General features: G+C 64.6%; 54 protein-coding genes (1 of these 54 running past the window's edge). 26 read left to right on the top strand and 28 right to left on the bottom strand.

The annotated features are described in order from the left end of the window. The 3 genes in view from QM467_RS16275 to QM467_RS16265 are tightly spaced (at most 18 nt apart) and all read right to left on the bottom strand, a layout consistent with a single transcriptional unit that may run on beyond the window. Positions 1–124, bottom strand: partial view of a malonate--CoA ligase gene (locus QM467_RS16275; protein ID WP_283367396.1) — the start only. It extends 1,397 nt beyond the left edge of the window; 124 of the gene's 1,521 nt are visible here — the first part of the coding sequence; its start codon is at positions 122–124; its stop codon lies off the left edge, out of view. Positions 125–142: 18 nt separating this feature from the next. Further along, positions 143–676, bottom strand: a complete 534-nt coding sequence (locus QM467_RS16270; protein WP_283367395.1) for a CinA family protein — start codon at positions 674–676, stop codon at positions 143–145. 15 nt (positions 677–691) lie between these two features. Next, entirely contained in the window at positions 692–1,909 is a 1,218-nt protein-coding gene (locus tag QM467_RS16265; protein ID WP_283367394.1) for a bifunctional 2-C-methyl-D-erythritol 4-phosphate cytidylyltransferase/2-C-methyl-D-erythritol 2,4-cyclodiphosphate synthase, read from the bottom strand. Positions 1,910–2,016: 107 nt separating this feature from the next. On the opposite strand from QM467_RS16265, the gene dusB reads away from it, so the two are divergent. The 3 genes from dusB (at position 2,017) to ntrC (ending at position 5,809) form a co-directional block, all read left to right on the top strand. Further along, positions 2,017–3,084: a tRNA dihydrouridine synthase DusB gene (gene dusB / locus QM467_RS16260; RefSeq protein WP_283367393.1), complete on the top strand. Its 1,068-nt coding sequence runs from the start codon at positions 2,017–2,019 to the stop codon at positions 3,082–3,084. Positions 3,085–3,125: 41 nt separating this feature from the next. After that, complete coding sequence (locus QM467_RS16255; protein ID WP_283367392.1) at positions 3,126–4,238, top strand: two-component system sensor histidine kinase NtrB; 1,113 nt, start codon at positions 3,126–3,128, stop codon at positions 4,236–4,238. Between the two features lie 80 nt (positions 4,239–4,318). Next, positions 4,319–5,809, top strand: coding sequence for a nitrogen regulation protein NR(I) (gene ntrC / locus QM467_RS16250; protein WP_283367391.1), 1,491 nt, complete (start codon positions 4,319–4,321; stop codon positions 5,807–5,809). A gap of 97 nt (positions 5,810–5,906) precedes the next feature. Here the strand turns inward: ntrC and QM467_RS16245 are convergent, their stop codons facing one another. Beyond that, a complete protein-coding gene (locus tag QM467_RS16245; RefSeq protein WP_283367390.1) occupies positions 5,907–8,072 on the bottom strand; it encodes a TonB-dependent receptor in 2,166 nt (721 codons plus the stop codon). A 327-nt stretch (positions 8,073–8,399) separates the two neighbouring features. On the opposite strand from QM467_RS16245, the gene coaD reads away from it, so the two are divergent. The 4 genes from coaD (at position 8,400) to QM467_RS16225 (ending at position 10,699) form a co-directional block, all read left to right on the top strand. Then, on the top strand, positions 8,400–8,903 hold the full coding sequence (gene coaD / locus QM467_RS16240) for a pantetheine-phosphate adenylyltransferase (protein ID WP_283367389.1): 504 nt from the start codon (positions 8,400–8,402) through the stop codon (positions 8,901–8,903). Between the two features lie 10 nt (positions 8,904–8,913). Next, entirely contained in the window at positions 8,914–9,480 is a 567-nt protein-coding gene (locus tag QM467_RS16235; protein WP_446737790.1) for a peptidylprolyl isomerase, read from the top strand. Positions 9,481–9,510: 30 nt separating this feature from the next. Further along, on the top strand, positions 9,511–9,966 hold the full coding sequence (locus QM467_RS16230) for a peptidylprolyl isomerase (protein WP_283367388.1): 456 nt from the start codon (positions 9,511–9,513) through the stop codon (positions 9,964–9,966). Between the two features lie 241 nt (positions 9,967–10,207). Next, a complete protein-coding gene (locus QM467_RS16225) occupies positions 10,208–10,699 on the top strand; it encodes a hypothetical protein (protein ID WP_283367387.1) in 492 nt (163 codons plus the stop codon). A gap of 57 nt (positions 10,700–10,756) precedes the next feature. Here QM467_RS16225 and QM467_RS16220 read toward each other — a convergent pair whose 3' ends face one another. Together QM467_RS16220 and QM467_RS16215 are read right to left on the bottom strand one after the other, a co-directional pair. After that, the gene (locus tag QM467_RS16220; RefSeq protein ID WP_283367386.1) at positions 10,757–12,511 is read right to left on the bottom strand and encodes a B12-binding domain-containing radical SAM protein; all 1,755 of its coding nucleotides are present in this window, start codon (positions 12,509–12,511) and stop codon (positions 10,757–10,759) included. A 167-nt stretch (positions 12,512–12,678) separates the two neighbouring features. Next, positions 12,679–13,245: a DUF4337 family protein gene (locus tag QM467_RS16215; protein WP_283367385.1), complete on the bottom strand. Its 567-nt coding sequence runs from the start codon at positions 13,243–13,245 to the stop codon at positions 12,679–12,681. 195 nt (positions 13,246–13,440) lie between these two features. Here QM467_RS16215 and QM467_RS16210 point away from each other — a divergent pair, with 195 nt between their 5' ends. From QM467_RS16210 to QM467_RS16195, 4 genes are all read left to right on the top strand, one after another. Then, entirely contained in the window at positions 13,441–14,124 is a 684-nt protein-coding gene (locus tag QM467_RS16210; RefSeq protein ID WP_283367384.1) for a protein-L-isoaspartate O-methyltransferase family protein, read from the top strand. 251 nt (positions 14,125–14,375) lie between these two features. Further along, entirely contained in the window at positions 14,376–15,758 is a 1,383-nt protein-coding gene (locus QM467_RS16205; protein ID WP_283367383.1) for a TolC family outer membrane protein, read from the top strand. A 149-nt stretch (positions 15,759–15,907) separates the two neighbouring features. Then, positions 15,908–17,008 carry a PopZ family protein gene (locus QM467_RS16200; protein WP_283367382.1) on the top strand — a complete coding sequence of 367 codons (1,101 nt, stop codon included), beginning with the start codon at positions 15,908–15,910 and terminating at the stop codon, positions 17,006–17,008. Between the two features lie 117 nt (positions 17,009–17,125). After that, positions 17,126–19,900, top strand: a complete 2,775-nt coding sequence (locus QM467_RS16195) for a valine--tRNA ligase (RefSeq protein WP_283367381.1) — start codon at positions 17,126–17,128, stop codon at positions 19,898–19,900. On the opposite strand, the gene QM467_RS16190 is transcribed toward QM467_RS16195, so the two are convergent. Next, on the bottom strand, positions 19,897–21,219 hold the full coding sequence (locus QM467_RS16190; protein WP_283367380.1) for an Nramp family divalent metal transporter: 1,323 nt from the start codon (positions 21,217–21,219) through the stop codon (positions 19,897–19,899). The genes QM467_RS16195 and QM467_RS16190 overlap by 4 nt on opposite strands. 424 nt (positions 21,220–21,643) lie before the next feature. Between QM467_RS16190 and QM467_RS16185 the strand changes: the two genes are divergently transcribed. Then, a complete protein-coding gene (locus QM467_RS16185; RefSeq protein ID WP_283367379.1) occupies positions 21,644–22,465 on the top strand; it encodes a tetratricopeptide repeat protein in 822 nt (273 codons plus the stop codon). Positions 22,466–22,548: 83 nt separating this feature from the next. Here QM467_RS16185 and QM467_RS16180 read toward each other — a convergent pair whose 3' ends face one another. Further along, positions 22,549–23,406: a MipA/OmpV family protein gene (locus QM467_RS16180; RefSeq protein ID WP_283367378.1), complete on the bottom strand. Its 858-nt coding sequence runs from the start codon at positions 23,404–23,406 to the stop codon at positions 22,549–22,551. Between the two features lie 130 nt (positions 23,407–23,536). Between QM467_RS16180 and yidD the strand changes: the two genes are divergently transcribed. Further along, positions 23,537–23,911, top strand: coding sequence for a membrane protein insertion efficiency factor YidD (gene yidD / locus QM467_RS16175; RefSeq protein ID WP_283367377.1), 375 nt, complete (start codon positions 23,537–23,539; stop codon positions 23,909–23,911). On the opposite strand, the gene QM467_RS16170 is transcribed toward yidD, so the two are convergent. Further along, the gene (locus tag QM467_RS16170; RefSeq protein ID WP_283367376.1) at positions 23,895–24,767 is read right to left on the bottom strand and encodes a hypothetical protein; all 873 of its coding nucleotides are present in this window, start codon (positions 24,765–24,767) and stop codon (positions 23,895–23,897) included. The two genes, yidD and QM467_RS16170, sit on opposite strands and share 17 nt — an antisense overlap. A 179-nt stretch (positions 24,768–24,946) precedes the next feature. On the opposite strand from QM467_RS16170, the gene thrS reads away from it, so the two are divergent. From thrS to QM467_RS16150, 4 genes are all read left to right on the top strand, one after another. Next, the gene (gene thrS, locus QM467_RS16165; protein WP_283367375.1) at positions 24,947–26,881 is read left to right on the top strand and encodes a threonine--tRNA ligase; all 1,935 of its coding nucleotides are present in this window, start codon (positions 24,947–24,949) and stop codon (positions 26,879–26,881) included. Between the two features lie 116 nt (positions 26,882–26,997). Then, positions 26,998–27,561, top strand: coding sequence for a nucleoside 2-deoxyribosyltransferase (locus QM467_RS16160; protein WP_283367374.1), 564 nt, complete (start codon positions 26,998–27,000; stop codon positions 27,559–27,561). Positions 27,562–27,695: 134 nt separating this feature from the next. Further along, entirely contained in the window at positions 27,696–28,739 is a 1,044-nt protein-coding gene (locus tag QM467_RS16155) for an aldo/keto reductase (RefSeq protein WP_283367373.1), read from the top strand. Positions 28,740–28,764: 25 nt separating this feature from the next. Continuing rightward, complete coding sequence (locus QM467_RS16150) at positions 28,765–29,232, top strand: YaiI/YqxD family protein (protein WP_283367372.1); 468 nt, start codon at positions 28,765–28,767, stop codon at positions 29,230–29,232. Positions 29,233–29,259: 27 nt separating this feature from the next. Here the strand turns inward: QM467_RS16150 and QM467_RS16145 are convergent, their stop codons facing one another. Together QM467_RS16145 and QM467_RS16140 are read right to left on the bottom strand one after the other, a co-directional pair. Then, entirely contained in the window at positions 29,260–29,595 is a 336-nt protein-coding gene (locus tag QM467_RS16145; protein WP_283367371.1) for a c-type cytochrome, read from the bottom strand. A 103-nt stretch (positions 29,596–29,698) separates the two neighbouring features. Beyond that, positions 29,699–30,676, bottom strand: a complete 978-nt coding sequence (locus QM467_RS16140; protein ID WP_283367370.1) for a hypothetical protein — start codon at positions 30,674–30,676, stop codon at positions 29,699–29,701. Between the two features lie 119 nt (positions 30,677–30,795). On the opposite strand from QM467_RS16140, the gene QM467_RS16135 reads away from it, so the two are divergent. Next, positions 30,796–31,374, top strand: coding sequence for a nitroreductase family protein (locus QM467_RS16135; RefSeq protein WP_283367369.1), 579 nt, complete (start codon positions 30,796–30,798; stop codon positions 31,372–31,374). Here the strand turns inward: QM467_RS16135 and QM467_RS16130 are convergent. Continuing rightward, positions 31,361–32,071: an aldolase gene (locus tag QM467_RS16130; protein ID WP_283367368.1), complete on the bottom strand. Its 711-nt coding sequence runs from the start codon at positions 32,069–32,071 to the stop codon at positions 31,361–31,363. The genes QM467_RS16135 and QM467_RS16130 overlap by 14 nt on opposite strands. 132 nt (positions 32,072–32,203) lie before the next feature. Here QM467_RS16130 and QM467_RS16125 point away from each other — a divergent pair, with 132 nt between their 5' ends. Continuing rightward, positions 32,204–33,544 carry a DUF2336 domain-containing protein gene (locus tag QM467_RS16125; RefSeq protein WP_283367367.1) on the top strand — a complete coding sequence of 447 codons (1,341 nt, stop codon included), beginning with the start codon at positions 32,204–32,206 and terminating at the stop codon, positions 33,542–33,544. Between the two features lie 9 nt (positions 33,545–33,553). On the opposite strand, the gene QM467_RS16120 is transcribed toward QM467_RS16125, so the two are convergent. Together QM467_RS16120 and QM467_RS16115 are read right to left on the bottom strand one after the other, a co-directional pair. Next, positions 33,554–34,156 carry an NUDIX domain-containing protein gene (locus QM467_RS16120; protein ID WP_283367366.1) on the bottom strand — a complete coding sequence of 201 codons (603 nt, stop codon included), beginning with the start codon at positions 34,154–34,156 and terminating at the stop codon, positions 33,554–33,556. Between the two features lie 2 nt (positions 34,157–34,158). Next, positions 34,159–34,950, bottom strand: a complete 792-nt coding sequence (locus QM467_RS16115; RefSeq protein ID WP_283367365.1) for an NAD kinase — start codon at positions 34,948–34,950, stop codon at positions 34,159–34,161. A gap of 275 nt (positions 34,951–35,225) precedes the next feature. On the opposite strand from QM467_RS16115, the gene QM467_RS16110 reads away from it, so the two are divergent. Genes QM467_RS16110 through QM467_RS16100 form a run of 3 tightly spaced genes read left to right on the top strand, consistent with a single transcriptional unit; the run spans position 35,226 to position 37,112 of the window. Then, positions 35,226–36,008 carry a Crp/Fnr family transcriptional regulator gene (locus QM467_RS16110; RefSeq protein ID WP_283367364.1) on the top strand — a complete coding sequence of 261 codons (783 nt, stop codon included), beginning with the start codon at positions 35,226–35,228 and terminating at the stop codon, positions 36,006–36,008. 10 nt (positions 36,009–36,018) lie between these two features. Beyond that, the gene (locus tag QM467_RS16105) at positions 36,019–36,762 is read left to right on the top strand and encodes an AzlC family ABC transporter permease (RefSeq protein WP_283367363.1); all 744 of its coding nucleotides are present in this window, start codon (positions 36,019–36,021) and stop codon (positions 36,760–36,762) included. Then, on the top strand, positions 36,759–37,112 hold the full coding sequence (locus QM467_RS16100; RefSeq protein WP_283367362.1) for an AzlD domain-containing protein: 354 nt from the start codon (positions 36,759–36,761) through the stop codon (positions 37,110–37,112). The genes QM467_RS16105 and QM467_RS16100 overlap by 4 nt, the downstream gene beginning before the upstream one ends. Before the next feature lie 3 nt (positions 37,113–37,115). Here QM467_RS16100 and QM467_RS16095 read toward each other — a convergent pair whose 3' ends face one another. From QM467_RS16095 to QM467_RS16080, 4 genes are all read right to left on the bottom strand, one after another. Next, positions 37,116–37,550, bottom strand: coding sequence for an HIT family protein (locus tag QM467_RS16095; protein WP_283367361.1), 435 nt, complete (start codon positions 37,548–37,550; stop codon positions 37,116–37,118). Positions 37,551–37,747: 197 nt separating this feature from the next. Beyond that, positions 37,748–38,971 (bottom strand): GNAT family N-acetyltransferase, encoded by a 1,224-nt coding sequence (locus tag QM467_RS16090; RefSeq protein ID WP_283367360.1) that lies wholly within the window; start codon positions 38,969–38,971, stop codon positions 37,748–37,750. A 35-nt stretch (positions 38,972–39,006) separates the two neighbouring features. Continuing rightward, positions 39,007–40,374 carry a PleD family two-component system response regulator gene (locus tag QM467_RS16085; protein ID WP_283367359.1) on the bottom strand — a complete coding sequence of 456 codons (1,368 nt, stop codon included), beginning with the start codon at positions 40,372–40,374 and terminating at the stop codon, positions 39,007–39,009. A gap of 38 nt (positions 40,375–40,412) precedes the next feature. Then, a complete protein-coding gene (locus QM467_RS16080) occupies positions 40,413–40,784 on the bottom strand; it encodes a response regulator (protein WP_283367358.1) in 372 nt (123 codons plus the stop codon). A gap of 125 nt (positions 40,785–40,909) precedes the next feature. Here QM467_RS16080 and QM467_RS16075 point away from each other — a divergent pair, with 125 nt between their 5' ends. Beyond that, positions 40,910–41,218: a DUF3572 domain-containing protein gene (locus QM467_RS16075; RefSeq protein WP_283367357.1), complete on the top strand. Its 309-nt coding sequence runs from the start codon at positions 40,910–40,912 to the stop codon at positions 41,216–41,218. A gap of 146 nt (positions 41,219–41,364) precedes the next feature. After that, positions 41,365–41,685, top strand: coding sequence for a 2Fe-2S iron-sulfur cluster-binding protein (locus QM467_RS16070; protein ID WP_283367356.1), 321 nt, complete (start codon positions 41,365–41,367; stop codon positions 41,683–41,685). On the opposite strand, the gene QM467_RS16065 is transcribed toward QM467_RS16070, so the two are convergent. The 3 genes from QM467_RS16065 to QM467_RS16055 all read right to left on the bottom strand — a co-directional run bounded on the left by QM467_RS16065 (position 41,676) and on the right by QM467_RS16055 (position 44,992). Next, positions 41,676–42,737 carry a YcjF family protein gene (locus QM467_RS16065; RefSeq protein WP_283367355.1) on the bottom strand — a complete coding sequence of 354 codons (1,062 nt, stop codon included), beginning with the start codon at positions 42,735–42,737 and terminating at the stop codon, positions 41,676–41,678. The genes QM467_RS16070 and QM467_RS16065 overlap by 10 nt on opposite strands. Then, positions 42,734–44,236: a YcjX family protein gene (locus tag QM467_RS16060; protein ID WP_283367354.1), complete on the bottom strand. Its 1,503-nt coding sequence runs from the start codon at positions 44,234–44,236 to the stop codon at positions 42,734–42,736. Before QM467_RS16060 ends, QM467_RS16065 begins: the two co-directional genes overlap by 4 nt. Positions 44,237–44,494: 258 nt before the next feature. Next, entirely contained in the window at positions 44,495–44,992 is a 498-nt protein-coding gene (locus QM467_RS16055; protein WP_283367353.1) for a SixA phosphatase family protein, read from the bottom strand. Positions 44,993–45,202: 210 nt separating this feature from the next. On the opposite strand from QM467_RS16055, the gene QM467_RS16050 reads away from it, so the two are divergent. Further along, positions 45,203–46,669 (top strand): tetratricopeptide repeat protein, encoded by a 1,467-nt coding sequence (locus QM467_RS16050; RefSeq protein WP_283367352.1) that lies wholly within the window; start codon positions 45,203–45,205, stop codon positions 46,667–46,669. A gap of 55 nt (positions 46,670–46,724) precedes the next feature. Here QM467_RS16050 and QM467_RS16045 read toward each other — a convergent pair whose 3' ends face one another. Together QM467_RS16045 and QM467_RS16040 are read right to left on the bottom strand one after the other, a co-directional pair. Then, positions 46,725–47,900: a vWA domain-containing protein gene (locus tag QM467_RS16045; RefSeq protein ID WP_283367351.1), complete on the bottom strand. Its 1,176-nt coding sequence runs from the start codon at positions 47,898–47,900 to the stop codon at positions 46,725–46,727. A gap of 229 nt (positions 47,901–48,129) precedes the next feature. Further along, positions 48,130–49,077, bottom strand: a complete 948-nt coding sequence (locus QM467_RS16040) for a transporter (RefSeq protein ID WP_283367350.1) — start codon at positions 49,075–49,077, stop codon at positions 48,130–48,132. A gap of 477 nt (positions 49,078–49,554) precedes the next feature. Here QM467_RS16040 and QM467_RS16035 point away from each other — a divergent pair, with 477 nt between their 5' ends. Next, the gene (locus tag QM467_RS16035; protein WP_283367349.1) at positions 49,555–50,400 is read left to right on the top strand and encodes an AAA family ATPase; all 846 of its coding nucleotides are present in this window, start codon (positions 49,555–49,557) and stop codon (positions 50,398–50,400) included. Positions 50,401–50,437: 37 nt separating this feature from the next. On the opposite strand, the gene alaS is transcribed toward QM467_RS16035, so the two are convergent. The 5 genes from alaS to QM467_RS16010 all read right to left on the bottom strand — a co-directional run. Further along, the gene (gene alaS / locus QM467_RS16030) at positions 50,438–53,095 is read right to left on the bottom strand and encodes an alanine--tRNA ligase (protein ID WP_283367348.1); all 2,658 of its coding nucleotides are present in this window, start codon (positions 53,093–53,095) and stop codon (positions 50,438–50,440) included. A 236-nt stretch (positions 53,096–53,331) separates the two neighbouring features. Further along, positions 53,332–54,408: a recombinase RecA gene (gene recA, locus QM467_RS16025; protein WP_283367347.1), complete on the bottom strand. Its 1,077-nt coding sequence runs from the start codon at positions 54,406–54,408 to the stop codon at positions 53,332–53,334. 224 nt (positions 54,409–54,632) lie between these two features. Then, positions 54,633–55,154 (bottom strand): IS3 family transposase, encoded by a 522-nt coding sequence (locus QM467_RS16020; RefSeq protein ID WP_283367346.1) that lies wholly within the window; start codon positions 55,152–55,154, stop codon positions 54,633–54,635. Positions 55,155–55,162: 8 nt separating this feature from the next. Beyond that, positions 55,163–55,456, bottom strand: a complete 294-nt coding sequence (locus QM467_RS16015) for a transposase (protein WP_283367345.1) — start codon at positions 55,454–55,456, stop codon at positions 55,163–55,165. A 215-nt stretch (positions 55,457–55,671) separates the two neighbouring features. Beyond that, positions 55,672–55,859 (bottom strand): FG-GAP repeat domain-containing protein (locus QM467_RS16010; RefSeq protein ID WP_283367344.1); only part of this gene is annotated, 188 nt, incomplete at its 5' end.

Here is a 55,859-nt window from a genome sequence, read left to right as displayed (position 1 = left end):
CGTAGCGCGCGCTGGCCGAGAGCATCTGACGGTAGGAAATCGACGCGCCGTCGAGCGACTGGATGAAGATCTTTTCAGGATCGGGAATTCTGGACGCGATCAGATCGAACAGATGATTGGACAAGTCAGCCTCCAATTCGGCTCAGGCCCGCAATTGCGGCGCGGCGGCTTCGAGCAGCATTTGCAGCCCGGTCAGCACCGCCTGGCGGCGGATTTCCGCGCGCGAAAGCTCCTTGCCGGGGGCGCTCGCGGAATGCCCGCCGGAGAAATGTTTCCGCTGCAGCACGGTCGGGCGCTCGCTTTGGGCGAGGCCGAAATGCACCAGCCCGACCGGCTTTTCCGCCGAGCCGCCGCCCGGTCCGGCGACCCCGGTCACCGACAGCGCGAGCTGGGCGCGCGAATGGGCCAGCGCGCCAAGCGCCATGGCCTCGGCGACCTCCGCCGAGACCGCGCCGCGCGCCGCGATCAACGCCGCCGGCACGTCGAGCAGGTCCTGCTTGGCCTCGTTGCTATAGGTGACGAAGCCGCGTTCGAACACGTCGGACGAACCGGCGATTTCCGTCAGCGCGGCGGCGATCAGGCCGCCGGTGCAGGATTCCGCGACGGCGATCTTCAGCTTGCGCGCGATGCAGGCGTCGAGCACGCGCCGCGACAGGACGAGAATTTCATCGCGCATCTTTCCTCCAGGCGCTTACGGCAGCCGCACCGTCGCCATGGCGAGCGCGGCAATGCCTTCCTGACGTCCCGTGAAGCCGAGGCGTTCCGAGGTCGTCGCCTTCACCGCCACGCGATCGAGCGGCAGGTCCATGATTTCGGCGATCTGGGCGCGGATGGCGTCGCGGTGCGGGCCGACCTTGGGGCGTTCGCAGATCAGGGTGGCGTCGATATGGGCGACGCGGCCGCCGCGCGCCGCGACGCGCGCGACGGCGTGGCGCAGGAAGCGGTCTGACGCGGCGCCGCGCCATTGTGGATCGCTCGGCGGGAAATGCGCGCCGATGTCGCCATCGGCGATGGCGCCCAGCACGGCGTCGGTGATGGCGTGCAGCAGCACGTCGGCGTCCGAATGGCCGACCAGCCCATGGTCGTGCGGCACCTGCACGCCGCCGAGCCAGACATGGTCGCCCTCGCCGAAGGCGTGGACATCGAAACCCTGACCCGTGCGGACGTCAGGAAGATCATTGAGCATTCTGGTCTCCGCGCGCAAGAAGTCCTCGGCTGTCGTGAGCTTGATATTGGCGGCTTCGCCGGGAAAGACGAAGACGCAGTGGCCGGCCCATTCCGCGACGGCGGCGTCGTCTGTGAGTTCGCGGCAGCCATCGGCGCGAACGGCCCGATGGGCGGCGAGGATGAGCGCGAGGCGGAAGGCCTGCGGCGTTTGAACCGCGCGCAACGTCGCGCGCTCCGGCGTCGCCACGATGCGCTCGTCCTCCGCGACCTTCTTGATAGTGTCGATGACGGGGAGGCCGGGAACCGCCGCGCCCTTTTCGCGCGCGGCGTCGAGCGCGCGCGCGATCAGACCCGGCGCGACGAAGGGCCGCGCGGCGTCGTGGATGAGCACCGACGCGTCGTCCGCGGCGCCAAGCGCGGCGAGCGCCTCCAGCCCGTTGCAGACGCTGTCCTGCCGCGTGGCGCCGCCGAACACCGGCTCAAGCAGCCGCTCCCGCAGACTGTCGGGCAGCGGCGCGACGGCGCCCTGGTAAAGATCGAGATCGTCGGGATGAATCGTCACCAGGGCCCGGGCCTCTGGCGCGCCATTGAGCAAGGCTTCGAGCGTGCGGGTCAAAACCTGACGTCCGGCCAGCTCGCGATATTGCTTTGGTCCGCCCGCGCCCGCGCGCGCGCCGCGTCCCGCCGCGACGACCAGGAAGATCGCCTCGCCCGCGTCGAAAGTCCCGCTGTTCCCGGCCATTTTCTCTCGCCTTTTCTTCGGTGCGACATGTCGCCCGAATCCGTGCAAAGGTCAATTTGCCATCGCTTTTGCATTGCGAAGGCAAAAAATCTGTCTAAAATGCAGGCATGGACAACTTTGCTCAACAGGTGGGCAGCGCGCGTCATGCAGGCGCAGCTTCCGAACCTGTTCGGATCGGCGCTCTCGTGGTCGAAGCGCCGGCTTTTCTCGCGCCTATGGCCGGCGTGACAGATCTCGCCATGCGTCGCATCGCGCGGCGCTTCGGCGCGGGGCTGGCCTTTTCCGAAATGGTGGCGAGCGACGATTTCGCCCGGAGCGCCGGCGGCAAGGGCGGGCGCGAGAGCGCGCCGCGCGCGCTCGGCGATGGCGTCTCGCCCCATGCGGTTCAGATCGCCGGCTGCGAGCCGGACAGCATGGCGGAGGCCGCGCGGCTGGTCGAAGGCGCCGGGGCGGATCTTATCGACATCAATATGGGCTGCCCCGCGAAACGGGTGGTCGGCGGAGCTGCGGGCTCGGCGCTGATGCGCGATCTCGACCACGCCGCGCGGCTGATCGCGGCGGTGACGGGGGCGGTCAAGGTTCCCGTCAGCGTCAAGATGCGGCTCGGCTGGGACGACGAGTCGCGCAATGCGCCGGAGCTTGCGCGCCGCGCCGAGGCCGAGGGGGCCGCGATGGTGGTCGTCCACGGCCGCACCCGCCAGCAATTCTATCGCGGCGAGGCGGATTGGACGGCGATCCGTCCGGTTTGCGAGGCCGTGAACATTCCTGTGGTGGCCAATGGCGATTGCCGCTCGCCGTGGGACGCCCGCGCCATGCTGGCGCAATCCGGCGCGAAAGCGGCCATGATCGGTCGCGCCGCGCTCGGCCAGCCCTGGCTTGTTGGCGACATTGCCTATTTTCTGCGCAGCGGCTGCGAGCGGCCCGGCCCGTCGTGGCAGGCGCGCCGCGAGGCCGCGCAGGAACATCTGGCTAGTCTGCTCGATCTGCTCGGCCCGGCCCAGGGCCTGCGTCACGCCCGCAAACATCTGGCGGCCTATGCCGATGTCGCGGCGCGGGACGGCGGCGGGCTGGATCTGACGTCGCGCCGGCGCCTCGTTGAAAGCGAGGATACGGGCGAGGTCTTCGACCTTCTCGCCCGTCTCTATCAGTGCAAGTCCGAAGCGGAGGCGGCATGAAAACGAAACATGCTCATAAAAAAGGCAGCGGGCTCGATTTATTGACTGATGAATTGGCAGGTTCGGATCTCGCCGACTGCCCGTCGTCGCAATTGATCAACGCGCTGCCGCATCCGCTGCTGTCGGTGGCGGGCGACGGCTCGATCCGCGACGTCAATCCGGCGGCGGAGCTGTTTTTCGACATGTCCCGCAACGCCCTGCGCCGCACCAGGTTTCAGGATCTGCTGCCGTTCGGTTCGCCCTTGATCCCGTCGGTCGAAATGGTCCGCCAGCGCCGCGCGCCGATCAATGAATATCGGGTCGATCTCGGCACGCCGAAGATCGGCGCCGAGCGTTACGTGGACATCTATATTGCGCCCTTGCCCAATCTCGACGACGGCGTCGTCATCATGCTGCAGGAGCGCACCATCGCGGACAAGATGGACCGCCAGCTGACCCATCGCAGCGCGGCGCGCTCGCTCTCGGCCATGGGCGCCATGCTGGCCCATGAGATCAAGAACCCGCTCTCCGGCATTCGCGGCGCGGCGCAATTGCTCGATACGGCGGTCGGCGATGAGGATCGCGCGCTTTGCCGCCTGATTTGCGACGAAACCGACCGCATCGTGGCGCTGGTCGATCGCATGGAGGCCTTTTCCGACGGGCGTCCGGTCGAGCGCGGCGCGGTGAATATTCATGAAGTGCTGGAGCACGTTCGCCGCATCGCCCAGGCGGGCTTTGCCCGGCGCATCCGCTTCACCGAGAATTACGACCCGTCTCTGCCGCCGGTGCTCGCCAATCGCGACCAACTGGTCCAGGTTTTTCTGAATCTCGTCAAAAACGCCGCCGAGGCCATCGGCGACGACGCCCTGGAAGGCGAGATCGAGCTGACGACCGCCTATCGCCCGGGCGTGCGCATCCGCGCGCCGGGCCGGGCGTCTCCGGTCAGCCTGCCGCTCGAATTCTGCGTGCGCGACAATGGTCCCGGCGTGCCTGAAGACCTGATGCCCCATCTGTTCGATCCCTTCGTCACCACCAAAGCTTCAGGTTCTGGCCTCGGACTTGCATTGGTGGCGAAGATCATCGGCGACCATGGCGGCGTCATAGAATGCGAATCCCTTCCGCGAAAAACGCTCTTCCGGATTTTGATGCCCGTATATTCCAGCCGCGACAGTTGAGCCGGTTCGGCCTTTCCGCTTGCGGACGCTCGAATCCGGTTTTGCGCAGCGGGACCAAGGAAGGTTTTGGAGGTTACTGAATGCCGAGCGGCAATATTCTCGTCGCGGACGACGACGCGGCCATTCGCACTGTCGTCGGTCAGGCCCTGACGCGGGCGGGATATGAAGTGCGCACCACCGGGGCGGCAGCCACACTCTGGCGCTGGATACAGGCCGGCGAGGGCGATCTGGTCATCACCGACGTGGTCATGCCGGATGAGAACGCTTTCGAGCTCCTTCCCCGCGTAAAAAAGGCGCGGCCGGACCTGCCGGTCATCGTCATGAGCGCGCAGAACACCTTCATGACCGCGATCAAGGCCTCCGAGCGCGGAGCCTATGAATATCTTCCCAAGCCCTTTGACCTGAAGGAGCTGCTGGCCATTGTCGGCCGCGCCATGAGCGAGCCGAAGCACCGGCTGCGCGCGCCGGAGCCGGACGACATGGAAGGCATGCCGCTGGTCGGCCGTTCGCCCGCCATGCAGGACATCTACCGCGCGCTGGCGCGGCTGATGCAGTCCGACCTCACCGTGATGATCACCGGCGAATCCGGCACCGGCAAGGAACTGGTCGCCCGCGCGCTGCATGATTACGGCAAGCGCAAGAAAGGCCCCTTCGTCGCGATCAATGTCGCCGCCATTCCGCGCGACCTGATCGAAAGCGAATTGTTCGGCCACGAGAAGGGCGCCTTCACCGGCGCCAACCAGAGATCGGTCGGCCGGTTCGAGCAGGCCGAGGGCGGCACGCTTTTCCTCGATGAAATCGGCGACATGCCGATGGAGGCGCAGACCCGCCTGCTTCGTGTGCTGCAGCAGGGCGAATATACCACGGTCGGCGGCCGCACGCCGATCAAGGCCAATGTCCGCATCGTCGCGGCGACCAACAAGGATTTGCGGGTTCTGATCCAACAGGGCCTGTTCCGCGAGGATCTGTTCTTCCGCCTCAATGTGGTGCCGCTGCGGCTGCCGCCCCTGCGCGAGCGCGCCGAGGACATCGGCGATCTCGCCCGCCATTTCTTCTCTCAGGCCGTAGCTGAGGGCCTGCCGCTGAAATCGCTGGAGCCGGCGGCGCTGGAGCGCATGAGGCGCTATCGCTGGCCGGGCAATATCCGCGAGCTGGAAAATCTGGTCCGCCGTCTTGCCGCGCTCTATCCGCAAGAGCTGATTTCGGAACAGATCGTCGTCAGCGAACTCGGCCTCGACGTCTCGCGCGAAAGCGGATCCTTCCTGGCGCCAGCGGGCTCGGCCGCTTCGTCTTCGGGGCCCCAGGCTGCGGCGCGCGACGCCGACGAATCCTTGTCCATGTCGGTCGAGCGGCACCTCACGGAACTGTTCAAATCCCATGGCGACAAGCTGCCGCCGCCCGGGCTCTATCACCGCATCCTGCGCGAGATCGAATATCCGCTGATCTCGATCGCGCTCGCGGCGACGCGCGGCAACCAGATCAAGGCGGCGGAACTGCTGGGCCTCAACCGCAACACCTTGCGCAAGAAGGTGCGGGACCTAGACGTGCGGCTGATGCGCTCGTCCCGTTGAGGGACGCCTCCGCAAGGGGCCTGTGGCGGGCTTCGCGCGACGACGCTGCGATGTCTCCTGACGCTCGCGTCACGGGTTTCATGATGTCCGTCGCGGCTCAGATCTTCTGTGAAATGCCGATGAAAAAGCCGCGCCGCGGCCCGTATTGGGGCGCAAAGACGCCGATGCCGCTGCCGTCGCGTATCTGATAAATCGTGTCGAAAAGATTGACGACATCGAAGCGCAGCGTCAGCGGCTTCATGTCTGGCGCGAATTTCAGCTCATCCATGACGCCGGCGTTGACCTGCACATATGGCGCTACGGTTGCGGTGTTGGCGAAGCCCGCGCGCATACCGCCGCCGTAGATCATGTCGGCGCTGAATCGCAGGCCATTCCAGAGATAGGACGCGCCTGCCGACGCAGTGAGCGTCTGCGAATGATCGGTGTAGACATTGTGGGTCGAAATGAAGGCGAGTTCGTCGGGATCGAAGAGATATTGGTTTGAAACGACATTGGTCGCCATTTGTTTCGCCAGCGCGAGATTGCCATAGGCGCGGAAGTCGCCTTGCTCGTAATTGAATTTGAATTCGAGCCCCTGATTGTAGCCCTTCGCGTAATTGAAGGCGGTGAGGACCAAAGCCTGGCCGAACTGGCCATCGTCGAGGAGGTCCTTTGCCCATTTGAGATAGCCGTCGATACCGAGCGTAAGGCCCGGAAGAACCTTCTGGTCTATTCCCACATCGACATAACTCCCGCGCTCGGGCAGGACCGAACCGGACTGGGTGACGGCCGGCGCCGCGGTGGTGTTGGAGAACAGGCCGAGATTGACCGCCGCGCTGAGGGCCTGCGATGGCGGCGTGAAATAGCGCGCGAAACCGGCATGGATGTTCGTCCCGTCGAGCGGCGCATAGGTCAGGCTGATGCGCGGGCTGAACTGATTGCCGTCGACATATTGAACCATCTGGTCGAAGCGGATGCCAGCATTGAGCGTCAGTTGCCGGCTGATTCTCCACTCGTCCTGGATATAGGCTCCAAGCAGCCAGCCGAATTTCGCGCTTTGGTCGACTGGCGCGGGGAAAGGCGACCCATAGGGATTGCTGTCGGCGCCGGTAGCGAAGACGAAGGACGCGTTGCGGGAATAGGTCTCCTCGCCGCTGCCGTAAAAGCCGCCGCGGATCGTATGCGCTTCGTTATAGCGATATGCGGCGTCGGCATTGACGCCATTCAGGAAGCTGTCGCGCAGGACATCGGAGGCGACGCCGTTGTACAGCAGATCGCCATAAGTATCCGGCATGAAATGAACGGCGCTGTAGCGCGAGAAATAGGCGACCTGGAAATCAAGCGCGCCGATGGATTTCTGCCAGGCCAGAACATTGTAGAGGCTGGCCTCATATTGGTTTTCCGCTACGGCCGAGGATGGATAATAGGCGGAAAACGGCATCAGCGCGGCGACGCCGGGAAATGGCGTCTGCCCGGGCGTCGCCGGGATCTGATAGGTTCCTATGGCGCTGCCCGTCATGAAACTCAGCCGCGAGCCATCGTCGAGAATGGTCGAGACATAGCCGAAGAACTTGCTCAACTGATTCCGGTCATGAATGGCGTTGAGGGCCGGCGTCGTGTTTTCGATGCCGAGATTGCTCTGCAAGAAATTGCCTGTGACAAAATACTGCGTCTGCCCCGACGTCCCGCCATATTCGAAACTGGGCGTGATCGTTCCATGGCTGCCGCCATAGACGCCGATCGAGCCGCCGCCGTCGAAGACGCCGTTCTTGCTGACGACATCGACGATTCCTGACGTATGGAGCCCAAATTGCGCCGGCAGCGCGCCGGTCAGGAGCGAGACGCCGCCAACGAACCGGGTGTCGAGGAGGACGCCGAATCCCGACACGCCTTCGGGCAACATGACGCCGTTGACGCGATATTGCGCATTGGCGTGTTCATTTCGGACGTGAAACAGGCCGCTCGCCGCCGAATCCTGCGATACGCCCGGCGCCTGAAGCAGAACCTGGTTGAGCGGCGCGTTGTCGCCTTGCGGCGATTGGGCGATCGCGGCGGCGCCGATGCTGTAGGCGCTCACGCCCAAAGGGGGCGGGATATTGGCGCGCGCCTGATCGAGCGCTTGCGTCTTCTCGGCGAGAGGGCGCAACTCCGCTGCCGGAGTCTGCTCGGGCCGCGAGGCGGTGACGTCAATGTCGGGAAGGGCTGTCGCCATTTCGGCCCGGGCGCGGCCGCCGGCCGGCAGCGCCGCCACGCAGCCCAATATGAACACATGATACGGCCGCATCGTCATTTCCCACGCTCGAGTCCAAGATTGCATGTTATGTTATAATATAACAACATGCGGCCACGAAGGGTCAAGCTGCGGCATATGGGAAGCGAAGCCTGATTGTGGTTGCGCGGGTCTCGGTCTCCCGCGGAGCCCGCCACCCATTGGGGGCGACGACGAAATATTGGTTTGCGCGCATATTCTGTTCGATCGCCCGTCGTCTTTCCGTTCGCAAACGAACGCTCGCGCCAAAACCGCTTTCGGCGCCAAGTCGAACGGCGCGACGGGGCTGCCGCCGGCCCGGCGAAAGTTGCGCGAATCCCCGGCTTTCTGTAGCAATGCATCATGCAACGCGTCGCGCTCTATACGGGCTCCTTCGATCCCGTCACCAATGGCCATGTCGATGTGATCCGCGCCGCGTCCGGGCTGTGCGATCGGCTGGTTGTGGCTATTGGGGTCCATCCCGGCAAGGCTCCGCTCTTTTCGGTCCAGGAGCGGGCGGAAATGATCGAGCAGGTCTGCAAGGCCGATGCGGCGGCGCGCAACTGCGAATTGTCGGTCGTCACCTTTTCAGGGCTTGCCGTTGAGGCGGCGCGAGAGGCTGGCGCCGGCGTGATCGTGCGCGGCCTGCGCGACGGGTCCGATCTCGATTACGAAATGTCCATGGCCGGCATGAACGGGGTCATGGCCCCGGAGGTGCAGACGGTTTTTCTTCCCGCCGGGCTCAATGTGCGGCATATAACGGCCACTCTGGTGCGTCAGATCGCCCAGATGGGCGGCGACGTATCGGCTTTCGCGCCGCCCCTCGTCGTGGAGGCCCTACGGCTGAAGGCGGCGGCGAAGAACTAATGGAGGAAGCATGACCGATCTTTCCGCGCGGCGTCTCAACCGTCGCCAATTTGGCGCCTTCTCGCTTGGCGCCGCCAGCGCCATCGCCGCGAGCGGGGCCGCGTTTGGGGCCGAAGACCCGTCGAACCTGCTTACCATGCAGCTCAAGGACGGCCCCGTGGTCATCCGCATGCGTCCCGATCTCGCGCCGAAACATGTCGAGCAGATCAAGACGCTGGTGAAGCGCGGTTTCTATGACGGCATCGTCTTCCATCGCGTGATCGAGGGCTTCATGGCCCAGACGGGCGACCCGACGGGCACCGGCATGGGCGGCTCGGACCTTCCGAACATTCCCGCCGAATTCTCCAAGGCGCCCTTCGGGCGCGGCACTTTGGGCATGGCGCGTTCGTCGTCGCCCAATTCCGCCAATTCGCAATTCTTCATCTGTTTCGCGCCTTCGCCCTTCCTCGATGGTCAATATACCGTCTGGGGCGAGGTGATTTCCGGCATGGACCATGTCGACAAGATCAAACGGGGCGAGCCGCCGGTGAATCCGGACAAGATCATCAGCATGAAACTCGGCGCCGACGCGAAATAACGCAATTCTCCACAGAGGCAGGAAAATCCCATGTCTGACGAAGGCAATCTACTGACGCTGGAAACCACCAAGGGCGAGGTGGTGATCCGCATGCGCCCCGATCTCGCGCCCGGTCACGTCGCCCATATCAAGAAGCTGGTCGGCGAAGGCTTCTATGACGGCGTCGTCTTTCACCGCGTGATCGAAGGCTTCATGGCCCAGACGGGCTGCCCCCACGGCACAGGCACCGGCGGCTCGAAATATCCGAACCTCAAGGCCGAGTTCAACAGCGCGCCGCACGTGCGCGGCACGGCCTCGATGGCCCGCGCGGCCAATCCCGATTCGGCCAATTCGCAGTTCTTCATCTGCTTCGACGACGCGCGCTTCCTCGACAAGCAATATACGGTCTGGGGCGAAGTGATCTCGGGCATGGAAAATGTCGACAAGATCAAGCGCGGCGAGCCGGTGCGCGATCCCGACAAGATCGTCTCCGCCAAAATCAGCTGAGCACAAGACCAGCTGAGCAAACGACTTCGCCGGGGCCTCGAGCCCCGGTTTTCTTTTGAAGCGCCGTTCAGCGCCCGTTCAGCCCCGCTTCGCTATCAACCTTACGCTTTCGCAGGTTTTTGATCCGCGCGACTTCACGGCGTTTTGTCATGGCGCAGCATTGACGGGGACGAAAAAATTCGAAAGCTTGGCCTTAATCCGGCGCCGTGTTTTGCGGGGCCGGTTCTCTGGGGAGCCGTCCATGTCCATTCGTTCCGCCCTCATGCTCGCCGGCGCCGTGGCGCTTTTTGGTCTAGGGGCCGCCCAAGCCGAAGAATCGGTGATGAAGCAATGCGCCGACAAGTGGCAGGCGGCCAAGGCCGCCAACACGACCGGCGGCCTGACCTATCTGCAGTTTTCCTCGAAATGTCGCGCCGAACTGAAGGCTGAGCCCGCCGCCGCGGCCCCCGCCGCGCCCGCGGCCACGACCGCCGCTCCGGCCAAACCGGCGCCGGCCGCGCCGGCCAAGCCCGCAGCCGCGGCCAAGCCCGCCGCTCCGGCCGATTCCGGCCCCGCCGTCTTCCCGACGGCTGTCAGCCCGACCTACAAGAGCGAAACGCCCGGCAAGGCGATCATGCACACCTGCCTCGATCAATATAAGGCCAACAAGGCGACCGGCGGCAACGGCGGCCTGAAATGGATCCAGAAGGGCGGCGGCTATTACAGCCAGTGCAACGCCAAGCTGAAGAGCTGAGCGAAAAACAAAAGCCCCGGTTTTCGCCGGGGCTTTCTCGTTTGAAAGCGGCTTCGCCTATTCGGCGGCGATGTGCTGCTTGGCCGCTTGCGCCTTGGCCTTGTCGCCGGCCGCGCGCGACGAGTCGCTGTTGTTGAACATTTCCAGATCGTCAAGATCCGCGTCGGTCGGCGTCGTCAGCGCCAGATCCGTGTAATTGCGCGCATTCGGATCATGGCGAAGCTCGCGCCGCAGCTTCCACAATTTCAGCGCCAGCCCGCCGACCCGGACGTGGTTGACGATATGGGTCGCGATGATGCGCGGATAGAACACCAGCGGGTTTTCCAGCGGCAGCTCCGGACGCCGGTCGCGGCGGACGCGGCGGCGCAGATAGCCGCCCTGGAGCGGATGGACCTTTTCCACCTTCACGGCGGCCCAGAACCATATCAGCAGGAACAAAGCCTTGCCGGGCGAGGTGCCGACGGCGGCGGCGCGCCGCATGATCGTTTCCATATGGGCCGGCGAGTAATACAGCTCCCAGGCCTCGTGATAAATCGCCTCCCATTCCGCCTTGCTCATCTTAGGATGCGCGGTGACGGCGTGTTCGAGATCGTATTTGTTCATGTCGGGGTCCATCCAGACCCCGGCCCTGTCGAGGCGCTGATGGTCTTCCGAGCCGGGCAGGGGCGTCAGGAAGAAGAATTCCAGCATGTCGAGCGGCAGTTCGCGCTGGATGATCGCGATGTCGCGGCGGATCGATTCCGGCGTGTCGGCGGGGAAGCCGAGAATATAGCCGGCGTAGGTGAAACAGCCCGCACGCTTCCACGCCAGCAGCATCACGCGATATTCGGCGATGCGGTTCTGCTTCTTCTTGGCGCTGACGAGATTGGCCGGATTGATGTTCTCAAGGCCGATGAACACGCGCTTGACGCCTGCGCGCGCCGCCTTGGGAATGAAATTCGGAATGCGGTGGCAGAGCGTGTCCACCTGGATGATGAAGCTGAAGTTCAGCCCCGAGTCCCGCAGTTCGATCAGCCGGTCGAAGATCGGCTCCCAGTTCTTGTTGCGGGCGAAATTGTCGTCCGTGATGAAGAAGCTGTGAATGCCCTGGGCGAGATTCTCGCGGATAATCCGCTCGACGTCGTCGGCGCTGCGATGGCGCGACTTGCGGCCCTGGACGTTGATGATGGTGCAGAACGAGCACTGGAAAGGACAGCCGCGCCCCGCGTCGAAACTGGTGACCGCGCCCGTGGTGCGGCTGACGACTTCGGCCGGGAGGAACGGCGTCGGGGTGTCTTCCACGCTCGGCAGGTCGTCCATGAAATTATAGAGCGGCTTCAGCGTCCCGTTCATCGCGTCGCGCAAAACATCGTCCAGCCGGCCTTCCGCCTCGCCGGCGAAGAGGCTGACGCCGAGGTCCTGCATTTCGCGGATGTCGGCCGGAAGTTTCGGCAGCATGGCGAGACAGCCGGAGACGTGGAAGCCGCCGACGGCGGTGGGCGCGCCCGCCGCGCGGAGGCGACGCCCGAGGTCCAGGGCGCGGGGGAACTGGTTCGACTGCACGCCGACCAGACAGGCAAGGCCCTGGCCCGCCTTGGCGATGGAGCGTGCGATCTTCTCGGGGTCGACCCGGACATTGGTCTCGTCATAGGCGAAGATCTGGATTCGCACGTCGGGACCCAGCGCATGGCGGCGCGAACTATCCGCCGCGAGCCCGTTCAGCGCCGCGAGGCTGTTGGACGGAATGGCGGAGCGGTACCACTGGATAACGTAACCATCGTCGTCGTAATGCGAGGGCTTGATCAGATGGAGCTCGAAAATTTTTTCGGCCATGAACGCTCTTTTCGTCACGCGGACAGTGTCGGCCGCAACCAACAAGGGAGGGCGCGACCATAAACAAGAGCGGCGGGCGATTCCAGTCGCCCGCCGCCGCTTTCAATACGAAGTTCCCGTCCACATTGGATTGCAATCGTGACTTTTTTTGGGGCCGCGCCCCATTTTCAACTCAAATAGGCGAAAGCGGCGGCGATCGCGCCGGCCGCGCCGAGCCCGACCGCCGCGCGCCAGGGCCACAACATGCCGCGCAGGATGATGGCGATGGTCGCTACCGCGATGGCGATGTGGAGCAGGGTGACGGCGATGGTCAGAATATGATGGCGCCTTTCGTGGGCCTCGCTGCCTTCGAACGCCGCCTCAGCCTTGTGCTCGTAATCCTTGGCCTCACCCTCGATTTCCTTCTGCTCCTCGGCATAGCGCTGCGCCTTGTCAAGGAACTCCTGGCGTTTTGCGCCAGCAGTCTCCGCCAGGGCGGCGTAGAGATTCTGCTTCATGCTCTTGGCCTGGTAGAAGGCCCAGGCATCGCTCGCCTTCGTCTGCAGCAGCACGGAATGGTTCTTGGCGCCGATCGTCGCGGCGGTCTCGATGGTTTCGAGGCTTCCCACCGTCGCCGCCAGCACGGCGAGCACGGCGATGGTGATCGAAATCATGGCCAGGCTGCGGTCGCCGGTATGGGCGACATGCTGGGCGTGTTCGGCATGTTCGAAATGTTCGGTGGGCGAGTCGTCCAAATTGGCCTCCCTGTTTCGAGTCGCGTTCAAGAATCTGGCGGTCACGATAGGCGCCTGGCGCCGCGTCGGCAAACGCGTCCGACTTTCGGCGGCGCCGCGGGAAGTGGACAGAAGCAAGGGCGGCGCTTATAAAGCCCAAACGGCTTGGCAGGGCCGAGTCCCTTGCAGGCCCTGACTATTTTTGACGGGCGAGCGATGCAAAATCAGCAATTTGCGGCTTCCGCCGCGCTGCGGGAAACCATGGTCGAGCGGCAGATTCGCACCTTCGACGTGCCGGATCTCGGCGTTCAGGCGCGCATCAAGGCCGTTCCCCGCGAGATTTTCGTCGATCCGGCCCAGGTCGGCCTCGCCTATTCCGACGCCCGCCTGCCGCTCGCCAGCCAGACGCCCCGCGAAATGACCGCGCCGCTGATTCTCGCGCGCCTGCTCAAGGACGCCCAGTTGCGCGAGGGCGAGCGCGTCCTCGTCGTCGCGGGCGCCACTGGCTATGCCGCCGCCCTGATCGCTGGACTGGTCGGCAGCGTCGTGAGTCTCGACGTGGACGAAAGTTTCGGCGCGCGCGCCAAGGCCAATTTCGAAACCCTCGGCCTGACCAACGCCAAGTCCATCGTCGGGCCGCTGGCGCTCGGCGCGCCGGGCGAGGGACCCTTCGACGTCATCATCGTCGACGGCGAGACCCAGGGCGAGTTCGGCGCCCTTTTTGACCAGTTGACCGAAAACGGCCGCCTGCTCTCGATCGTGTCGGAACGCCCGGGCGCGCGGGTCGGCAAGGCGATCTTGTTCACGCGTGGAGGCGGGACGTTCAGCCCGCGCACGCTGTTCGACGCATCCGCAGGCGCGATTCCCGCATTCTCGAGGCCGCCGGAATTCGTGTTTTGAGCGGCGCGCGCCGTCAGACGCCCGTTCTGGACGCCGTCTCGGTTGTGGCTTTTGGGGCTCAGTCTCCGACTATTTGCGCTGATTCCTTCACCAAGCCCGCGGAATCGGGAAGTTTCCGCGGGCGTGCGGTTGACGCGGAAGCTCACATCGCTGATTTTCATCACAATATCATGGCCGAATTGTCTGGCCGGACGTCTCGCCTGCGGCAGGGTTTTCCTTTCCGCATGTGGCGCGAAACAGGGATTAGAAACTTGCGGCGCTCCTCGATTGTCGGCTTGACGCTAGCGACCTACGCGCTTTGCCTCGGTCCGGCTGCGGCGGAATCCATGTCCGGCGCGCTGTCGCGCGCCTATTCGAACAACCCCGACGTCAATCAGGCGCGGGCGGGCGTTCGTGCGCAGGATGAAACCGTGCCGGGCGCCAAGGCCGGCTGGCTGCCCAAGGTCAACGCGCAGGGCACGCTGGGCCGTCAGTACACCCGCTCGGGCAATACGTTGGGTCAGGCCGGAAGCAATCAGCAATATCTCACCAATCCCTCCACCGGCAGCGTTACCTTGACCCAGACGCTGTTCGACGGCATGCGCACGGCGAATTCGGTCGATCAGGCCGAGTCCGGCGTGCTGGCCGCGCGCGAAAGCCTGCGCGGCTCGGAGATCTCGACGCTCGGGGACGCGTCGACCTTCTACATGGACGTGCTGCGTGACACCGCCGTGCTGGGTCTGCGCCGCAATAACGTCAAGGTTCTACAGGTTCAGCTCCAGCAGACCCGGGACCGCTTCCAGGTCGGCGAAGTGACGCGCACCGACGTCGCCCAGGCCGAATCGTCGCTGGCGAACGGCACCGCCGACGTCGCTGTCGCGGAAGCCAGGCTTCAGGCCAGCATGGCAAATTATCGGCGCGTCATCGGCGTCGAGCCGAAGCAATTGCAGCCCGCGCAGCCGATCGAGAAATTGCTGCCGCCCACGCTTGATCTCGCGGTGGCGACGGGCCTGTCGGAAAATCCGGCGATTATTGGCGCGCTGCATCAGGTCGATGTCGCGGAAGATCAGGTCAAGATCTATGAGGGCGCGCTGTTGCCGCAGGTCGGCGTTCAGGCGCAGGTGCAGAACCAGACCAATTCGCAGGGCATTCCGAACTATAACGTTTACACCGCTTCGGTGGTCGGCGTGCTCAACGTGCCGATTTATCAGGGCGGCTCCGAATACGCCCAGGTACGCCAGTCCAAGGAAAAACTGAGCCAGGCCCGCCTCGCGGTGGAAACCCAGCGCTATAAGGTCCGCTCGGACGTGGTGACCGCCTGGGGCAACCTGCAGTCGTCCCGCGCGGCGATCACGTCCTTCCAGGCGGCGGTCAAGGCCGCTGAAATCGCGCTGACCGGCGTGCGCGAAGAAGCCAAGGTCGGCCAGCGCACGACGCTCGACGTCCTCAACGCCGAGCAGACCTTGCTCAATACGCGCGTGCAGCTCGTTCAGGCCCAGCACGACCGCGTGGTCGCCTCCTATGCGGTCATGGCCGCGATCGGCCGCCTGACGGCGCGCAATCTGGGTCTCGGCGTGGTCGCCTATGATCCGAACCACCATTACGACCAGACCAAGAATCGCTTCTTCGGGCTGAACACGCCTGACGGCCGCTAAGGCCGTCGGCGAACCTCGCACGAATCTAGACGCACAAGCGTCGAAAAAAGCGGTGCGCTCTTCTCCGGAAGCGGCGCTCTCGCCTTGCGCGTCCGCGCCTGCGGGCGCAATTTAAAGTTCTTCTGATTCGCATGCGAGCTTCCAAGGCCATGAGCGCACCGAACGGCCCGTCTCTTTCCAATTCTCCGAAACCCGAGCCCGCCGCGCAGGAGCCGTCGATGGACGACATTCTGGCGTCGATTCGCCGGATTATCGCCGACGACGACGCGCTGCCGCTGAGTCGCACCGCGCGCGCGGCCGCCGCGCCGCGTGTGGCGGAGACGCCTGCGCCCGCGGCGCCCGCGCCGTCGAAGCCCGTCAGTTCGGTGGCCGACGCCTTTCTGGGCCTTGGGGAGCGCCTGTTCCGTGGCGGAGAGGCGGCCTCGACGCAGGAGCGTCCTACCGTTTCCATTTTCCAGCCGCCTGCGTCGCGCGCCGGGTCGGGCCACTCCTCCCCTTCATCCGAGCCGCAAAAGGCGCCGACGCTGAAATTGCGCGATTTCGCGCCCTCTGAGCCGCAGGCGCGCCCCGTCGTCGCGAAGGCCACAATTGCGGACGCCGCCCAAGCGCCGCAGGCCGTCCCTGCGCCGCAGGCCGTCCCCGCGCCGCGGGTCGTGGCGGCGCCTCAGGCTGCGCCGGCCGCGCAGGCTGTCCAGGCGCCGCAGGTGATTCTGGCGCCGCAGGCCGTCAAAAACGTCGAAACGGCAACGGCGACGGAGCCGCTGAAAAAGCCTGCGCACGAGCTTGCCGTCGAGGCGCCGGAAGCCGCGGTGACGCCGGTCTCGACCGTTTCCAGTCTCGCCGAAGCCCGTCTCAAGGTCTCGGCGCCGTCGCCCCGGGCGCCCGCCGCGCCGCAGGCCGAGGCCGTTTTGGAACCCGCGCCGTCGCCTGAGCCCGCGCTCGCGCCCGTTGCAGCGCAGGCGCCCGAATCGCCCGCGCCGCGGCTGGGGACGAGGCGCATTCCGGCGCCGTCACCTGCCGTCGCTGAATCCGACCCGCCGCTGCTCTCGCCCGCCATCGGGGCCCGGATCGGCGCCTCGTTCGAGGCCCTCACCGAAAGCGTCCTGCTGCGCGATCCCGACATGATCGAGCGCGTGGCGCGGGAGATGCTGCGTCCGATGCTCAAGTCCTGGCTGGACGACAATCTCCCCGTCGTCGTCGAGCGTCTCGTGCGGGCGGAAATCGAGCGGATCGCGCGCGGACGCGGCTGATCACGCCAGTTTCCGGTTTCCCGTTGGCGCCCTCGAGTCCCAAACTCATTGACTTGCGGGCTGCGCTCGGTTTTTGTGCGCGGAATTCGCTTCCCGCCTGAATCCGGTTCGCAGCTCATGATGGACAAGACTTTCGACCCCGCCGCCGTGGAAAGCCGCATCGCGGCTGAATGGGAGGCTGAGGGCGCCTTTCGCGCCGATCGTCCGGAACGAGTCGGAGCGACGCCCTTCACGGTCGTCATTCCGCCGCCGAATGTCACCGGCTCGCTCCACATGGGCCATGCGCTCAACAACACCCTGCAGGACATTCTCTGCCGCTTCGAGCGCATGCGCGGCAAGAATGTGCTGTGGCAGCCGGGCACGGACCACGCCGGCATCGCGACCCAGATGGTGGTGGAGCGCCGCCTCGCCGCCGCCGGCGAGCCCGGGCGCCGCGATCTCGGCCGCGAGGCCTTTCTTGAAAAGGTCTGGGACTGGAAGGCGGAATCGGGCGGCGCGATTGTCAACCAGCTGAAACGCCTCGGCGCCTCCTGCGACTGGTCGCGCGAACGGTTCACCATGGACCCCGGCTCGTCGCGGGCGGTGCTGAAAGCCTTCGTGGAGCTTTATCGCGCCGGGCTGATCTACAAGGACAAGCGCCTCGTCAACTGGGACCCGAAACTGCTGACCGCGGTATCGGACATCGAGGTGGCGTCCCAGAACGTCAAAGGCTCGCTCTGGCACTTCAAATATCCGCTGGCGGACGAGAATGGCGCGGCGACCGGCGAATTCATCGTCGTGGCCACGACGCGGCCAGAAACCATGCTCGGCGACACGGCGGTCGCGGTCCATCCCGAGGATGAGCGTTATCTCCACCTGCATGGCCGCTTCGTGCGGCTGCCCCTGGTCGGCCGCCTGATCCCCATTGTCGCGGACAGTTATTCCGACCCGGAAAAGGGCTCCGGCGCGGTCAAGATCACCCCAGCCCATGATTTCAACGATTTCGAAGTCGGCGCCCGTCACAAGCTGCCTCTCATCAATATTCTGGACGCCGAGGCGCGCGTCATCCTGCGCGAGAACGAAGCCTTCCTTGAAGGCGTGATCGAGAACGATGATTTGTCAGACACGCTGGAGAGCCTGCACGGCCTTTCCCGCGAGGACGCGCGCAAGGCGGTGATCGCCGCCATGGAGGCGCAGGGCCTGATCGAGACCATCGAGGCCCATGAGCATCAGGTTCCGCATGGCGACCGCTCCGGCGTCGTCATCGAGCCCTGGCTCACCGACCAGTGGTATGTGGACGCCAAAACCCTCGCGGGTCCGGCGCTCGCGGCGGTGCGTTCGGGCGAGACGAGTTTCGTCCCCAAGAACTGGGAAAAGACCTTTTTCGACTGGCTTGAGAACATCCAGCCCTGGTGCGTCTCGCGCCAGCTGTGGTGGGGCCATCAGATCCCGGCCTGGTATTCGCCCTGGGGCGCGGTCTATGTCGCCGAGACCGAGGAAGAGGCCCTGGCCGACGCCCTGGCCGACGCCGTCACCCGCGAGATCTACAGCGACGCCGAGGCCGAGGCCATCGCCTCCGACCCCGACAAGGCCGAAGGCCTGCTGACGCGCGACGAGGACGTTCTGGACACATGGTTCTCCTCGGGCCTGTGGCCGATGTCCACGCTCGGCTGGCCGGAAGAGCAGAACGACCTCGCCGCGCGCTATCCGACCGACGTGCTGGTCACCGGCTTCGACATCATCTTTTTCTGGGTCGCCCGCATGATGATGTTCGGGCTGCAGTTCCAGAACAAGGTTCCGTTCCGCCACGTCTATCTCCACGCGCTGGTGCGCGATGAGAAGGGCGCGAAAATGTCGAAGTCCAAGGGGAACGTCATCGACCCCCTGCAGCTCATCGACACCTATGGCGCCGATGCGCTGCGCTTCACCCTCGCCGCCATGGCGGCGCAGGGGCGCGACATCAAGCTCGCTCCGGCGCGCGTCGAGGGCTATCGCAATTTCGCGACCAAGCTGTGGAACGCCACGCGCTTCGCGGAAATGAACGAGTGCAAGGGCCGGACGGGCTTCGACCCCACCAAGGTCAAAGAAGTGCTGAACCGCTGGATCATTGGCGAGACGGCGCGCGCGGTCTCCGAGGTCGAGACGGCTCTGGTCGCCTACAAGTTCAACGAGGCGGCGCAGGCGGCCTATCGCTTCGTCTGGAACATTTTCTGCGACTGGCATCTGGAGCTAGCCAAGCCGCTGCTGCAGGGGCCGGACGGCGCGGCCAAGAACGAGGCGCGCGATACGGTCGCCTTCGTGCTCGACCAGATCTGCAAATTGCTGCACCCCTTCATGCCCTTCCTCACCGAGGAAATCTGGACCATTCGCGGCCAGGACCTGAAGCGCGACTCCCTGCTGGTTCTGGCCCTGTGGCCGGATCTGCGTGGGCTTGAGGACGCCGAGGCCGAGGCGGAAGCCGGCTGGGTGGTGGACGTCGTTTCGCAGGTTCGTTCCGTGCGCGCCGAAATGAACGTGCCGGCAGGCGCGCAAATTCCTCTGGCGCTGGTCGGCGCCAGCGAGGAAGACGCGAAGCGGGCCGGGCGCTGGGCCGAGACGATCAAGCGGCTGGCGCGGCTCTCGGAGATTGAAATGGTCCCAAAGGCGCCGCCGCAATCGGTGCAGGTGGTCGCGCGCGGCACGGCGCTGGCGCTGCCGCTGGCCGGCGTGATCGACTTCGCCGCCGAACGGGCGCGGCTCGAAAAGGGCGTCGCGGCCGAGCAGAAGGAAATAGCCAAGATCGACGCCAAGCTCGGCAACGCCGACTTCCTGCGCCGTGCGCCGGAAGAGGTGGTCGAGGAACAGCAGGAGCGCCGCGAAACGGCATTGGCGCGGCTGGAGAAGATGACCGCCGCTCTCAAAATGCTCAGCTAACCCGCCACGGCGTCATAGATCAGTTTGAGATTGAGCAGGCTCAGGCCTATCGCCAGAGCGGCGGCGGCATAGGTCGCCGCCCGGCTGGCGACCAGCGGGCCCATGACATGGCGCGAGCCCGTGAACCACACTAATGGCGCCAGCGCGAAGGGCAGGGCGAAGCTCAGCGCGACCTGCGACAGCACCAGCAGCTGGCCGGTCGCGGCTTCGCCCGCCAGAGCCGTGACAGTGACCGCGGGAATGATCGTCAGGGCGCGGGTAATGAGCCGCCGCGCGACAGGGCGAAGCCGCAGCCGCAGGAAGCCGTCCATGATGAGTTGGCCCGCCAGTGTCGCGGTGAGCGAGGAATTGAGGCCGCAGGCGACCAGCGCCACGCCGAACAGCTTGGCGGCGATGGGCGCGCCGAGGATCGGGGCGATCAGCCGATAGGCCTGCGAAAAGTCGGTCACCTCGCCCTGGCCATGGGCGAAGAAAGCTGAGGCCGCGAGGATCAGGATCGCGCCATTGATGGTCATGGCGAACAGCAGCGCAATCGCGGAATCGGTCATCGCGAAGCGGATCGCCTCGCGCCGCGCCGGAAGGTCCGACCCCGTCGCGCGGGTCTGCACGACGCCGGAATGCAGGAACAGGTTGTGCGGCATGATGGTCGCGCCGATGATCCCGGCGGCGAGATAGAGCATGGTTGGATTGCTCAGCAGGTCCGCCGGCGGCAGCAGGCCGTGCGCCGCCGCGCTCCAGTCGGGCCGGGCGAGCGCGAGCTGGAGCGCGAAACAGCAGGCGATGACGATCAGCAGTGCGATCACGAAGGCTTCGAGCTTGCGGAAGCCGAAACGCTCGAAGGCGAGGATCAGCGCGACGTCGAGCGCCGTGACGATGGCGCCAAGCCACAGCGGCAGGCCGAACAACAGGCCGAGCCCGATGGCCGTGCCGATCACCTCCGCGAGATCCGTCGCCAGAATGGCCAGCTCCTGCGTCGCCCAGAGGAATATCGCGACAGGGCGGGGGAGGTGGCGGCGGCAGGCCTGCGCAAGGTCGAGATCGGCCGCGAAGGCGAGCCGGGCTGACAGCGCCTGGAACAGGATGGCCACGAGGCTTGAAAGCACCGCCACGAACAGCAGCTTCATGCCGAATTGCGAGCCCGCGGCGAGCGATGTCGCCCAGTTGCCGGGATCCATATAGCCGGTCGCGACCAGATAGCCGGGGCCGACGAAAACCATGAAACGGGCGAAGACGCCGCCGCCGGGCGCAGCGCGCACGGACCCTCGCGCGGCGGAAAAACCGTCGCGCTCGACCGGCAGCAGGGGCGTCGGGTTCAGCATTGCGTCTCCGGGCGAAGGATCATCAGTCTAGTGCGGCGCGGGCGTCTCTGGAAGCCTCCCGGCAAAGCCCCGCCGACGGCCTTTTGGGGAGGCCTTCCGGCAAGCGGGCGGCGTCCTTTTTCAACCCTCTTTTCATTATGTATGGACCCTCGCGAGGCGTTCAATTTTTTGCGAGCGAAAAGCTTGGTTCTTTTGCAACTTTTTTCCGCGATTCTACGTTTGAGCCAAGCGAATCAAGCAATTGCCGGGGATTGGCGAATGTTGGCCGAAATGTATTTTTGTGGCTCGGGCGCCACAGCCGGAATTCAACTTCAGAAAGCCCAAAGTTTGAAAAGACGTCGCCGCGATTCAGCCATAAACGAGACGCTAGTTCGTATTGCGTAAGGACGGCTGAAAGGTCGTTCCGTCAGGAGAAATTTTTGTTATGGCGGCGTTCGGGCGAATTTTTCTTGCATGCTTTCTCGCCGCTTCCGCTGGTGCGTCGGCTCTTGCCTTCGACGGTCCCGTCAAGGGCTCGCCGTCCGATCAGACGCTCGATATTTTCAAGGATCCGCATCAGGCGTTGCAGGCGGCGCTGGAGAGCTATCGCGCCGGAAATCCGGCTTCGTCGGTCGAAGCCCTGAAATACGCCGCCGCCGGCGGCGAACCGCTCGCGCAATGGAAACTCGGCAAGATGTACGCCGATGGCGACGGCGTCCCGCGCGATGACTACAAGGCCTATCAATATTTCCAGCAGATCGTCGACAAATATGACGAGGACAACGCCAATTGGCGCGAAAAGTCGGTGGTGGCCAGCGCCTTTGTCGCGGTCGGCGTGTTCCAGCTGAATGGCATTTCCGGCTCCCGCCTGCGGCCGGACCCGGAACAGGCGATGCGCATGTTCCTCTATGCGGCGACCAATTTCAGCGATTCCAACGCGCAATATAATCTCGCCCGGCTTTATATGGACGGCGCCGCCGGCCTCGCCAAGGACAGCCGCCAGGCGGCGCGCTGGCTTAATCTCGCGGCGGAAAAGGGCCATGTCGAGTCCCAGGCTCTGCTGGGCCATCTGCTCTTCGCCGGCGACGGCGTGCCGCGCCAGCGCGCGCGGGGCCTGATGTGGCTGACGCTGGCGCGCGAAGGCGCCAATGGCAAGAACCAGGATTGGGTGCGGTCGCTCTATGACCAGGACCTGAAAACGGCCAATGACAATGATCGGCAGGTTGCGCTGGTCTATCTCGAAGAACATCTCAAGAAGCGCAACTGAACCGTCCACAAGCGCAGGCAAAAGAAAACGCGGCCCGAAAACTCCGGGCCGCGCGTTTATTCAGGGATTGAGCGCCGAAACGATCAGAACTTCGGCACCCAATAGAGATCCTTGGTGAGGAAGCTGTAGCGAAGCTCGATACCGGCGGCAAATTGGTTGGTGGAGCCAGCGCGCGTCGCGACAGGGCTGTTGGCCACGCTGCCGGTGAGCGCCTGATAGGTTCCATAGGCGCTGACGCGCCAGGTGTCGGACAGTTCGTAACGCGCCGCAGCCGTGACCCCGGCGTCGACGAGGCCGCCAGTCGCCCTATAGGCCGTCAGGCGACCGCCGGACCACTGATTCAGCGCCGCTTGCCAGGGTTGGACCGTGAAGAAGGCCGAGGCGTATTGATCATTGCCGAAATCGAGGCGCGGGCCGATCGAAAGCGTCAGCCGGCCCCATTTCTGCCAGATGTCGCCGCCGAGATAGGCCGCCCAGCCGTCATAGCCGGAAACCGCCTTGCGGACCTCGCCGCGGACGCGCGCCCACGGAACCGGCGTGAGTTCGAAAAAGCCGCCAACCTCGATCGAGGCGTTGACGTCAGAGAGGCCGAAAAGCTCGGGATAGTTTCGGACGTTGCGATCGCTGACCCAGCGGCCGGCCGGACCGACGGCGAACCAGCTGTTCTTCAGAATGGCCAGGCTCAGGCTGTCGTCAGGGGAGCTGAAACGTTCGGGCTCGCCGACGCGGCGGATCGCGATCCCGGGCAGGCCGAAAAAGGAATAGTTCTTGGAGCCGGGGAAGCTCGGCGCAATGCCGCCCATCGCGGACACGTCGACAATCCATTCCGCCGACGTTCCCGGCGGCGGGGTGATGAGCCCCGGCAGATTATACTCGTCCGCCTGGGCGGCGCCCGAGACGAGAGTGGCGGCTATGGCCAGCGCGCGCTGCGAAATTTTCAATATATCGTCCCCCAAATACTGCCGGAAAGATTACCAGCGGCGGGGTATGCGGGACAGGCGTTTTTGGCCGTAAAATCAAGATTGTCGGGGGCGTCGTTTTCTTGCAACAGTCTATTGCGGAAATTTACCGGTGGTTAAGCAATTGCCCAGCTTGTTCAAACTCGTGACGCGCACGCCGGCCTTGTTGGCGCGCGGCCTGATCCAGACCTATCGCGTCACGCTCTCCAGCGTCGCGGGACGGAATTGCCGCTATTTGCCCACCTGCTCCGCCTATACGGACGAGGCGATCGCCCGTCACGGCCTGTGGGCCGGCGGCTGGATCGGCCTGTCGCGCATCTGCCGCTGCCATCCCTGGGGGGATTCCGGCTTCGATCCCGTGCCGGAAAACACGCCGCCGGGCGCTGATTCGCTGCACCCCTGGCGCTATGGCGCGTGGCGGCGCAGGCCGGTGTGCGAAGCGGTCGAGCCGGAAAGTCCAGGTCCTGACCTTACTCATGCGCCATGACTTCCAGAGCCAGCGCATATAGCCGCAGGCGCTGGAGGTCTGGCATCGCCTTCATGGCGTCGAGATAGACCAGCCCGTTCTGGCATTGCTGGGCGTCGGACAGGGGCGGGTTGGGCGCCTTGCCGTCGAGTAGCTGCGCCACCGCCGCCTTGTCCATGCCCTTGGCCAGCAGCGCCTTTTCCAGCTCGTCGAAATCTTCGGTCGTGGGCGCCTCGCGGTCGATCTTCTTGTGCGCGCCATCGTCTATGGCCACGAGGCCGGCCTGGGCCTCGGCGGCCATCAGGGCGCGATGGGCGCCGGCGAAGGCGACAAAGCGCTCGGCAGGCGCGCCGGTAAGGAAATCGACGCAGAGGGCGGGATCGGTCGCCGCCAGTTGCGCCAAAACCTTCTGATGCTGGTCGAACAGGCTGTCGAGCGCCTCGGCGCCGGCGCGCGCGCCCATCAGGCCTCGCTTCTGCCGCAGGACCTGCACCGCCTGGGTCAGGAACAGGTCGGCGGCGTTGTCGTGAGTCTCGATTCCCTGGGCGAGCGCGCTCTTGACCGCGGCGTCGTAGTCCGCGGGGTACAGGCTGCGGAGCTGGACGAAAAACGCCTCATATTCGGGCGCCCGCTTCAGCTTGTCCTGCAAGGCCGCGAGCCGCTGCGGGTCGATCTGCGCATCGGCCTCGCCTTTGGCCGGTTCTTCGACCGGCTCCGGCGCGACCGGCGTCGTCGTGACGGGCTTTGCCGCGAGCGGCGGCGCGGGGGGCGCGGATCTTTGCTCTCCGGTCGCAAGAAACCAGCTGCCGAAAGCGGTTGCGAGCGCGGCCGTCATCGCCAGCAAGGCGATTTTGATCTGTCTGTTCCAATTACCCACTTTACCACCGAAGGGCCATTCTCAGGGCGCGCAATTTGGCGCGACCTTGGCTTGCGCGTCAATGCTAAGTCAGGGACTAGTCACGCGCGCATTGCGCTCACAACGCAAATCGCGATAGGAAAGCGCTCCGAAAAACAGCTTACGCCGGCCCGTCTCGGCGAGTGAGCAAGGAGAAACGGATGATTGCGGTTACTTTCCCCGACGGCGCCCAGCGCAGCTACGAAGCCGGGACCACGGGCCTCGACATCGCCAAGGGCATTTCACCCTCGCTGGCCAAGCGCACCGTCGCCATGATGCTCAATGGCGAAATGGTCGATATCGCGAAGCCGATCGACGCCGACGCCAAAGTCGAATTCCTCAACCGCGACGACCCCCGCGCGCTGGAGCTGATTCGCCACGACGCCGCCCATGTGCTGGCCGACGCGGTGCAGGCGCTCTATCCGGGCACGCAGGTGACCATCGGCCCGGTGATCGAGAACGGCTTCTATTACGATTTTTTCCGCGCCGAGCCCTTCACGCCGGAGGATTTCGCCGCCATCGAACGGAAGATGCGGGAGATCATCGCAGCCGACACGCCGATCGTGCGCGAGGAATGGACCCGCGACGAGGCGGTCGCCTGGTTCGAGAAACATGGCGAGGCCTTCAAGGTCGAACTGGTCGAGACCATTCCGGCCGACCAGAAGATCTCGGTCTACAGGCAGGGCGATTGGCTCGACCTCTGCCGCGGCCCGCACATGCCCTCGACCGGCAAGATCGGCCAGGCTTTCAAGCTGATGAAGGTCGCGGGCGCCTATTGGCGCGGCGATTCGAACAAGCCGATGCTCCAGCGCATCTACGCCACCGCCTTTGCGAAGCAGGAAGACCTCGACGCCTATCTCAAGCAGATAGAGGAGGCCGAGCGCCGCGACCATCGCCGTCTCGGCCGCGAAATGGATCTGTTCCATTTCCAGGAGGAGGGGCCGGGCACGATCTTCTGGCACCCCAAGGGTTGGACCCTGTTCCAGACCCTGATCTCCTTCATGCGCCGCCGCCAGCAGGAGGCCGGCTATATCGAGGTCAACACGCCGCAGGTGCTCGACCGCGCCCTGTGGGAGACCTCGGGCCATTGGCAGACCTATCGCGAGAACATGTTCATCACCAAGACCGAGGACGAGCGCGTCTTCGCCTTGAAGCCGATGAACTGTCCCGGCCATGTGCAGATCTTCAAGAACGGGTTGAAGTCCTATCGCGACCTGCCGATGAAGATCGCCGAATTCGGCATCGTCCATCGCTACGAGCCGTCGGGCGCGATCCACGGCATGATGCGCGTGCGCGCCTTCACGCAGGACGACGCGCATATCTTCTGCACCGAAGATCAGATCATGGCGGAAGCCATGAAGATCAACGACATGGTCATGTCGATCTACAAGGATTTTGGGTTCGACGACATTGTGGTGAAACTTTCGCTGCGACCGGACAAGCGAGTCGGCAGCGATGAGAACTGGGACAGAGCGGAAGCCGCCTTGCAGAAAGTGCTCGATCTCGTCGCCGCGCAGGGCCTGAAGACCGGCGTCAACCCCGGCGAGGGCGCCTTCTATGGGCCGAAGCTCGAATATACCCTGCGCGACGCCATTGGCCGCGAATGGCAATGCGGCACGACGCAGGTGGACTTCAACCTGCCGGGTCGCTTCGGCGCCTTCTACATTGGCGCGGATTCGGAAAAGCAGACTCCGGTCATGATCCATCGCGCCATTTTCGGCTCGCTGGAACGTTTCACGGGCATCCTCATCGAGCATTTCGCCGGCCATCTGCCGCTGTGGCTGTCGCCGGTGCAGGCGGTCGTCTGCACCATCACGTCGGACGCTGACGACTACGCGCTGGAAATCGCCGCTCTTGCCCGCAAGGCGGGTCTGCGTGTCGACACCGATCTTCGCAATGAGAAGATCAATTACAAGGTGCGCGAATTGTCGCTGGCGAAAATCCCGGCGCTGCTGGTCGTCGGCCGCAAGGAGGCGGCGGACCGCACTGTCTCGATCCGCCGGCTCGGCTCGCAGGCCCAGACTTTTGCGACGCTGGACGAGGCGCTTGCCTCGCTGGCGAAAGAGGCGGCGCCGCCGGATTTGCGCGGGGCGTGACGGAACCTTGCTCCCTCATTGCGACGAGAGAAGCCTTCCATTCCGCGCTATATGCGCGGGGTGGAAGTCGAAGCCCCGCGCGTTGACGCGCGCTGAACCTCGGGGTCGATCCGTCTATGTCCAATCCCAAAATCTATCTCGCCGGCCCCGAGGTCTTCCTGCCCGATGCGCGCGAGATCGGCGCGCGCAAAAAGATCCTGTGCGAGGAATTCGGCTTTGTCGGCCTTTATCCGCTCGATCACGATCTGGCGGCCACGCCGGGCGAGACGCTGGATGAAAAAATCTTCGCCGCCAATGTCGCTTGTCTGCGCGAGGCCGACGCCGCGATTTTCAACCTGTCGCCCTTTCGCGGCGTCAACGCCGATCCGGGAACGGCCTTCGAACTCGGCTTTTTGGCCGCGCTCGGCAAGCCCGTCTTCGCCTATACCAATGTGGCGTCGCCGCTATTCGACCGCGTCGCGCGCGAGTTCGGCGTCCACGCCACGCCCGAGGGCGAGCATTGCGACGCCCGCGCCTTGCTGATCGAGAATTTCGGCAATGCCGACAATCTGATGCTCGATTGCGCGCTGAAAGGGCAGGGCCGCAAGGTGATCCGCCCGGAGGTCCCGTCGCCCGGCCTTGGCGATCTCGCCGGCTTCATGGCCTGCCTGCGTCAGGCGCGTCTGCATTTCGGCTTCTGATTGGCCGCGGCTTGGCGTCCTCGGCATGGCGCGCGCTTGAACAACTATGCCTTGCTGCAAACGACGGCTTGCCGCGTCACCCTTTTCGCAGCGCGGCAAAAGCTTATGCTCCGCCGCGCTTCAGGAGTTTGAAAATGCAGAAACGCCCGCTCGGCCGCACCGATGTGCAGGTCTCCGAAATTTGCCTCGGCACCATGACCTATGGCCAGCAGACCGGCGAGGCCGACGCCTTTGCGCAGATGGACTACGCCCTGGCGCATGGCGTCAATTTTTTCGACACCGCCGAGCTTTATTCGATCCCGCCCCGCGCCGAGACCTATGGCGCGACCGAAACGATCATCGGCAAATGGTTTTCCGCGCGAGGTCAGCGCGACAAGATCGTTCTGGCCAGCAAGGTGGTCGGGCGCAGCACGGCGCATTGGTATCGCAACGGCCCAATGGCGCGGCTCGACCGCAAAAATATTTTCTACGCCGTCGAGAATTCCCTGAAGCGGCTGCAAACCGATTATATCGACCTTTACCAGTTGCACTGGCCCGACCGGCCGATGGACCTGTTCGAGGGCCTCTCCAACGTCTATCAGGATCGCGGCGGGCCGGACGGCGTTTCTTTCGAGGAGACCTTGTCGGCGCTGGGCGAACTGGTCCAGCAGGGCAAGATCCGCGCTTTCGGCGTCTCCAACGAGACGCCCTGGGGCGTCGCCGGATTCTTGCGCGGCGCCGAGACGGGCGCGGGGCCGCGCCTCGTCTCGATCCAGAACGCCTACAACCTGCTCAACCGCCAGTTCGAAATTGGCTTGGCCGAATTCGCCTTCCGCGAGCAGGTGGGGCTGCTGGCCTATTCGCCGCTCGCCCAAGGCTATCTCACCGGCAAATATCTTCATGGCGCAAGGCCGGCCAATTCGCGCAGCGCCTTGTTCGATCGCGGCCAGCGTTACCAGAAGCCGGGCGTGGACGAAGCCATCGAGGATTACCTGGCTTTGGCGCGCGAGTCCGGCCTTCATCCCGTCCATCTTGCGCTCGCCTTTGTCACCTCGCGGCCCTTCGTGACGGCGAATATCATCGGCGCGACCGACATCGATCAACTCAAGCTGATCCTCGACGCGCCGCATGGTCTCGATCCGGAAATCCTGCGGCGCATCGACGCGATCCATCAGGTTCGCGGCAATCCCGCGCCGTGACAGGCGCTTGCTGAGTGGTGAGCGCATGGACCCGGTAATCCTGATCGACGCCGACGCCTGTCCGGTCAAGGACGAATGCTACAAGGTCGCCGCGCGGCATGGGCTGAAAGTCTTTCTGGTCGCCAACCGGCTCATCCAGGCGCCGCGCCATCCGATGGTCGAGCGCGTTCTTGTGCCGCAGGGGCCGGATGTGGCGGACGACTGGATCGCCGAGCGGGCCGACGCGGGCAAGATCGTCGTCACCGCCGATATTCCGCTCGCCGCCCGCTGCGTCAAGGCGGGGGCCTTCGTGCTGGCGCCCAATGGCAAGATTTTCGACGACGCCTCGATTGGCATGGCTTTGGCGATGCGCAATCTGATGGAGGATCTGCGCTCCGGCGGCGCGACCACCGGCGGCCCGAAGGGGTTTTCGCCGCGCGACCGCTCGGCCTTCCTGTCGGCCCTGGAGCGAGGCGTTCAGCAGGCGCGCAAGCGGATGACGCCCGGCGTTTGAGGCTTTCCGGAATTCGGGCGCTGGAATTTAGCGCTTGGAGCCGCCGTCCGGCGCTAGCGAGCGGATATAGGCGGTAATGTCCGCGATCTCCTGCCGCGAGAGATTCATGTCCGGCATTTTGGGATGCGGGTCGGTGAGGAATGACGTCAGGTCGCCATTTGTCTTGCGCTTGGCGATGTCGAAAAAGCTCGGAACGTCGGCGCTGGCCCGTTTCTGGTTCTCCGCGACGATATGGCACGTCGCGCACCAGCGCTCGGCGATTCTCTCGCCCTGGTCGGGGTCGGACGCGGCCGCCGCCGGCTGTGCGGACAAGAAAGCAAAGGCCGAAAGAGCGAGAAGGGAACGAATCGCGAGAAGGCGCATGGGAATGGCTCCGGACGGCGAGAATGGACTATCCGCCGGTCGCGGCGCAAGCGCCTTGTCCGGGGTCAAAACGCGAAAGTGGCGGCGAGGGCCTGACTGACGATCACTGCAGGGGCTGGCCCGCCAGGACCTCGACGTCGCGGTCCTGATTGGAGATGACCTTGAAGGTCGCTTGATAGGTCTTGTTCTCATGGCGGGCGATTGCGACATATTCGCCCTCGGACAGCACCAGCGAGGGGAAGGCGCCGATCATTTCGCGGATGACGTCGCCACCGGGCGTGAGGATCGAGAAGCTGGTGTTGGCCAGCGCCTCGCCGCCGGCGTTATTGACCAGTTTGAGCGTCATGGTCGCCGCGCGATGGCGCAGGGCGCCGGCGGTCAGCTTGCCCGCCTGCACGCGCAGATCGGCGTAAACAGTCGAATTGGTCGGGGTTGAGGCGCCTGCCGCGACGTCCATCAGTTTCGAAACGATGTGATAGGAGCCTTCGGGCAGGCATTCCGGCTCGTCGGCCTTGAGATTGGGAATGATCAGCTTGGCTTCCGGGTCGTCGTGGTCTGGAAGATAGACCATGACGTTGAGCCGCGAGGGCGAGATCGGGACGTCGCCAAGCGAGCCGCTGATCTTCAGCGCCCCGGCGTTCATCACGACGCGATCGCTGACCGGCGCGCCGGCGACCGTGATGGATTTGGCCGCCCCCGCGAGCCCGCAGGCGACATGGACGATGTAATCGCCGTCGGCGAGCGGGAAGGTCGGCGTGGCTTGATTGGATTCGGCAATCAGGGCGTGGCTGCCGTCGGCGTTGGCGCGGGCCTCGAACACGCGCCAGTTCAGGCCGGTGCGGATCGCCTGGATGTCGCCGGGGGCGAAAACGGCGTTGAGCGAAACGGGAGAACGCACGGCCTCGGGCGGCGGCGCGGGCGGTTGCAGGTCGGGCGTCGCGGCGGGCGGCGGGGCGCCGACGAACGGCGGCACGTTGAGGGCCGGCGGAAGCTCAGGCGTTTGCGCGAGCGCCGGCGACGCGAGCCAGGATAAAGCCGCTGCCGCCAGACCCGCTGCCAAACCCGCGCGAGGAACCCTCACGCCCCAAAATCCCGAAACCATTCGCCGCAAACCCGTACTCCGCCCGCTTGGCCTACTCCGGCATCGGTTTACAAAGTGACCTTTTTAGGGCTTGTAGCGCGAAAAGTCCGGATGACGCCATGACAGACAGCCTGAAGAACGAAACCATCCAGTTGTTGGCGACCCGCCGCTCCGCGCCGCCCATGCAGATGCGTGGGCCAGGCCCCGACGCGACCGAATTGCGCGAACTGCTCACGCTGGCGTCGCGCGTGCCGGACCATGGCAAGCTCACGCCCTGGCGCTTCATCGTGTTCGAAGGCGATGGCCGCCAGCGCGCCGGCGAAATCCTCGCGGATGTTTTCGCAAAGCGCGAGCCGACCGCCGAGGCCCAGCGCGTCGAAACGGAGCGCAGCCGCTTCGCCCAGGCGCCGCTTGTGGTCGCGGTTGTGTCGCGCGCCGCGCCCCATGTCAAAATTCCGGAATGGGAGCAGCATCTGACGGCGGGCGCCGTCTGCATGGCTCTCACGGTCGCCGCCACCGCGATGGGCTTCCGCACCGTCTGGATCACCGGATGGGCCGCCTATGACCGCGAGGTCCTGACCCGCTTCGGCCTCGCCGAACAGGAGCGGATCGCAGGCTATATCCATATCGGCCGGGTGGAAAAAGGGCCTGAGGACCGCGCGCGGCCCGATCTGGACGCGCTCGTCACGCGGTTCTGATCCGTGTCGCAAAAGCGGCGTTGATCGCTTTCGCCTGTTCCGGGGTCGTGGCGAATTTCCCTGCGAAGCCGTCGCGCGCCGCCAGCGCGCAAATGCGCGCAAAGGCCTCGCCTTCGCCGGGCTCCGCGCAGTCGAAAGCGGGGGCCTGAGCGGCGGCGGCGGCGAAGAGGCACAGGCTGCGCGCGACGCGCAAAGGCTCCGGCTTGTCCTCGCCCTCCGCCAGCGCCAGCCCGAGCCTTTGCGCGAGCCGCCGCTCGTCGCGGCCGATCCCGATCAGGCGCCGGGTGGCGCGCGAGAGCGAACCGAGTTCGAAAATCGCGGCGGGGGAGTCTCCCGCCAGCACGAGAATGCGGGCCGAGCCGTCGGGCAGGCCGTTCTCCGCCTCGCGGACGGCGAGCTTGGCGCCGAGATGCTGGATGTCTCGTCCGCCAATGGCGTCTGGCAGGATGATCCCGTCCGGGGCGGCGGCCATGACCGCGTCGAGATCGGCGTCGGCCAGGCCGGAGCCGAGGGGATGGATCAGCGCCAGAACCGTCTTGCCCGCTTGCCGCGCCGCCGAGATCATCGCCACGGCTTCCTCGCGGCCTTCCGCGTCATCGGATCCGGCGAGATCGATCGTCAGGGCGTCGGCCTCGCTCGCCAGCGCCGCCTCAAGGGCGGGGCGCGACACGGCAGGTACGACTAGCAGGGACCGCATGGCGAATGTCTCCGGGGCGACGCGTCGTTTCATCGCGAATCAATATGACCATTAAGTGAAATTTTACCTTGTTTGCTCATCCTGCGTTAACCGGGCCGCAAAGGCCGCGGCGCTGAGCTTTGCGGGTTTCGCATGATCGTTCGCAAATTCATCCAATGGTCTGAAAACGCTCCAGCCAGCGCCCGCGCCGAGGGCGTCGGCGCACTCGCCCGAGCCTATCTTTACGGCGATCTGGAAGCGCAGGAGCGCGCGGACGCCGAACAGATCCTCTACGCCATGCTCGACGATCCCTCGCCGCTGGTTCGCCGTTCGCTCGCCGAAAGCATCGCCAGCGCGGTCGAGGCGCCGCCCGCCATCATTCTCGGGCTCGCGCTCGACCAGTCCGATATTTCTTCCGTCGTCCTCGCCCGCTCGCCGCTGCTGACCGACGCCCAATTGATCGACTGCGCCTCGGTGGGGGACAGGGTCGCCCAGGCGGCGATCGCGCTCCGTCCCGAATTGTCGCCCGCGGTCGCTTCCGCACTGGCCGAGGTCGCGTCGCGTGAAGCGCTGATCGCTCTCGCAGTCAACGAAGGCGCCAACCTGCCCGAATTCGCCATGCGGCGCATGATCGAACGCTTTGGCGGCGACCCCGAATTGCGCGAGGCGCTGCTGGGCCGCCCCTGGATTCCCGCCGCCGTCCGCGCCGCCCTGGCAGCCGCCGCCGCCCGCCAACTTGCCGATTACGCCGTGGAGCGCAACTGGCTTTCGCCCGCGCGCTCCGAGCGCATCGCCAAGGATTCGCGCGAGCGGGCCGCCATGATCATTGCCGCCGGATGCGCCGCCTTTTCTGAGGAAACGGCGGCGCTGGCGGCTTATCTTCGCATTTCCGGCCAATTGACCGCCGGTCTCGCGCTGCGCGGCCTGCTGTGCGGCCAGACCGGATTATTCGCGGCGACCCTGGTCGAGTTGACCGGCATGGGGCCGCGCCGCGTCGCCGGCCTGATCCGCGAGCCGGCCTCCACCGCCTTCGCCGCGGTTTACGCCAAGGCCGGATTGCCCGCGCCTTTGATGGTCGCCTTCCGCGCCGCTCTGGTCGCGCTTGGCAATAATTCAGGCAAGACGCCGGGGGGGCTCAACGCCGACGCGGCGGATGGCGGCGCCCTGCGACTGCCGGTCATTCAATTCGTCCTGAGCCAGTGCGAGGCCATGCAGGACGAGTCCCTCGCCCGGCTGATCGCGCTGCTGCGGCGGTTCGAGGCCGACGCCGCGCGCGAGCAGGGCCGCAAGGGGCTGTCTCGTCTGCGCGAGGCGCAGGCGGAAGCCGCGGCGCCTCCGGTCGCGGCCGCCGCGCCCGAGACGCCGGATTACCTCCCGATTCCCGCCACGGCCGACGAGCCCGAGTCGAAGGTCGAGACGATGACCGAGCCTCTAGCCGAAACCGACATCGTGGTCGATCTCGTCGCGCTGGAAAAAGAGCTTCTGGCCGCGTGAAGCGCGCGCCTAACCCATCAAGCCGGACGCCTTGAGCCAATAGAGCAGGGTGAGGGTCTTGCCGTCGCGGATCGCGCCGGCTTCCGCCTCGCGCAGCGTTTCGGCGAAACCGGCCTCGACGACTTCGATATCCTCGCCTTCCTCCTCCATGCCGCCGCCATCGGCGACGCGCGCTTCGGAATCATAGGGCGCGACAAAGAAATAAAGCTTTTCCGTCGTCGCGGCGGGGCTGACGAAAGCCTCGAACAGGAAGCGCGGCTCGCCGACCTTGAGGCCCATTTCCTCCATCGCCTCGCGGCGGACGCAGGCGTCGGGCGCTTCCCCGGGATCGAGCGTGCCGGCGCAGGCTTCGAGCAGGCCGGCCGTGGAATCGTTCATATAGGCGCCGAGCCGGAACTGCCGCGTCAGCAGCAACTTGCCGCGCCCGGAATCGTAAGGCAAGAGGACGCAAGCGTCGGGACGGCGGAAGAGATTGCGCTCATGCTTGTCCCAGCGGCCGCTCGCGCGACGCAATTCATAGTTGAGCCGCGAGAAAGTGTATTTCTCCTTCACGAGAATCTGCTCGTGCAGCCCGCGCGGGGCGCCTTTGTCGTCGAAATCAGTCTTGGGCATGGTCACGGCCTGAATTGCTCGCGCAGGATGCGCTCTTCCATGGAATGGCCGGGATCGTGCAGCAGTTCCAGCCCGACCGAATGATCCGTCGTCACCCGGACGCGCGTGACGTCGCGGAATTCATAATGATCGGCCACGGCCGCGACGGGACGCTTGTCCGCCTCCCGCACCTCGATCGTCACTTCCGCATTGTTGGACAGAAGGGCGCCGCGCCAGCGCCGGGGCCGGAAGGCGGAGATCGGCGTCAGCGCCATCAGCGGCGCGTCGAGCGGCAGGATCGGGCCATTGGCGGAAAGATTATAGGCGGTTGAACCGGCGGGCGTCGCGACCAGAAGGCCGTCGGACACGAGTTCCTCCAGCCGGACATGGCCGTCGACATAGACGCGCAGCTTGGCCGCCTGCGCGCTCTGGCGCAGCAGCGAAACTTCGTTGATCGCATGGGCGGTGGCGGTCTCGCCGGCGCGGTTTTCGGCGACCATGCGCAGTGGGTGGACGATCGAGCTTTGCGCAGCCTGCAACCGCTTGCGCAGGCCGGTCTCGCGGAACTCGTTCATCAGGAAGCCGACCGAGCCGCGGTTCATGCCATAGATCGGAATGTTCCGGCCCATGAACTTGTGCAGCGTCTGCAGCATCAGGCCGTCGCCACCCAGCGCGACCACGACATCGGCTTCGTCGGAATGGACGTCGCCATAGCGGCCGACGAGGCGCGCGCGGGCGTGTTCCGCCTCCGGCGTGGTCGCCGCCAGAAAATTGATCCGTTCGAAACGGCGCCCGTGGTCAGAGGATTCGCTCATGTTCCCTTCCGACATTCCGCCCTTTCGCGGCGCCAGTTCAGACGAAGGAATAGGCGAAGCCATGCGCCGGGGCAAGGCGCAGTCCCGCGATGGGCGACGCCAAGTGAATCGTGCTTTCCCAAATGGTTAGCGGGAGGCGGGGTGATAGGGAAGGGGCGTTTCGCGCCTGTCCTTGATACGGATCAAAACATTTGTCCTGTTCGGCGAGCGTGCTATTGTCCGAGACAAAATTTGGGACGGATCGCGCGGCTCATCGGGCCGGAAGGAAACATATTTTGGAAAGTCTGGCCGAGAAGGTCCTGTTCGACACCGTCTTCGGGCGTATCGAGACCAGCCCGCGGACGATCGCCTGTGCGCACAAGGCGGCGCCTGGCCTGGCGCTCGAATGCCACGAATGCGAGATCAAGGGCCTGAGCATCTGCGACGCGCTCGAACCGGACGAGTTTGATCTGCTGGAGCGAATCGGCCGCACCGTGTCCTTCCCGGCCAAGACCACCCTGTTCGAACAGGGCCGCGACGCGCCTTTCGTGTCCAACCTCACTTCGGGCGCCATGCGGCTGTCCAAGCTGCTGCCGGACGGGCGCCGCCAGGTGGTGGGCTTCACGCTGCCGGGCGATTTTCTCGGCCTGGCGATGCAGCCGACCCACATGTACACCGCCGACGCGCTGACGCCGGTCAAGATCTGCCAGTTCTCGCGCCACGGCTTTTCCGATCTGCTCGACAAGAAGCCCCGCCTGATGCGCGCCGTCATGAACATGGCTTCGCGCGAACTGACGCTGGCGCAGGACCAGATGGTGGTGCTTGGCCGCCGCACGGCGGAGGAGAAGATCGCTTCCTTCCTGATCGGCATGCGCAACCGCTATGCGCGCATTCACGGCGCCTCGGTCCATGTGCCCCTGCCGATGACCCGCCTCGACATCGGCGATTTCCTCGGCCTCACCGTCGAGACGGTCAGCCGCATGATGACCCGGCTGGCCCGCGAGAAGGCCATTGTCATCGTGCCGGACGGCGTGCGCCTGCTCGACGTGCGGCGGCTGGAGCTGCTGGCGGAAATGTGAGGCTCGCCTTGTGAGCGATGCGGATGCGGCGCAAGCGCCCGGCTTTGACTGGTCGTGGCGCTGGTTTCTTGAGGGCGTCCGACAGGCGCTGACCGGGCCGGCCTTTTATGTTTCCATCTCGTTGATGGGCGTCGGTTCGCTGGCGCGGGCGGCCGGCTTTCCAGTCGGCGCGGCGGTGCTTTCCACCATTCTGGTCTGGGCCGGGCCTGGCCAATTGCTGTTTTTCGGTGCGGTCATCGCCAAGACCGCGCCGCCGGCCATCGCGCTCGCGGTCAGCCTGTCCTCCGTGCGCCTGCTGCCGATGTGTCTCTCCGTCCTGCCCATGTTGCGTGAAAAGCGGACGCCGCTCCCGGTCCTGTTCGCCGCCGCCCATTTCATCGCGGTGACGGTCTGGGCGGAGTCCTTGCGCCGCCTGCCGGACATCGAGCGCCCTGTGCGCCTGCCATTCTTTTTCGGACTCGCCACGACTTGCCTGACGCTGACGTCGTTTTCAACGGCGCTGGGCTATTGGCTGATGGGTTCGCTGCCGCCGCCGCTCGGGGCGGGCATGATGATGCTCTCGCCGATCTATTTCCTCGCCACCACCGCGCGCTCGGCGCGTTCCGGCGCCGATTGGCTGGCCATGCTGTTCGGCGCGGTTCTGGCGCCCGTCATGGTGACCTTTGTGGGCGGCGGCTTCGACCTGCTGGCGCTGGCCCTGGTCGGCGGCGGCGGCGCCTGGTTCGCCGGCTATCTCGCGCGGCGGACGTCATGAGCGTTTTTTCCGCCGATCCGACCCTCGCGCCCTATTTGGCGCTGATCCTGTTCGGCTTCCTGCCGAGCGAAATCTGGCGCGGGCTCGCCGTGGTGGTCGCGCGGCGCATCGACGAGAATTCCGAGCTTTTCCTCTTCGTGCGCAGCGTGGCGACCGTCCTGCTGGTCGGCGTGGTGGTGAAAATCGTCCTGCTGCCTTCGCGCGAACTCGCGGTTGCGCCGGTCTGGGCGCGCGGCGGCGCGCTTGCCGTCGCGGCCGCGGGATTTTTCGCCACGCGACGCTCGGTCTTTGCGGCGATCGTCGCGGGCGAGGCGGTCGTCATCCTGTCCGTGTGGTGGTGTATGGGGTGAAACTCACTCCTCGGCGGCGAGCGCGGCGCGGATCTTGTCGGCATGGGCTTTCAGCATGGCGGGATCAGCCATCTTGCCGCCATGAGGGCGCAGCGCGACGCCTTCCCAGCGCGGCATCACATGGAAGTGGATGTGGAACACGCTCTGGCCGCCGGCCGGCTCGTTGAACTGGTGCAGGGTGATCCCCTCAGCGCCCGTGGCCGCCTTCACGGCGCGCGCCAGCTTCTGCACCCGCAGGATGAGGGCGCCCAGCACTTCCGGTGGAACATCGAGGATGTTACGGGCGCCGAGCTTGGGAATCACCAGCACATGGCCGTCCGAGCGCGGCATGACGTCCATGAAGGCCAGGGTATCCTCGTCTTCATAGACTTTCTCGCAAGGAATCTCGCCGCGCAGGATTTTCGCGAAGATATTATTGGGATCATAGGTGGCGGACATGGGCGTCTCCGGCGAGAGGACAGAGCCATCGGGCATTGCAAATGACCGATGGCGTCCGCGCTGACTGGCGCGGCGGCCCTGCTTCCGACGGGTCGGAAGCAGGGGCAGATATGGCTGTGCGGGACCCTGCCCAAGCCTTCGTTTCAGGTCAAGATAAGCCTTCGTTTCAGGTCAAGGCCGGGTATCATTTCCTTGCCTCATTCCTTTTTGAACGGCGCGTTCTCGGCGTAATCGGCGAGGATGGCGTCCACGGCCCGCGCCTCGCGGGCGAAAAACTCCTGCGCCGCGCGGGCGAGGCGCGGGTCGGCGAATTCATGCGCCGACCAGGTCGCCACGGCTTCATAGCCGCGCGAAAACTTGTGCTCGCCCTGCGCCCCGGCCTCGACGCGCTTCAGCCCGCGCGCGATGGCGAATTCAATCGCCTGATAATAGCAAAGCTCGAAATGCAGACAGGGGAGATGTTCCAGAGCGCCCCAGTTGCGGCCATAGAGCGCATCGTCGCCGATGAGATTGAGCGCCCCGGCGATCATCCGCCCCTCGCGCCGCGCGACCACCAGCAGCACGCGATCCGCAAGCTTCGCGCCGAGCGCCGAGAAAAAGGCGCGGGTGAGATAGGGCCGCCCCCATTTGCGGGCGCCGGTGTCCATGTAGAAGGCGTAGAAGGCGTCCCAATGCGCCTCGGTCAGGTCGCTGCCGGTCACCCATTCGATGGTCAGGCCGGCGGCCTGGACCTCGGCTCGCTCCTTGCGGATCGCCTTGCGCTTGCGCGACGACAGCGCGGCCAGGAAATCGTCGAAGCTCCGGTAGCCGCGATTGAAAAAGTGGAACTGGTGGCCCTTGCGCGGGATGAAGCCCGATTTTTCGAGAAAGGCCTGATCGGCGGAATCGGGAAAGGTGACGTGCAGCGAGGACAGTTCCATCGTCTCGCGCAGCGCGCGCAGGCCCAGCGCCAGCGCCTCGCGCGCGCCCGGCGGCGCGTCCGCCGCGACCAGCAGGCGATGGCCCTGGACGGGGGTGAAGGGCACGGCGACCTGCGCCTTGGGATAATAGCGCCCGCCGACGCGCTCGAAAGCCTCGGCGAGGCCATGGTCGAACACATATTCGCCCATCGAATGGGTCTTGAGATAGACCGGGGCGCAAGCGGCGAGGCGGCCTTCCGGCGTCTCCACCAGCACATGGGCCGGATGCCAGCCCGCGCCCTTGCCGACGCTGCCGGTTGTCTCCAGCGCGGCGAGAAATGCGTGGGTCAGGAAGGGGTTGAACCGCTCGCCCGCCTCGGCGTCGGAAGCGGGGGGATTGGCGCAGGCGTCCCAGTCCGAAGCCGGAATGGACTCGATGCGCTCAACCTGACGAATGCGAAAGGGCACGGATTTCATTGCGGCGCGATCATCGCGCGGATTGGCCGCGCAATCCAGCGTCATCCGGTTCGTCGCGTCTTTTTCCCGGAAAGCCGTTCTTACGCCGCCGCCGCGGTGACGCGGTTGCGGCCGCTGTTCTTCGAGAGATAGAGCGCCTGATCCGCCCGCTTGAGGAAGGCGGCGGGGATTTCCACGCCCGGCGATTCGGCGAGCCCGATCGAGACGGTGATCGGAATCGACTGCGCGCTGCCTTCGAGCGGGAAGGGCGTTCCAGCGACCGACGAGCGAATACGCTCGGCCACCAGCTCCGCCGTCGCCAGATTGGTGTCGGGCATCACGACCACGAATTCCTCGCCGCCGAGCCGGCACATCAGGTCGGAGCCGCGCACCGAGCGTTTTACCCGCGCGGCGAAGCCCTTCAGCACCTGGTCGCCGACGTCGTGGCCGTGACCGTCATTGACGTGCTTGAAATGATCGATGTCGAGGATCATCACCGAAACGGAACGCCCACGCAGGGCGGCCTGATCCAGCAGCGCGGCGAGATGGGATTCGAGATAGCGGCGGTTGTTGAGCCCGGTGAGGGGATCGACCACCGCCAGCTCCATCACCGCCTGCAGGCTGGAGCGCAGGCTGTCGGCATAGCGCTTGTGGCGCACCTGGGTCCGCACGCGGGCGAGGATTTCGTTCTTGTCGACCGGACGGATGAGATAATCGTTCACGCCGAGATCGAGGCCGCGCAGGATGCGCTGGCGGTCTTCGAGATCGGCCAGAATCAGCAGCGGCGTGTGGCGGGTGCGGTCGACCGAGCGCAACTGGCTGCACAGGCGCAGGCCGTCGAACCGGGCGAGGCCGAGGCTGACGATCACGACCTGGTAATCCTGTTCGGTCGCGCGGAACAGCGATTCATGCGCGTCAATATTGACGTCGACCTCATAGGGGCCGCGCAGGGCGGCGCAGATCCGCTGCGCGGAATTGGTGCGGTCGTCGACCAGCAGGATGCGCCCGCCCAGACCGTCGTCGAGCGTGTGGCGCGTGGCGTCGGTGACGCCGAGATTGGCCGAGGTCGCCGCGCGGGTGCGCAATTCATCGACCACGAATTTCAGCCGCGACAGCGAGCGGACGCGGGCGATCAGGGCGATTTCGTCGATCGGCTTGGTCAGGAAGTCGTCGGCGCCGGCTTCGAGGCCGCGCACGCGGTCCGCCGTCTGGTCGAGCGCCGTGACCATCACGACCGGCAAATGCAGTGTCGCGGGATTGGCCTTGAGCTTGCGGCAGACTTCAAAGCCGTCCATGCCTGGCATCATCACGTCGAGCAAAACGATGTCGCATTCGCCGCGCTCACAGATCTTCAGCGCGTCAGGCCCGTTGGTGGCGGTGACGACGTCGAAATATTCCGCTGTCAGCCGCGCTTCCAGCAGCTTGAGATTGGGCAGGAGATCGTCAACCACCAATACGCGGGCCGTCATGGGCCGGTCCTTTCACTGCGCTTCGTCAAGCGCCGCGGTCAATTATCGCGAATATAGTTGCGAACCGTTTCCAAAAATTTCACGACTGAGATCGGTTTCGACAAATAGGCCTCGCAGCCGCCCTGCCGGATCTTTTCCTCGTCGCCCTTCATGGCGAAGGCGGTGATCGCGACCACCGGGATATGGGCCAGCTCGGGGTCGTCCTTCAGCCATTGCGTCACCTGGAGGCCCGAGACCTCCGGCAGCTGGATGTCCATCAGGATGAGGTTCGGACGATGGCTGCGCGCGAGGCCGACCGCCTCGACGCCGCTCTTGGTCTGCACCGTCGTATAGCCATGCGCCTCCAACAGGTCGTTGAAGAGCTTCATGTTCAGCTCATTGTCTTCGACGATGAGGACCGTTTTTTTCATTTCACCCCGCCAGGCCTCGGACGCGATTTTCACGGCCGATTCTTACATGTTTAAGCGACATAAATTGACGAATGGAAAATTTGCGCCGAACGTATTGAGGGTATTGAACGAATGGAAGGTCCCGTTTGGTTTTGCGTCCTCCTGTCCCCCGAAAAATCGACCGCGACGACGCGGAAAAGATCGCGATCGCCGGGCTGAGCCATATCGCCGGCGACCCCGAGCGCCTGTCGCGCTTTCTCGCGCTGTCCGGGCTCGACCTCGGCCATTTGCGCGCGGCGGCAAGCCAGCCCGGCTTTCTGGCCGGCGTCCTGACCTTTCTCGCCGGCGACGAGAGAAGCCTGCTGGATTTTGCGGCGGCCAGCGGCTACGCCCCCGAGACCGTGGGCGCGGCCTTTTTGACCCTCAACCCGCCGAGCTCGGGCGAGTTCGACTGATCCATCGGCGCAAGACGCGCGTAAAACCGGCGAATTGATGGCCGGAGGCCGCGATTTTTGTCGCCCTCAAAGGTGGCAAAACAGGGCAATCCTGATTAGAAGGGCGCAGCACGCGGCGCGGGAGCGCCAGATTCGGGAATTGTTCTATGGTCAAGGTCGTCTATGTCAGCTCCACCGGCGAGAGGCGCGAGGCTGAAGCGGAACCGGGCATGACGGTGATGGAAACGGCCGTCAAGATCGGCATTGATGAAATCCTCGGCGAATGTGGCGGGGCCTGCGCCTGCGCCACCTGCCACGTCTATGTCGCGCCGGAATGGTTCGACAAATTGCCGGCGGCCAGCCCGATGGAAACCGATATGCTGGATTTCGCGGTGGACCCGCGCCCCAATTCGCGCCTGTCCTGCCAGATCACGATCACCGAGGCGCTCGATGGCCTCGTCGTCGAGACGCCCGACCGTCAGGGCTGACGTTCGGGAGCGGCTGAGCCGCTTTTTCCCGAATCGCTGAACAGGAAGGGCGCGACGTCGCGCAGGCCCGGCTGTTTTTCCGACAGGAAGGGCATGGGGCGGCAGACCGACATGGCCGAGAGGCCGATGCGCGCCGTCAGGGTGCCGTTCAGGACGCCCTCGCCGAGACGCGCCGAGATTTTCGCCGCGAGACCGTGTCCTATGATCTGCTGGGCCAGCCCGTCCCCGAGCGCCATGCCGCCGGTGATGGCGAGATGGGCGCCCACGGCGCGCGCCAGCCGCCACGCCCCCAGCATTCCGGGGCGTCCGCCATAGATTTCGGAGATGCGCCGGATCAGGCGCAGCGCCATGGCGGCGACGAAAATCATGTCGATCGCGGCGCGCGGGCTGATCGCGGCGACCAGCGACACGCGCTTGGCGGTCGAGGCGATCTCTTGCTGCGCGGCGGAATCGAGCGCGGGCATTAATCGCCGTTCGGCGATGTCGATCAGATCGCGGCCGTCCACAATGTCCTTGCGCAGCTCGCCGAGATGCAGGCGGGCGCCTGACGTTTCCGGCCGGCCTTCGTAGAGGGCGGCGAGCTCGCCGATTTTTTCCCGCGCCAGTTCGCGGTCGTCGGTCTCATGCGCCAGCGCCAGCGCCTTGTGCAGCAGCGCGATCTTGCGCTGGCGGAAGATGGCCAGCATTTCGCGGCTGATCAGCGCCAAAATGGCCAGAATGGCAAGGCCTGCAAGGCCGAGGCCGAGCGCGCCGAGCGCCGCGGACCGCGCGAACAGGGATTCGACCAGCTGGTCTAGCCAGAGCCCGAAGGAAAAGGCGGCGAGACCGCCGAGCGAGGAGAGCAGCAGCCCGCCCCAGCTGAAGGCCGTGCGGCGCAGGAAGCCGCGCGCCTGGGCCTCTTCCGCGGCCTGTTCGGCGGCGTCGCCGACCAGCAGCGCCGCTTCGGCCTCGAAGGCGTCGGGCCGCTCTTCCAGCAGGAAATCGCGCTTCTGGCCGGGGGCAAGCTCGTCGAGGCGGAAGGCGCGGGGGCGTGATTTGGGCCGGTCACTCATGACAGCCGGTCTCCAAACAGGAACTGGCAGGCGCGATCCAGCCTGATATGGGGCGCGGGCAGGGGGGCGCCATCGGGGTTGAAGGAGGGAACGGGCGGACGGAAGCGCAGGAAGCGGTAATCCGCGTCGCCCTCCGCCAGCGCCAGGGCGTCGCCGCGAAAAGCCTCGCGCGGATCGACGGGCAATTGGCCGGGAAAGATCGCCGCCTCGGCGACGCCGTCGAACGTCTGGCCGTCGAGCGTTTCCCCGGCGAGCGGCACGCCGACGATGGCGTCGATGGTCTCGCGCCCCCGCCGCACGGCGGCCTCCCGGGTCGCCCGGACGGCGGCCAGCGCGATGACGTCCACTTTCGCGCCGGAAAATTCCGAGCGGGAAATGGCGCGCGCTGTCAATTGCCGCAAAATGGCCTCCAGCCGGTCGTGGCTGAGGTGGTGCAGATGATCGGCCTTGGTCGCGGCGACGAGAATCTTGTCGATCTTCGGGCGGAGCAGCCGCGTCAGCGCATTGCCGCGCCCCACGCGAAAGGCGGCGAGCACGTCGTTAAGCGCATGTTGCAGGTCGCGCAGGGCGGCTGGCCCGGAATTGAGCGCTGCGAGGGCGTCCACCAGTACGATCTGGCGGTCCAGTCGCGAGAAATGATCGCGGAAGAACGGCTTCACGACATGGCTTTTATAGGCCTCGTAGCGCCGGTCCATCATCGCCGCCAGCGTGCCCGAGGCGATTTCCGCCCCCTCGGCCAGCGGCAGCGGCGCGAAGGTGAGCGCGGGCGAGCCTTCGAGGTCGCCCGGCATCAGGAAGCGCCCCGGCGGCAGGGTGGACAAGGCATAGGCGTCGGAGCGCGCGGCCCGCAGATAGGCCGTGAATAATTCCGTCGCCCGCCGCGCGAGAAGCTCGTCCTCAGGTCCGGCCGGGTCGAGACCGGCGGAAAAGCCGCGCCATTCGGCGGCGAGCGGCGCGCGCGCGGCGGCCGCGCTGGTCTCGAACGTCTCGTGCGACCATTCGCGATAGGATTTCTCCAGCAGCGGCAAATCGAGCAGCCATTCGCCCGGATAATCGACAATATCGATGGTGAATTGCGACGGGCCAGGCCGAAAGCCTTCGCGGCGCTCGAAATCCAGCGTCAGCCGCAGTTCCGAGATCTGGCGGGTCGATTGCGGCCAGTGCCGGTCGGCGCCCGAAGGGTCTGAGCCGGTCAGCGCGGCGACATGGTCCTCGAAGGCGAAGCGGGCGATATGGTCGTCGGGCTGCGGCTCCAGCCGTCCGGAAAACAGGCGGCCCTCGGCGGCGAGGCGGAACACGGGGAGCGGATTCTTGCGGCCTTCGGCGGCGGCGTGCGCCAGAGTGGTGAGTTGCTGGGCGAGGGCGGTGATGAAGACGGTCTTGCCGGCGCGTGACAGGCCGGTGACGCCCAGCCGCATCCCGCGGCCGCGGGAAAAGACATCAGCAAGACTGGCGGCGCTGTTGCGCGCCTCGCTGAAAAAATCGGTCAGGGCGGACAAGGCGGGCTCCGGCGGATTCGAGCTGAACCCTTGCCGATCATTTAATCACGAATGGGCCGAGCGGTAGCCGGCGCGCGTCGATTTCTTGGCGCAGCGATGCGTGAAGTAAAAAAATTATTGTAAAACAATGGATTGTGCGATCTAGCGCAAGTTTCGCGCTACGTCGCTCGCGCAAATACTGAAAAAAACGTGGTAAATAAATGTTTTAAAAACATAATTTACAAAAAGTTTACGGTGAGATTGAGGTTTGCTGCGCCCTCAGGCGAGGAAATGGGTCAGGGTTCCGTCGCCCCAGCGCAATTTCCGCCATTCCGCATCCTCGATATCGAAAATGGCGATCCCGCCGGGCGGGAAGCCCTTGCCGAGACGCTTGAGCGCCTCGCGTTCGCCGCTTCCGGCGAAATGCGCCGCAAATTCCGCGATGGAGGGATTATGCCCGACAAGGATTAAGCATTTGACCGAGTCCGGCTGCGCGCGCGCCAGATCCATCAGATGGTGGCGCTCGGCTTCATAGAGGCTCTTTTCGAGCCGACTCCCGGGCGCGTTCGCCAGATGCGGCCCGGCGATTTCCCAGGTTTCGCGCGTCCGCTGTGAGTCCGAGAGCAGGACAAGATCGACTGGCAGGTTCAACTCCGCCAGACGCGCGCCTGCATGCGCGGCGTCCTTGCGGCCAGCATCGGTCAGCGGCCTTTCATGGTCGCGGTATCTGGAGGAATGGACGGCTTCGGAATGGCGGAAGAGGATGAGGCGGCGCATAAGGCCAAGTTAGCACGGCTTTTTGACAGACTGGAAATGGTGTCCACGCGCCCGCCGGCGCCGGGTTTGAGGGCGGATCGTTCCAAGGGAGCGGGACCGCTCACGTTTTGGCGATGCATTTTCGGCTTTTTCGTTGGTGGGCTATAAGCTAACGCTTCTGCGCGGGAAGGCCTCGAATCGGCGTCGCGCCAGACTCTGCGGGAGAAAAAAATGAAACTTGCCGATTGGCTTCTGGCCGTGGCCGGCGCTCTGGCCCTTGCCGGGCCAGCATTCGCGCAAAGCGCGACTCCGGAGGGCGGCGCCCCTGATTTTCAGTCGGATCCCCTCAATCAGTTCATGACTCCGCGCGTGACGCCGTCGTTCAAGACGGCGCCGAAGTCGCCGGAAGCGGACGCCTGCGCCAATTCCGACGGCAGGGTCGCCGCCAAGGCGCGGGTCCAGGCCTGCGGCAAGCTGATTGATTCGGGAAAATGGAAGGGACAGGAAATCGCCTGGGCCTATTCCAATCGCTGTTTCGCGCTGAAAAAGCTCGGCGAGCAAGACAAGGCGCTGGCAGATTGCGACAAGGCGATCGAGTTGGACGGCAAAAACGCCGTCGCGTTCCAGGCCCGCGGCATGATCCATCAGGACAAGGGAGACGGCGACCGCGCTCTGGCCGATTATGACAAGGCGGTCGAATTCGGCGGGAACAACGCAGCGCTCTTTTCCGATCGCGGCAATGTCCTGCTGGCAAGAGGCGAGGCAGACAAGGCGCTGGCGGATTATGACAAGGCGATCAAACTGAGCGGCAATGGCGCCGCGTCCTTAATCGAACGCGGCGGCGCTTATCTCGCCAAGGGGCAATATGACGCGGCGCTCGCGGATTACGGCCGCGCTATCGAACTCTCGCCGAACAACGCCTTCGCCCATTTCAATCGCGGCGTCGCTTTTGAGGTCAAGGGCGACAAGGCCAGGGCGATCGAGGAGTTCAAACTGGCCTTGAAGATCGACCCCAAGAACGCCTATCCGGGTCTCTGGCTGTTCCTGGCCAAAGGCGGAGCGGAAGGCAAAGCGGAATTGCAGCGCTATTCGACGAAATTCACGCAGGGCGCCTGGCCCTGGCCCGTCGCGCAATATGACCTCGGCGCTCTCGACCTCCAGAACACGCTCGCGGCGGCGAAAACGCCCGGCGACCAATGCGAGGCGCAATTCTATATCGGCGCCGAGCGTCTGGCCAAGAACGCCAGGGACGAAGGTCTGGCCTTCTTGCGCAAGGCGGTTGAGATCTGCCCGAAGAATTTCATCGAATATATTCAGGCCGCCGCCGTGTTGAAGGCGGCGGGCGTCGAAATTCCCAAGCCCGCGGCGCACGAGCCGAAAGCGGACCCGGCCCCGGCGGCCAAACCCGCTTCTGCGCCTGCGTCTGCGGAGCCCGCGCCGGCGGTCGAGTCCGCGCCCGCGTCCAGGCCCTCTCCCGTGATCAGGCTGGATGGAGGCGCCCCGCCGAAAGCCTCACCCGCGCCTGCCTCACCCGCGCCTGCCTCGGCTGAGCCCGCCCCGACGAAAGCCGATGCGCCTGCGGCCGAGCCGGCGTCGCCAGCCCCGGAGCCAGCCAAGCCGGACGCGGCCGACCAGCCCAAACCGGAAACCGGATCGGATTCGGCCCCGAAGCCAGCGCCGGCGACCGACGGCAAATGATCGGGACGACGCGCTGAAGTGAACATCTGTCGCGGCGCGGGTTTCCCGCGCCGTTCTAACGCGTCAATTCCTTCATCGCGCCCTCAATTCCTTGCAGGGTGAGGGGGTACATGCGGTTTTCCATGATCCTCTGGATCATCCCGATGGATTGCGTGTAACGCCAATGCTCCTCGGGCGTTGGGTTGAGCCAGACCGCATGAGGCCAGCATTGCAGCGCGCGTTCGAGCCAGACCTTGCCGGCTTCCGCATTATAATGCTCGACAGAACCGCCCTCCGTCATGATCTCATAGGGACTCATCGCGGCGTCGCCGACCAGGATGAGCTTGTAATCATGCGGAAAAGTGTGGAGCAGGTCCCAGGTCGCCATTCGCTCCGAATGCCGGCGCTGGTTGTTCTTCCAGACGCCTTCGTAAAGGCAGTTGTGGAAGTAAAAATGTTCGAGATGCTTGAATTCGCTGCGGGCGGCGGCGAAGAGGCCTTCGACCTGCTGAATATGCCAGTCCATTGAGCCGCCGATGTCGAGCAGCAGCAGCACCTTGACGGCGTTGCGCCGTTCAGGCCGCAATTTCACGTCGAGAAAGCCCTGCCGCGCTGTCGCGCCGATCGTACCTTCGAGGTCCAGTTCCTCGGCGGCGCCGGTGCGGGCGAGTTTCCTCAGGCGGCGCAGGGCGATCTTGATATTGCGCGGCCCCAGTTCTTCGTCGCCGTCGAGATCCTTGAATTCGCGCTTGTCCCAGACCTTGACCGCACGGAAATTGCGGTTGCCGTCCTGGCCGATGCGGACGCCCTCCGGATTATAGCCATAGGCGCCGAAGGGCGAGGTTCCGGCGGCGCCAATCCATTTGCCGCCGCCCTGATGACGTTCCTTCTGCTCTTCGAGACGCTTTTTCAGCGTCTCCATCAGCTTGTCCCAGCCGAGCGCCTCGATCTGTTTCTTCTCCTCGTCGGTGAGGAATTTCTCCGCCAGCTTCTTGAGCCATTCTTCCGGGATCGCGGCCTTTTCGGCCAGATCGGCCCCCGACTCGAGCCCCTTGAAAGTCTGGCCGAACACACGGTCGAACTTGTCGAGATTGCGCTCGTCCTTCACCAGGCAGGCGCGCGCGAGAAAATAGAATTCCTCGACCGATTTCTCGGCCAGATCGACGGAGAGCGCCTCGCACAGGGTGAGATATTCGCGCAGAGAGACCGGAATCTGCGCTTCGCGCAGCGCGGCGAAAAAATTGATCAGCATGGGGCCCGGGCCTTCCGGCAGTCCGAAATTCGTCGAAGGCCGTTCAACGCGATTGCCGGCGTCGAACCGGAGCCAACATGGGGAAGCTACAGGATGAACAGGGCAGGGGGAAGCCGCGCTCCGAAAATGGACTTGCGAACGATACGGCGCACAAAAAAGCCGACGATGGCGAACCATCGTCGGCGATATTTTTGATCCGTTCCGAAGATCGGCCAGACTGATCAGATGATCAGTACTTGGCGACGACGGCCTTCGGGGCTTCCGGCGCCCACAGCGGGACGATGACGTGAGCCAGGAACTGGGTCTGCTTGTTGTTGTAGTTCTGGGTGTAAACGTCGGTCGAGACGATGAACTGGGTGATCACCGGGCCGAAGTTATAGCCGATCAGGCCGCCGAGGGCGAACTGGGACTGGTTGGCATAGGCCTGATGGTAGATGCCGGAGTTATTGAAGCCCGCGCCATAGCCGCCGAAGTCGGTCGAGCCATAGCCCACCATACCAACTTCCCACTTGCCGAAGGTGTGGGTCAGGGCGAGGTCATAGTTGAAATAGTCGTTGTTCTGGCAGCTCGGGACAATGCCGAAGGCAGAGCAAGAACCCTGGTCGGTCAGGAAGCCGACCATCAGGTTGGCGGTCGCATTCCAGCCGCCGCCATGATAGGCCAAGGCCAACTGCTCGTGGAAGGTGGTGTGATTGAAGGCGTTGTCGAAGGTGCCGGCGTTGCTGATGCCGATATAGGCGCCCGACAACAGCGAAGCGCTGAACCCGTTGCCGAAGTTCCAGGCGATCTGGCCGGCGACGAAGGGGTTGTAGATGGTCTGGGCATAGAAGGTGCTGCGGCCGCCGATGGCGAGCGGATTGCGATAGTTTTCGCCGGCGAGAATTTCCGGAGCGGCGACGAGCAGCTGGATGTGGCCGCCGAGGATGTTCCAGGGGGTCGACCAGGCGACAATCGGAACGTTGTAGGAGAAGTTCGAATCGGCGCCCGGCACCGCGTCGCGCCAGTTGCCGACGCCGGTGATGTTGACGAAATAGATGCCTTCCGGCAGCGGGGTCGCCAGGTCGAGACCGGCGCGCTCGCCGGGCGGGTTGGTCGAGCCGGCGAGGGCGGCGGAGCTCAGGCCGCAGAGGCCGAGAGCGCCCATCGCGGCGCCGAGAAGTTTAGCCTTAATGTTCATTTGAATACCCCTCCCGAGGGCTTCAGTTCAGTGTTAACAAACTCTTTACTTCGTTCCCGTGGCGCCTATTCAGCCTTGGCTTCAATAATTCAGCACGGGACATCCGAGGCCTCTACAATAGTCGATTGGGAAAATGGAAAGAAAGGTCCGCGCAGCCACACCCGCCACGTTTCCGCCTTTTTGGCGCAATCGGATTCCGCGAGTTGTAGAAATGTCACATTTTGGGATGGTTCGGAGGTCTGCCTAACCTACAGAAAATACACGACTTCCGACTTAGGTAGGATTTTGCAGCGCAATATGGCGCGGACCCCCACTGGTTCGACGCCCAGAAATGCTCACAAAGCGGTCATTTCGATTCGCGTGATTTGTCGCCCAATGCTTGCCCCTTGCCTGTTGCGGCGCCACATTGCGTGAAATCCGCCGTTCGCCCACGTCTTCTGCGCGGGGCGGACCGCCAGGGAAAGGCCCGGAAAAAGCATGCGTTTCAGTGGTTCTAAAACCTATGTCGCGACCAAGGACCTTCAGGTGGCGGTGAACGCCGCCGTGACCCTCGAGCGTCCGCTGCTCGTGAAGGGCGAGCCGGGGACGGGCAAGACGGTCCTCGCCGAAGAGGTCGCAAGCGCTTTATCCGCGCGTTTGCTGACCTGGCACATCAAGTCGACCACCAAGGCGCAGCAGGGTCTTTATGAATATGACGCCGTGTCGCGCCTGCGCGATTCACAGCTGGGCGACCCCCGCGTCAGCGAGATCGGAAACTACATCAAGCGCGGCAAGGTCTGGGAGGCTTTCGTCGCGGATGAGCCTCTGGTGCTGCTGATCGACGAGATCGACAAGGCTGATATCGAATTCCCGAACGATCTGCTGCTGGAGCTCGACCGGATGGAGTTCCACGTCTACGAGACGGGCGAAACGATCCGCGCGAAGAAACGGCCGCTCGTCATCATCACCTCGAACAACGAAAAGGAATTGCCCGACGCGTTCCTGCGGCGCTGCTTTTTCCACTACATCAAGTTTCCGGACAAGCCGACGATGGAGGCGATCATCGCCGCCCATTTCCCGGATCTGAAGAAAAGCCTGATCGAAGAGGCGTTGAGACTGTTCTTCCAGATGCGCGAGGTTCCTGGCCTCAAAAAGAAGCCTTCGACTTCGGAATTGCTGGATTGGCTGAAGCTGCTTCTCAGCGAGGACATCACGCCCGAACAATTGCGCGAAAGCGACGCGTCCAGGCTGATTCCGCCGCTCCACGGCGCCCTGCTCAAGAACGAGCAGGACGTCCACATGTTCGAGCGGCTGGCGTTCCTGCATCGCCGGGAAAACCGCTGAGCCATTAAGTCAGGCCGCCGGCGCGGCCTGACCCGGTTCAGGATGCGGCGCGCTGCTCCAGCAGTTCGGCGATGGCCGCGAGCGCTTGGTCCGCTGCGGCGCCATCGGGGCCGCCCGCCTGCGCCATGTCGGGCCGGCCGCCGCCGCCCTTGCCGCCGAGCTTTTCGGACGCGAGGCGCACGAAGTCGACTGCGTTGAATTTCGTCGTCAGATCCGGCGTCACGGCGACGACGACGCCAGCGCGGCCGTCTTCGGCGACTCCGATGATGGCCACGATGCCGGAGCCGATCGACTGCTTCGCCTCGTCGGCGAGCGATTTGAGATCCTTCATCTCCACGCCGGAAATAGCGCGCGCAAAGAGCTTGACGCCCGCGACCTGACGCACCGGCTCTTCGGCGTTTCCTCCTCCGCCGCCCATGGCGAGCTTCTTGCGCGCCTCGGTCAGTTCGCGTTCGAGCTTCTTGCGTTCCTCAAGCAGCGCGGCAAGGCGGTCGGCGGCGTCCTCGACTGGCGCGCGCAGCAATCCGGACAGATCGCGAAGGACCCGCGCCTCGGAATTCAAATGATGGCGCGCGGAAGCGGCGGTCTTGGCTTCGATGCGCTGGACGCCGGCGGCGACCGCGCTGCGGCCGACGATCGACACCAGGCCGATGTCGCCCGTGCGGGAAACATGAACGCCACCGCAAAGTTCGACCGAGAAAGCGCGACGGGCGCCGCCGCCCATGGAGACGACACGGACTTCGTCGCCGTATTTTTCGCCGAAGAGGGCTTTCGCGCCCGATTCGATCGCCTGATCGACCTCCATCAGGCGCGTCGAGACCGCCGCGTTCTCAAGGATGACGCGATTGGCGATATCTTCGACCTGCGCCAGCTCCTGATCGGTGACGGGCTTCGGATGGGCGAAATCGAAGCGCAGCCGGTCGGCGGCGACGAGAGAGCCTTTTTGCGCAACATGGTCGCCGAGCACTTCGCGCAGGGCTTCATGCAGGAGATGGGTGGCGGAATGGTTGGCGCGGATCGCGCTCCGGCGTTCGTGATCGACATCGAGCTGAAGCGCCATGTCGCGCCTGACCTCGCCGCGCTCCACGACGACTTCGTGAATGAAAAGATCACCGACCTTCTTGACGGTGTTTTCGACGCGCAGTCGGGTTTCGCCGGCGTGAAGGACGCCAGTGTCGCCAACCTGGCCGCCTGACTCCGCGTAGAACGGCGTCTGATTGAGGATGACGAGGCCTTTTTCGCCGGTCTTGAGCGCATCCCGTTCGACGCCGTCGCGCACCAGGGCGACCACCACGCCTTCGGCCGACTCGGTCTCATAGCCGAGGAAGTCGGTCGCGCCGACCTTGTCCTTGATCGCGAACCAGACCGTTTCGGTCGCCGCGTCGCCGGAACCCGTCCAGGCCTTGCGCGCTTCGGCGCGCTGGCGCTCCATGGCGGCGTCGAAGGCGGTCTTGTCCACGCCGATCTTGCGGGCGCGCAGCGCTTCCTGCGTCAGATCGAGCGGGAAGCCATAGGTGTCGTAAAGCTTGAAGGCGACATCGCCCGACAGGCTCTGGCCCTCGATGAGGTCGCGGGTCTCCTCGTCCAGGATCGCGAGACCGCGCGCCAGCGTGGTGCGGAACCGGGTTTCTTCGAGCTTGAGGGTCTCCTCAATGAGCGGCTGGGCGCGGGACAATTCCGGATAGGCGGCGCCCATTTCCCGCACCAGCGCCGGGACAAGACGCCACATCAGCGGATCGCGCGCGCCGAGCATCTGGGCGTGGCGCATGGCGCGGCGCATGATCCGGCGCAGGACATAGCCGCGGCCTTCGTTGGCTGGCAGCACGCCGTCCGCGACCAGGAAAGCCGAGGCGCGCAAATGATCGGCGATGATGCGGTGGCTCGCCTGCATCGGGCCGTCCGGTTCGACGCCGGTGGCGTCCGCGACGGCGCGGATGAGGGCGCGGAACAAGTCGATTTCAAAATTCGAATGGACGCCCTGCATCAGGGCGGCGATGCGCTCCAGGCCCATGCCGGTGTCGATCGACGGCCGCGGGAGCGGAACCCGCTGGCCCGGCGCGACCTGTTCGAACTGCATGAAGACGAGGTTCCAGAATTCGAGGAAACGGTCGCCGTCCTCATCCGGGCTGCCGGGCGGGCCGCCGCGAAGGGCTTCGCCCTGATCGTAGAAGATCTCGGAGCAGGGGCCGCAGGGGCCGGTTTCGCCCATCGACCAGAAATTGTCGCTCGACGCGATGCGGATGATGCGGTCGTCGGAGAAGCCGGCGATCTTTTTCCAGAGGCAGAAAGCTTCGTCGTCGTCGTGATAGACGGTGACGAGCAGCCGATCCTTGGGAAGGCCGAATTCCTTGATGATCAGGTTCCAGGCCAGGACGATCGCCTGCTCCTTGAAATAATCTCCAAAGGAGAAGTTTCCGAGCATCTCGAAAAAAGTGTGATGTCGTGCTGTGTAGCCGACATTGTCGAGATCATTGTGCTTGCCGCCGGCGCGGACGCATTTCTGCGCGGAGGCGGCGCGGGTATAGTCCCGCTTCTCGGCGCCCGTGAAGAGATTCTTGAACGGCACCATCCCGGCATTGGTGAACATCAATGTCGGATCGTTGCGGGGGACCAAGGAAGAAGATTCGACGGTGGTGTGACCGTTCTTGGCGAAATAATCGAGAAAAGTGGACCGGATTTCGTTGACGCCGCTCATGGATGCTCTCGACTCTCCGCTTGGCCTCGCTCAGGCTCCCGAAATTCACGCGCAGTCCTGCTGCGAGGCGGGCGGCTTTATCTATAGATAGGTCAAGGGCCTGTCGAGAGTAGTCGGCATATAATCCTTAAACGGTCGGTCGCGCCGATATGGGCGGAGGACGGCGGCGAGGCCGTCGATCTCCGATATTTTTTGCTTCTCACCGATTGTTTGGGAAAGCGGCCGCGAGGCTGGCGTCAGGAGTCGCTGTCTTCAGCGGCTGGGTCGATATTTTCGAGAATGCGCTCGGCGATCAGGCCGGCGTTTTCCCGGATGGTCTGTTCGATACGCGCCGCCGTTTCGGGATTGGCTTTCAGAAAGCTTTTAGCGTTTTCGCGGCCCTGGCCCAGGCGCTGGCTATCGAAGGAGAACCATGCGCCGGACTTCTCAACCACGCCGGCCTTCACGCCGAGATCGACCAATTCGCCGAATTTCGAGACGCCTTCGCCATACATGATGTCGAATTCGACCTGTTTGAATGGCGGCGCCACCTTGTTCTTGACGACCTTGACGCGGGTCTGGTTGCCGGTGACCTCCTCGCGGTCCTTGATCGCGCCGATGCGGCGGATGTCGAGACGCACCGAGGCATAGAATTTCAGCGCATTGCCGCCAGTGGTGGTTTCCGGCGAGCCGTACATCACGCCGATCTTCATGCGGATCTGGTTGATGAAGATCACCATGGTCCTCGATTTGGAGATCGAGGCGGTGAGCTTGCGCAGGGCCTGGCTCATCAGGCGGGCCTGCAGGCCGGGCTGGACTTCGCCCATTTCGCCTTCGATTTCGGCGCGCGGCACCAGAGCCGCGACGGAATCGATGACCAGAACGTCGACGGAGCCAGAGCGGACCAGCGTATCGGTGATCTCAAGCGCCTGTTCGCCGGTATCGGGCTGGGAAACCAGCAGATCGTCAAGGTGGACGCCAAGCTTGCGGGCGTAAACCGGGTCGAGGGCGTGTTCCGCGTCGACGAAGGCGCAGACGCCGCCGCTTTTCTGCGCCTCGGCGATCGTGTGGAGCGCGAGCGTCGTCTTGCCCGAGGATTCCGGTCCGTAGATCTCAACGATGCGGCCCCTCGGCAAACCGCCGACGCCAAGGGCGATGTCAAGTCCGAGCGAACCGGTGGAAATGGTTTCGATTTCCGTTGCCGGCTGGTTTTTGCCGAGCCGCATGATCGAACCCTTGCCGAAGGCGCGTTCAATCTGTGCCAGGGCGGCGTCTAGAGCCTTGGTCTTGTCCACGGAGGTTCCTTCCACGAGGCGGAGATTCGCTTGCGACATGGGCTCTATCCTTTTGGCACGGCTGGCGGCGCAGATGCAATGAACTTGTATTGCGTCAATGTACGCGATTTGTTCCGGCCCGCAAGTTCTTTTTTTGTTCTGACCTGGGGTAAAGTGATTCCTCAAAAAAATACCACGGTCCAGCAGGAGTAGGCGGACTATGGGGAGGCATTCCCACTTGAGAAAATTTTGCAACGGCTGGCTGTCTCAGGCGCCGTATTCATCTATCGGTCCCGATCGGACTCTGGCTGTGCTTTGGCGAGCTTTAAGGTGAGTGATGGCTGAGGGGGAAGGGCTATCCGCCAGGTCAGCACCTTGCGCGTGTGCCAGTCCATGATGGCGATCAGATAAAGAAAGCCTCGCTTCATCGGTAGATAGGTGATGTCGGCGCACCAGACCTGATTTGGGCGCTCGATCCGCAGGCCCCGCAACAAGTAGGGATAGGTCTTGTGTCCCTTCGCTGGCTTGCTGGTGTTCGGCTTCTGGTAGATCGGCATCAGCCCCATCAAGCGCATGAGCCGCCGGATGCGCTTCACATTCACCGGATGGCCTTCATTCTGCAAATGCCAGGTCATCTGCTGGACGCCGTAGAACGGCGTCTCCAGGAACTGTTTGTCGATAAGCAGCATCAAAGCGAGGTTCAGCTCCGTCTCGCCCTGCGGCTCGTAGTAGAACGATGACCGCGAGATCGACAGCAGGCGACACTGAATGCCGATCGATAGCGCTGGATGGTCAGGCTCGATCATGCCGCGCCTCACTTCCCGGTCCAGGGTTTGAGCTTTCTGGACAAAAAATCGTTGGCGACCGCCAGCTCCCCGATCTTGGCATGCAGGTCCCGGACGGCGCCCTCGTCGATCTCGGCCTTCTTCTTGGCCCCACGTTCGAAAATGTCGGTCGCCCCTTCGAGCAGCGCCTTCTTCCACTGGTGGATCATGGTGGGATGCACGCCGTAAGCCGTCGCCAGTTCGGATGCGGTCTTCTCGCCCTTCAAGGCTTCCAGGGCGACGCGCGCCTTAAACGCGGCGTCATGGTTTCTGCGCTTCGACATGTCTGATCTCCTCGTCTTTGGAGACCAGCAAACATCAGATCGTAGCTTCCGTCAGTGTCCAATTTTCGGGGAGGTGCTCAGTTGGCTGGCTCTACAACGCGACGTTGAAAGAAACGCTCGTCTATGCCAATCCGAGTGGGTTTAACGAGACGATCATGTCGACAACAATGCCGACATTAGCTTTGGCGGGCAATGTGGCTCTGAGCACAGGCAACTCAGCCGAACGCCTGGTTTGTCGGCGTGGCAAGCATGTGCCAGCCGCCCAGGTTAACCGCCGCGCCTTGGTAGGTGATTGGCTGGCTGGACTCGATTTGCGAACCGTTCATTGTCCAGTCGTAGAGCGCGCCGTTGGTGTTGCGCCAGAGAACGTCAGCCTTTCCATCGCCATTGAAGTCGGCGACCT

Source organism: Rhodoblastus sp. 17X3 (assembly GCF_030056575.1).
In the GTDB taxonomy this organism is placed as follows: domain Bacteria; phylum Pseudomonadota; class Alphaproteobacteria; order Rhizobiales; family Beijerinckiaceae; genus Rhodoblastus.
This window is presented reverse-complemented; position numbering and strand designations above follow the sequence as displayed.

What these genes read in the sequence shown, in the direction of transcription:
- QM467_RS16050 (WP_283367352.1), top strand. Translation starts at nt 45,203, where the DNA reads ATGAAACTTGCCGATTGGCTTCTGGCCGTGGCCGGCGCTCTGGCCCTT.
- QM467_RS16115 (WP_283367365.1), bottom strand. Translation starts at nt 34,950, where the DNA reads ATGAGCGAATCCTCTGACCACGGGCGCCGTTTCGAACGGATCAATTTT.
- QM467_RS16095 (WP_283367361.1), bottom strand. Translation starts at nt 37,550, where the DNA reads ATGTCCGCCACCTATGATCCCAATAATATCTTCGCGAAAATCCTGCGC.
- QM467_RS16015 (WP_283367345.1), bottom strand. Translation starts at nt 55,456, where the DNA reads ATGTCGAAGCGCAGAAACCATGACGCCGCGTTTAAGGCGCGCGTCGCC.
- QM467_RS16040 (WP_283367350.1), bottom strand. Translation starts at nt 49,077, where the DNA reads ATGAACATTAAGGCTAAACTTCTCGGCGCCGCGATGGGCGCTCTCGGC.
- QM467_RS16145 (WP_283367371.1), bottom strand. Translation starts at nt 29,595, where the DNA reads ATGCGCCTTCTCGCGATTCGTTCCCTTCTCGCTCTTTCGGCCTTTGCT.
- QM467_RS16100 (WP_283367362.1), top strand. Translation starts at nt 36,759, where the DNA reads ATGAGCGTTTTTTCCGCCGATCCGACCCTCGCGCCCTATTTGGCGCTG.
- QM467_RS16270 (WP_283367395.1), bottom strand. Translation starts at nt 676, where the DNA reads ATGCGCGATGAAATTCTCGTCCTGTCGCGGCGCGTGCTCGACGCCTGC.
- QM467_RS16055 (WP_283367353.1), bottom strand. Translation starts at nt 44,992, where the DNA reads ATGCGCCGCCTCATCCTCTTCCGCCATTCCGAAGCCGTCCATTCCTCC.
- QM467_RS16185 (WP_283367379.1), top strand. Translation starts at nt 21,644, where the DNA reads ATGGCGGCGTTCGGGCGAATTTTTCTTGCATGCTTTCTCGCCGCTTCC.
- QM467_RS16150 (WP_283367372.1), top strand. Translation starts at nt 28,765, where the DNA reads ATGGACCCGGTAATCCTGATCGACGCCGACGCCTGTCCGGTCAAGGAC.
- thrS (WP_283367375.1), top strand. Translation starts at nt 24,947, where the DNA reads ATGATTGCGGTTACTTTCCCCGACGGCGCCCAGCGCAGCTACGAAGCC.
- QM467_RS16210 (WP_283367384.1), top strand. Translation starts at nt 13,441, where the DNA reads ATGCAAAATCAGCAATTTGCGGCTTCCGCCGCGCTGCGGGAAACCATG.
- QM467_RS16135 (WP_283367369.1), top strand. Translation starts at nt 30,796, where the DNA reads ATGACAGACAGCCTGAAGAACGAAACCATCCAGTTGTTGGCGACCCGC.
- QM467_RS16085 (WP_283367359.1), bottom strand. Translation starts at nt 40,374, where the DNA reads ATGACGGCCCGCGTATTGGTGGTTGACGATCTCCTGCCCAATCTCAAG.
- QM467_RS16070 (WP_283367356.1), top strand. Translation starts at nt 41,365, where the DNA reads ATGGTCAAGGTCGTCTATGTCAGCTCCACCGGCGAGAGGCGCGAGGCT.
- QM467_RS16125 (WP_283367367.1), top strand. Translation starts at nt 32,204, where the DNA reads ATGATCGTTCGCAAATTCATCCAATGGTCTGAAAACGCTCCAGCCAGC.
- QM467_RS16195 (WP_283367381.1), top strand. Translation starts at nt 17,126, where the DNA reads ATGATGGACAAGACTTTCGACCCCGCCGCCGTGGAAAGCCGCATCGCG.
- dusB (WP_283367393.1), top strand. Translation starts at nt 2,017, where the DNA reads ATGGACAACTTTGCTCAACAGGTGGGCAGCGCGCGTCATGCAGGCGCA.
- QM467_RS16130 (WP_283367368.1), bottom strand. Translation starts at nt 32,071, where the DNA reads ATGCGGTCCCTGCTAGTCGTACCTGCCGTGTCGCGCCCCGCCCTTGAG.
- QM467_RS16265 (WP_283367394.1), bottom strand. Translation starts at nt 1,909, where the DNA reads ATGGCCGGGAACAGCGGGACTTTCGACGCGGGCGAGGCGATCTTCCTG.
- QM467_RS16090 (WP_283367360.1), bottom strand. Translation starts at nt 38,971, where the DNA reads ATGACGCTGGATTGCGCGGCCAATCCGCGCGATGATCGCGCCGCAATG.
- QM467_RS16200 (WP_283367382.1), top strand. Translation starts at nt 15,908, where the DNA reads ATGAGCGCACCGAACGGCCCGTCTCTTTCCAATTCTCCGAAACCCGAG.
- QM467_RS16065 (WP_283367355.1), bottom strand. Translation starts at nt 42,737, where the DNA reads ATGAGTGACCGGCCCAAATCACGCCCCCGCGCCTTCCGCCTCGACGAG.
- QM467_RS16225 (WP_283367387.1), top strand. Translation starts at nt 10,208, where the DNA reads ATGTCCATTCGTTCCGCCCTCATGCTCGCCGGCGCCGTGGCGCTTTTT.
- QM467_RS16235 (WP_446737790.1), top strand. Translation starts at nt 8,914, where the DNA reads ATGACCGATCTTTCCGCGCGGCGTCTCAACCGTCGCCAATTTGGCGCC.
- QM467_RS16245 (WP_283367390.1), bottom strand. Translation starts at nt 8,072, where the DNA reads ATGCGGCCGTATCATGTGTTCATATTGGGCTGCGTGGCGGCGCTGCCG.
- QM467_RS16080 (WP_283367358.1), bottom strand. Translation starts at nt 40,784, where the DNA reads ATGAAAAAAACGGTCCTCATCGTCGAAGACAATGAGCTGAACATGAAG.
- QM467_RS16045 (WP_283367351.1), bottom strand. Translation starts at nt 47,900, where the DNA reads ATGCTGATCAATTTTTTCGCCGCGCTGCGCGAAGCGCAGATTCCGGTC.
- recA (WP_283367347.1), bottom strand. Translation starts at nt 54,408, where the DNA reads ATGTCGCAAGCGAATCTCCGCCTCGTGGAAGGAACCTCCGTGGACAAG.
- QM467_RS16160 (WP_283367374.1), top strand. Translation starts at nt 26,998, where the DNA reads ATGTCCAATCCCAAAATCTATCTCGCCGGCCCCGAGGTCTTCCTGCCC.
- alaS (WP_283367348.1), bottom strand. Translation starts at nt 53,095, where the DNA reads ATGAGCGGCGTCAACGAAATCCGGTCCACTTTTCTCGATTATTTCGCC.
- QM467_RS16155 (WP_283367373.1), top strand. Translation starts at nt 27,696, where the DNA reads ATGCAGAAACGCCCGCTCGGCCGCACCGATGTGCAGGTCTCCGAAATT.
- QM467_RS16230 (WP_283367388.1), top strand. Translation starts at nt 9,511, where the DNA reads ATGTCTGACGAAGGCAATCTACTGACGCTGGAAACCACCAAGGGCGAG.
- QM467_RS16020 (WP_283367346.1), bottom strand. Translation starts at nt 55,154, where the DNA reads ATGATCGAGCCTGACCATCCAGCGCTATCGATCGGCATTCAGTGTCGC.
- ntrC (WP_283367391.1), top strand. Translation starts at nt 4,319, where the DNA reads ATGCCGAGCGGCAATATTCTCGTCGCGGACGACGACGCGGCCATTCGC.
- QM467_RS16035 (WP_283367349.1), top strand. Translation starts at nt 49,555, where the DNA reads ATGCGTTTCAGTGGTTCTAAAACCTATGTCGCGACCAAGGACCTTCAG.
- QM467_RS16220 (WP_283367386.1), bottom strand. Translation starts at nt 12,511, where the DNA reads ATGGCCGAAAAAATTTTCGAGCTCCATCTGATCAAGCCCTCGCATTAC.
- QM467_RS16190 (WP_283367380.1), bottom strand. Translation starts at nt 21,219, where the DNA reads ATGCTGAACCCGACGCCCCTGCTGCCGGTCGAGCGCGACGGTTTTTCC.
- coaD (WP_283367389.1), top strand. Translation starts at nt 8,400, where the DNA reads ATGCAACGCGTCGCGCTCTATACGGGCTCCTTCGATCCCGTCACCAAT.
- QM467_RS16120 (WP_283367366.1), bottom strand. Translation starts at nt 34,156, where the DNA reads ATGCCCAAGACTGATTTCGACGACAAAGGCGCCCCGCGCGGGCTGCAC.